Below are 57,671 nucleotides of genomic sequence, written 5' to 3'. Positions count from 1 at the left end.
TTTTACTGATTTCTTATTCATGCTCGTCAGGAGATCCTCCTTTATTCTGGTTTCCTTACGCATTGGACAAGACTCTCTTTATCCTTTTCCCATTTTGCCCTCATCAAAACGAGAAATCGTGCAGAACGGATAAAAACAGAGAAAAAGGGAAAGGGATGCTTCCCCTTCCCTTGTCCGTCTTCATTATATCGTGTCTCTAGGAAAGAACCAAGTGAGTTCCTTCAGTGTGAGAAATTAAAGACCTTGTTTTGCAATGTAAGCTGCAAGGTCAACAACGCGGTGAGAATATCCACTCTCGTTATCGTACCAAGAGATCACTTTCACCATGCTGCCTTCCATCACCATTGTAGAAAGAGCATCGATTGTTGAAGAGTTTGCATTACCATTGTAGTCACCAGATACTAATGGCTCTTCACTGTAGCCAAGGATTCCATTAAGTTCTCCTTCAGCTGCTTCTTTAAGTGCTGCATTTACGTCTTCAGCTGTTACATCTTGGTTTAATTCAGCAACAAGGTCAACTAAAGAAACGTTAGGTGTTGGAACACGCATAGCGCCACCGTTTAATTTACCTTTAAGTTCAGGCAATACAAGTGAAACAGCTTTCGCAGCACCTGTAGAAGTTGGGATGATGTTTTCCGCAGCTGCACGAGCACGACGGTAGTCTTTGTGCGGAAGGTCAAGAATTTGCTGGTCATTTGTGTATGAGTGAACAGTTGTCATCATACCGCGTTTGATACCAAATTTATCGTTAAGTACTTTTGCAAATGGTGCTAAGCAGTTTGTAGTACAAGATGCATTAGAGATGACATCGTGGCTAGCTGCATCGTATTTGTCTTCGTTTACACCCATAACGATTGTGATATCTTCTTCGTTAGCAGGAGCAGAGATGATGACTTTTTTAGCGCCAGCTTCTAAGTGTTTCGCAGCGTCTGCACGTTTTGTGAAGAATCCAGTAGATTCAACAACGATTTCTACGCCTTGTTTACCCCAGCTTAATTTCGCAGGGTCACGCTCAGCTGATACTTCGATTGTTTTACCGTTCACTACTAAGTTTGTACCGTCTACAGAAACCTCTGCATCTAGTTTTCCGTGAACAGAGTCATATTGTAAAAGGTGTGCAAGCATGTTAGCATCTGTTAGATCGTTAACCGCTACTACCTCAACTTCAGGATTATTTAATGCTGCACGAAATACGTTACGTCCAATACGTCCAAATCCGTTAATACCGACTTTTACTGCCATGATGTTTCCTCCTTTTATAGGTCACAATGTTTTATATTGAGGGATCAATTGACTCCCTTAATAACTCTTTTGCGGCTCCTTCGTCTGTGACGAGAACCGTTCGGCGTGGTTTTTTGAAATAAGCTTCAATCGCCCCCGCCTTTGATGATCCACCTGCAACAGCAATGATGTGTGGAATGCTTTCTAGATCATCTAGCTGCATGCCGACGGAGTGCACTTTGTGTACGACCTCACCATCACGATTAAAGTAATAGCCAAAGGCCTCTGTCACTGCGTCATGCTCATCAATCTTTTTTAAATCTTCAGCTGGTGTATTTCGTCTCATCGCCATTGTTTTTGCTTCACCAATACCATGAATGAGCATCGTGGACGATTTAATCGTTTGAAGCACTTCTTTGACGGACGGCTCTTCAATAATGGAAGAGTATGCACCTTCTGAAAGCTGCCCTGGAACAAACAGCAGTTTGTAAGTACCGGAAGCTTTTTCAGCCATGTGGGCACAAATGGTGTTTGCCTGATTTTTAACATTCTCCCCAAGACCGCCTCTCGCAGGGACAAACATCATATCGCGGTTTTTGGCATCAGGGGTCATCATTTCGGCAACGGCTTCCATCGTCGTTCCGCCAGTGACGGCGACGATATTATTTCCAGTAAACCTTTTTTTCATACATTGGACAGCAGCTCTTCCCATTTCTTGCTTCACCCACGGGGATTCGTCACTGTCACCAGAAACGATAATGACTTCTTCCAGGCCTAACTTTCTCTTTAATGTATTTTCCAAAAAGGTTAAACCTAAAACGTCCTTCATCATTCCTTCAAGCATTTCAAGCAAAGCGTGACCCTCACTCGTCAGCATCATGCCGCTCGTTTTGACATCCAGCAGATTTTGTTCTTTTAAAAACTGAACTTCAGCACGTAAGATGCGCTCACTGAGACCAAGACTCGTCGCAAGACTTCTGCGGCCAATTGGTTCAGCTAATCTGATGTACTGCAAAATGTCGTAGCGTTTTTGCATAACAATGAGAAGATCTGGCAATAATTTTTTTTGAGCTTCCAATAAACGATTCATGGCTAACGACCCTTTCTTTTCACGTTGGACTAAAAACGTCCCACTGTGACAAAAAACGTCCCGCCACAGCCAAAAAAAATCAATCCCTGCTTTCTTTAATTATTTTAACAGGATAATCTTGCATTTTCAACTCTTAGAAACACATTTAGACAAAAAATAGACACATTTTCACCGAAAGCCTGCTTGTCATCAAGGTTCTTGCGATGATATTTCTTTTCAAAATATTTATTTCCCTTTATATAGAATGAATACACGATTGAAAATGTGCATGCTGGTGATATCAGCATGCACATTTTTTTCAGGACCTGCTTATGTTTTTGTGATGGTTCCAAACTGTTTTGCCTCTTCCTTCGGTTTGATTTTAAGATAATAAATGATGTAGCAGGCGGCCATGAACGGGATTCCGCAATAAAGGCCGATCCGCTGATCCTCGATAAAAAATAAGCTGATGAGGACGATGCCAAATGCGATAAAGCCTGCTAATGGAACAAATGGATAGAGCGGTGTTCGGAAGACGAGATCCTTTACATCTCCGCCCTCCTTTATGAATTGTTTTCTAAAGAAATACTGGGACAAGCAAATGGACATCCAGACCACAACAAGGACCATACCAGAAATAGAAATGAGCCACACATACACCGTTTTTGGTGCTACAACACTTGTAAGCAGAGATAGTGCAGATACACCCATTGTCACCAATAATGCATTGATCGGAATTTTACGCTTGGACAGTTTTTTCGTAAAGTCGGGACCTTTCCCGTCTTTCGAAAGCGCCCAGAGCATACGTGATGATGCATATAACCCAGAGTTTGCTACAGATAAGACGGCTGTGATGATGATAAAATTCATGATATCTGCAGCATATGGTATGCCGACCTTGTCCAGCACGACGACAAACGGACTGTCGACAGTGCCTGCTGTCTGCCACGGAAGAAGAGCGGCCAGTACCGCAATGGATAAAACGAAGAAGACCATCGTTCTCCAAATAATATTTCGTATAGATCGCGGCAATGTTTTTTCAGGGCTTTCACTCTCTCCTGCTGCAATCCCTACAAGTTCTGTTCCTTGAAAGGAGAAATTGACCGTGACCATGGTTAATAAAATAGCAAAAACGCCGTTAGGAAATAGTCCGCCATGATCCGTCAAATGACGAAATAGAGGGGCTGGTTCTCCATCTTTCAGATGAATCATTCCGAAAATTGCGCCAATTCCAATGATAATAAATAATAGGATGGCAGCGACCTTAATGGCTGAAAACCAAAACTCGGTTTCAGCGAAGCTGCGAGCTGAGATGGCATTCACGGCAAATAAAATCACACTAAATGCAAGACACCACAGCCAAACAGGGATATCTGGGAACCACCTTTGGAGCAAAATGCCTGCTGACGTAAACTCCAGTCCAATTGTACATGCCCAACTAAACCAGTAAAGCCAGCCGATCATAAAGCCTGTGGACGGGCCTATATATTTGGTTGCATACTCTTGAAAGGAACCCGCTGTCGGCATCGCCACTGCTAATTCTCCAAGACAGAGCATCACCAAATACATTAACAATCCGCCAATGATAAAGGAGAGAATGGCTCCCCCGGGTCCAGCCTGATGGATAATGAGTCCTGACCCAAGGAAAAGACCAGTACCAATGACGCCGCCTAAGGCAATCATAAAGAGATGCCTGCTTTTCATGGAACGTTCTAGTTCATTATGCTGTTCTTGCTTCAAATCCGCTTCCCCACTTTCACTCTTCTATTCATCATCCTTTGACAAAATTCGCTGTTCGTGGAAAGAGAAAGGGAGAAAGTGATGGTTCTCCCCCTTTGACATTTATGCTTGAAATAATGCTTCAATATGACCAATCGCCCAGTCTAAATCTTCTTTAGAAATAGTGAGAGGCGGTGCAAAGCGGATGACGGTCTCATGGGTTTCCTTACATAACAGTCCTGCTTGTTTCAGCTTCTCGCAATAAGGTCTCGCTGCTTCTGTCAGCTCCATGCCGATAAATAATCCGCGGCCGCGCACTTCCTTGATAACAGGACTTTGAATGCGAGACAGTTTGTCTTTTAAGTATTCGCCAAGCTCCATAGAACGCGTTGCAAGGTTTTCGTCGATCAAGACATCCAGTGCAGCCAGCGACACCGCACACGCAAGAGGATTGCCGCCGAAGGTAGAGCCGTGAGATCCAGGGTTAAACACACCTAATATATCGCGGTTTGCGACTACACACGAGATTGGGAATACACCGCCGCCTAAAGCTTTCCCAAGAATCAGCATATCTGGCTCAATGTCTTCCCAGTCACATGCAAACATCTTACCTGTTCGCGCTAATCCGACCTGAATTTCATCCGCAATGAACAGCACATGTTCCTGTTCACAAAGCGCCTTCGCTTCCTTCAAGAAGCCTTCTGGCGGCATGACAATTCCCGCTTCTCCTTGAATAGGTTCGATCAGAAAGGCCGCTGTCTGTGGTGTGATGGCTTCACGTAACGCTTCAATATCTCCGTAAGGGATCAATTTAATGCCTGGAAGCATTGGACCGAAACCTCTTTGATATTCTGCTTCAGAAGAAAGAGAAACAGCTGTCATCGTTCTGCCATGGAAATTTCCGACGCACGCAATGATTTCTGCGCGATTGTCTTCGATTCCCTTGACGTCATAGCCCCAGCGTCGTGCTGCTTTTACAGCTGTTTCTACAGCCTCAGCTCCAGTATTCATCGGAAGTGCCATCTCTTTATTCGTCAGTTGACAAATTTTCTCATACCAAGGACCAAGTTGATCATTGTGAAAAGCTCTTGAGGTTAATGTCACCCGGTCTGCCTGTTTTTTGAGTGCTTCAATAATGCGGGGATGGCGATGGCCTTGGTTGACTGCTGAATACGCACTCAGCATATCCATATATCGATTGCCTTCAGGGTCTGTCACCCAAACTCCCTCAGCCTCAGAAATTACTATTGGCAGCGGATGATAGTTTGCCGCTCCGTATTGTTCCGTTTGTTGAATCAATTCATTTGTCTGTGTCATCGTCTATTCCTCCTTCTATAAGCTAGCCTCTTTTATCTACACACATATGATATGCAAGGATCGTGCCAACTTTCTGTCCGCACCATGGCGATGATTGATCTGCTTCTTTATGCAAAATATTTTTGCACATGCCGAATTTTTTAGAGGAAACCGCAAAATTTTTCATGTAAAATAGAGGTAACGTCTGGAGGTGCCTCAATGAAAGAAGATCAGTATACTGCAAAGCTCGAAAATGAGATTGATCTGTATAAACAAATGCTCGATTTAATTGATGTCGGGGTTCATGCAATTGACGAGAATGGCAATACCGTTGTTTATAATAAAAAAATGATGGAGATTGAGTCTTTGAAACGCTCTGATGTTCTCCATAAAAATGTATTAGACCTCTTCGTCTTCCAAGACGAAATGCACAGTACGCTTGTCCAAGCGCTGCGTACTGGGAAACAAACCGTTCATGCAAAGCAGACGTATCATAATTACAACGGAAAAGAAATCACAACGATTAATCATACATACCCGCTCGTTCGAGATGGTCTCATCCAAGGAGCGGTTGAAATTTCGAATGATGTGACCAAGCTGGAACGGCTGATTCACCACAATATGAAGAAAAAAGGAAGCACACGCTTTACCTTTGATTCCATTATTGGACAAAGCCCTGCGTTTTTAGAGGTGATTGAGCATGCAAAACGAGCAACACGCACCTCTTCCTATGTGCTCATTGTAGGAGAAACAGGAACAGGAAAAGAACTATTTGCTCAAAGCATTCATAACGGCAGCAGCCGGTCATCTGGACCATTTATTACCCAGAATTGCGCGGCACTGCCTGATAATCTCATTGAAAGTCTGCTCTTTGGTACACAAAAAGGGGCTTTTACCGGCGCAACTGATCAGCCCGGTTTATTTGAACAGGCGCAGGGTGGTACACTTCTGCTTGATGAGATCAACTCATTGAATCCTGGTCTTCAAGCAAAACTGCTGCGCGTATTACAGGAGAAGCGGGTGAGAAGGTTAGGCAGCACAAAAGAAATCGCCGTTGATGTAAGAGTCATTGCCAATATGAATGAGGACCCTGTAGATGCGATCGCAGGCGGACGCATGCGCAAGGATTTATTTTATCGGCTAGGTATTGTCACCTTATTTATTCCGCCGCTTTCTGAGCGAAAAGAAGATATTCCTACGTTTGTCAGTCATTTTATTCAAAAATATAATGAGCTGTTTCAAATGGAGGTGAAGGCGGCTGATGAAGAGGTACTAGCCCTTTTTCAAGCGTATGATTGGCCGGGGAATGTACGGGAACTGGAGCATGTGATTGAAGCGGGGATGAATATGATGATGGATGAGGATTACTTAAGCATGCATCACCTTCCATATCATTTTAGATTTAAACATAGGGAAGGCCGTCCCGCAGCGCAATTACAGACGAATCCTTTGCAGCATACCGCAGCAGCTGACACGTTTATTTATACAAGCGCAGAACATACGACTGATTTTCAAACCCAAATGGAACGATTCGAAAAACAATACATCGTCCATTACTTAGAAAAAATGGACGATAATATTTCACAGACTGCAAAGATATTGGGCATGAGCAGGCAAAGTCTGCAATATCGCATGAAGAAACTGCATATTTCTCGTTCATAATAGAGCTGTGCCCTCATTCGGCACAGCTTACTGTGGTTCTGACTGTCCTGCCGGTTCTTGACTCACATCACTCAGCAGTTTTTCTACATTTTTTAAATGCGTGAGCATCGCTCTTTCTGCTTCTTCTGGCTGTCTTGCCATAACAGCTTTGTAAATGTGTTCATGTTCTTTGTAAAGCTGCCGAATGGAGGCTTTCTTTGAAAACAAGACGACTTTTCTCGTTTCCCGCATTGTTTCTACCAGCAAGGTGGAGACCTGATTCATTAACGCCTTTAATAAATCATTCTTTGAGGCTTTGGCTAAAGCGAGATGGAAGGAGAGGTCTGCCTCTTCACCAATTTCTTTATGCGCTTCTGCTAGTTTCATTTGTTCGAGTGCCTCACGCAGCTGATGAAGGTCATCGTCCGTTCGCAAAAGCGCTGCCTTTTTGACAGCACCCGTCTCAATAATGGTTCTTAATTCAAGGAGTTGCGTGATATCATGCTGCTTCATTAAAAATGCAGGAGACAGACTAAATGTGAGCTGCTCAGGATCGAACTGCTTCACATACGTGCCTTCCCCTTGTTTCATCTCTATTAATCCGATCGCTTTAAGAGCAGACAGTGCCTCTCTTACAGCGGAACGGCTGACTTGAAAGCTTTCTGAGAGCGCTTGAACCGAATCTAATTTTTCCCCTGGAAGAAGCTCACCTGTACGAATGGATTCAATTAATGCATCCGCAATTTCTTCATATATTTTTTTCGTTTTGATTTGTTTATATTTCAATTGGTCTCACCTCATCACTGTTGTCTATCCCTATCGGCTCATGCCCTATCTTATACTTTACCCCAAAATTTCAGATCACACGTCTCCCCTCTTTAATTTTCAAGAAATCTTCGGGCTGCCTTGCTTTCAACAAAAAAAGAAGCACGTGCCATGTTCTGGCAAGTACTTCTTTTTAATCGTAGCGCTTCCTCAGCGTTGAGGCTGGGAGATTCATTTGTTCGCGATATTTTGCAATGGTTCTGCGCGACACGCGGATGCCAAAGGTTTGCTGAAGCAGCGTCATGATTTGCTGATCTGAATACGGCTTTTTCTTATTTTCCGTTTGAATGAGCTCTGCAATATGCGTTTTGACTGTGTAGCTGGACGCCTCTTCTAGCGAATGCCCTTCTAATTTTGCTTGGAAAAATTGTTTCATTTCCATGAGACCATAAGGGGTTTGCACCATTTTCCCTTTTACAGTACGGCTGACTGTTGACTCATGGACTTGCAGTATATCTGCGATCCGCTTCATAGTAAGCGGTTTCATTTTATGTTTCCCTGTTAGGAAAAAATCCGTCTGATGTGAGATAATCTCTCGAACGACATGAGTCATCGTTTGCTTTCTTTGCCTCAGCGCTTGGACAAGCCAATTGTACTGCTGCTCTTTTTCCTTTAAATACGTGTATGCTTCGTGCCGCTTTTGGTCTTGAATCATGGCGAAGTAGCCTTCATTCATTTCAACGTCTGGAAAAGCGCGCTGATTTAGCTCAAATGTGATGTGATCCTGCACCACAGTAATCGTCACATCAGGCTCGATATACACATGCTCTTCATCAGATGAGAAATGAAGGCCTGGTCTTGGTTCAAGCTGAGACACTTCATCTTGTACCGCTTGGAGTGTTTTCATTGAAACACCTGTTTTCGCCGCAATTTCCTTCCAAGCCTTTCTGGCAAAAAGAAAGAAATGCTCTTCGATGATCAGCTCAGCTTCATACCAGCGCTCCTTTTTTCTTCGCAGCTGAAGGAGAATGCATTCCTGCAATGATCTTGCGCCAATCCCGGCAGGCTCTAGTGATTGCAGCTGATGAAGGATGGCTTCTACTTCTTCAGCTGGCACCTTTAAGACAGCTGCCATTGCGTCGATCGGTTCATTTAGATAGCCATTGGAATCAATGGACTCAATCATAAAATGAAAGATTCTTTGATTCTTTTCACTTAAATTCAAATCAATCGCCTGTCTTTTTAAAAACATTTGCAGGCTTTCTTTTTGATGCGTTCGATACGGCTCTGTCATTCGTTCTTGTGATTTTTTATGATAAACTGGTTGATAGCTGTCCGTGTCTTTCCGCTCAATCAGAGGGTTCTCAAGCGCTAACTGGTCAAGATACTCGCCGAGCTCTGCGCAATTCAGCTGCAGCAGCGTAATGGCCTGCCTGAGTTCTTGTGTGAGCACCTGCTTTAATACCTGTTCTTGTTGCAGTTTAAGGCTCATTGTCTCCCCTCCCTCTCATCATTTTACATGAAGATTGACGGACCGTATATACGAAATAGGAGTGATTTCTATGTCTGAACTTTTTTCCGTTCCATACTTTGTCGACAACTTGAAACAGCACATCGCCATGAACCAAAATGAAGACAAAGTTCATGCGATGAATGCCTATTACCGCTCAGTGGTGTCAACGCTTGTTCAAGACCAGCTGACCAAAAATGCGGTTGTATTGAAGCGAATTCAGCATCTTGATGAAGCCTATCAAAAGGTGAAAAAAGAAAGCGAATGAACGAAAAAGAACACCCTTTTGTCAAGATGACAAAGGGTGTTTATCATATGCAAAAAGCTTCTGATCCAGCCTCGATTTATACATCATTAAAAAGCCAGACCGCCCTACAGTATAGATAATAAAGGCAAACCATAGGCCATGATTGTGCCAAATGGGCGTGACCACGGTTTGAACGACGATAAACAAAATCATTGCAAACAGCATCGAATTTCTAACAGGGGCAATTTCTGTCGCACCTGTAAATACGCCGTAAATGACCAAACCGAAACAAGCCGCAAACGGATAAAGTACAAGCCAGTCCGCATAGCGTAATGTCACGTCAAGCAGCTGAGGGAGATTTGTAAACAGGCTCAATATCGGCTCTTTTAATAGAAAATAAACCGCCGCAATGACACATGCCATAACAAGTGCCCACTGCCTTGAAAGGGTTAAAGTTTTTTCATAAAGAGAACGGTCATTTGCACCAACTGACCGCCCAACAAGGATGCTGGACGCATTGGCAAAACCATCGAACAAATAAGCCATGATGTAGTGAATTTGAAATAAGATGGCATTAGCAGCCAGCAGCTCCGTACCAAAAGAAGCACCTTTTGCCGTAAACATGTTGATGACCACTAGCAGACAGATCGTCCGGATAAACAAATCTTTATTCACATGAAACATTTTCTGCACTGCGTGAGTATCCATGATTTTCTTAATGGAAGGCATCTGGAATCCGTTTGACGAATGCTTCATGATGATCCATGCCCCTAACACAAAAGCGGTTAGTTCAGACATCAATGTCGCAGCCGCAACTCCTTTGACCGCAAACGAAAACACATGAACAAGCAGAAATGCAAGCGCCATATTCATGACATTGATCAAGATTTGTAAAGAAAGGGCTTCTTTCATTTTTGCCATCCCCATCAGCCAGCCCAATATGACATAATTCATTAAAGTAAAAGGCGCTCCCCAAATGCGAATATGAAAATAGTCTGCGGCAAATTGACGGACATCAGCATCAGGAGAGATCACTAGAAAAGCAGATTGAATAATCGGCCATTGCAGGGCAATAAAACAAAGTCCGACGATGATGGCGACGAAAAAAGGTCTTAGAAAAGCAAGAACACCCTGCTCCTCATTCTGCGCCCCGTTTGCCTGGGCGGCAAAAGCAGATGTACTTACCCGCAAAAAACCAAACAGCCAATATAATGTACTGAAAATGAGACTGCCGACCGCAACGCCTCCAATATAAGCAGGATTTGCGAGCTGACCGACAACCGCTGTATCAACAGCTCCAAGTAAAGGAGTGGTCATCGTTGAAATCGTTAAAGGAATGGCCAAAGCTAAATACGCTCGATGGTTCACGACGCCACCTGCCTTTCATGAAAAATAGCCTCTTCTCAAAGAGGCGTTGATAATAAAGCTTTACCGAACCGGTCTGCCAATCGTTCGTGACAAAGGATGGTCTGCGAGCATTGCATCTCTCATTTTCCGCACCGCTTCCTCTTCTGATGAAAAGAATTCTTCCTTTGATTGAAATTGGGCGACAAGCTTTCCTTGATCAAGAATCGCCAATTGATCACTTAAGTGATAGGCTGCTGTCATATCATGTGTAATAAATAAGTAAGCCACACCCAGCTCCTTCTTTAATTCTACTAATAAATCTAAAATGACAGCCTGAGTGACCATGTCTAAGCTGCTGACAGATTCATCAAGTACAATGAGCTTTGGCTGGAGCAATAAAGCTCTAGCAATGTTGATCCTTTGCAGCTGGCCGCCGCTGAATTGGTGCGGATATTTAGACAAATCCTTTTCACCGAGCCCGACTCTTTCCAGCCAGTGAATCAGCACGTTTTTACGTTCCTTTCGGCTCATGGTTTCATAGTTTTCAAGCGGTTCAGATAAAATTTGTTCAACTGTCCATCTTGGATTTACCGCCGAATAGGAATCCTGAAATACCGCTTGCACATGCCGGCGAAAATGCTTACGTGTTTGTTGATCTGCACGATAGACATCCTGACCTTCAAAAAGAACCTGTCCAGCTCTTGGTTTCTCTAAACCAAGTATGATACGGCCAAGTGTACTTTTCCCTGCACCGCTTTGTCCCAGCAGTCCAAGGCAAGTGCCTTCTTCAATGTTCAAATCGACGCTTTTCAGGACAGGGGCTGCGCCTTTATTTCTCATTAGAAACGACCGGCTGTTGTATGCATGACTGACTGCTTTCACTTCTAATAAATGCAAGGGCCTTCTCACCTCAAATCGGGCAAACAGCTGGGATAGATGGACGAGCTGCTAATAGTTTTTTTGTATAATCATGCTTTGGTTGTTCAAAAAGTTCAAGAACTCCTGCCTTTTCCACAATTTCTCCTTGTTTCATGACGACAACTTGATCTGCCATTTCAGCAATGACACCAAGATCATGGGTAATGAGTAAAATGGCCGTTCCATAGTCATGACGAATTTGATTCAGATGCTGAAGCACCCGTTTCTGATTGTGTACATCTAAAGCAGTTGTCGGCTCATCTGCAATGATGAGGGGCGGGTGCATACAGGCAGCCATGGCGATCATGACACGCTGCAGCATCCCTCCGCTTAATTCAAAGGGGTATTTGTTGAACAGTTCGTCTGGCTGCGGCAGATTCATTTGCGCTAAAGCATCCATTGCCTGTGCTCGTGCCTTCTTTTTACTAACAGCAGAATGCCGGCGGATGGTTTCAACCAGCTGATGGCCGATTGTCCATACCGGCGTAAAACTGTTCATTGGATTTTGCATAATATATGAGATGTCTTTGCCTCGAATGGACCGCATATTCTTTTCACTTATACCGATCAATTCTCGTCCCTGTAATGTGATACTGCCAGTGACTTCAGTTGTTTTTCGATCAAGCATACGTAAGATCGACATACTTGTCACTGTTTTCCCGCAGCCGCTCTCACCAATTAATCCAAGGATTTGACCGCGCTCTACTTCAAACGATACTTCTTGAATAAGAGGGGTTGTCCCTTGAGGTGTTTTCGTATGCACATGCAGGTTCTCTATTTGTAAAATGGGCTCTTGCACATTGATCATTCCTTTACACACGGCGTTTGATACCATATTTCTCTGAAAGGGCTTCTCCTAGTAAATTAAACAGAATCACCACAGTCATGATCACAAGACCCGGGTACAGCATCAATTGAGGATTCGTTTGAATATACGATTTCCCTTCATGAATCATTGCTCCCCATTCAGGCATAGGAGGCTGAACCCCTAATCCGAGGAAAGACATCGCAGAAATGTCCATAATCGCCCAGCCCATTTCGAGTGTTCCAATGACTGCTAATGGCGGCAGGACATTGGGAATCATATGCTTTCTCATGATATTCCAGTGCGAGGTCCCACTGATTTTTGCAGCTGCAATAAAGTTCTGTTCTTTTAAACTGAGCACCATCCCTCGGAAGACGCGGGCATAATACACCCATTGCACAAGCATCAAGGCTAGTACGACTTGAGAAAGTCCCGGACCGAAGATACCGACTAATCCAAGGATCAGCACCAGGTTTGGAAATGCCATGACACCGTCACAGATTCTCATCAAAACATGATCAATCCAGCCGCCTTTGTATCCTGAAAACAGGCCGACAATTAAACCAATGAATAACGAAGAAAGAAAGATTAATAACGCACAGCCGAGCGAAACACGCGCACCATATAAAATACGAGATAAATTGCACCGCCCTAATTGATCTGTTCCAAGCGGATACTCCCACGAAGATCCCTTTAGCTTCATCGCTAGATTAACAGCTGCCGGATCATGCGGGGCGATCCATGGCGCACATATTGTCACAATCAGCAGGAGACCGAGCAGCAGAGCGCAGATCGAGATCATCTTTTGATGAGAGAAGAGATGTTTTACTTTTGTCATCATTGCTGGCGGCCTTCCTTTCTAGAAATACGAGGGTCAATGATCAATTGAATCAAGTCAACCATCAAACTGCTCAAGATAAAAATACAGGCTGACATGAGGACATAAAATTGAATGACTGGCAAATCACGGTTAAAGATCGCTTCAATAAAAAAGCGGCCAAACCCCGGCCATGAGAAAACGGCCTCTACAATAATGGTTCCGGTTAACAGCTTGCCGAGGTTCACCCCAAGTCCGGTCAGCATCGGCGATATCGCGATTCTGAACACATGCTTGAACATGATCGATTGTTCCTTCAATCCTCTCATTCTCGCATATTGAACGAAAGGTTCTTGAAGCGCCTCACTCACACTTGAACGTAACAGCCTTGTATACGTAGCAATTAAAGGGACTGCCAGTGTGATCGACGGCAGGATGAGATGCGCCCATGTTCCGACCCCTTCAACTGGTAAAAGGTCGAGCTTCACTGAAAAAAAGAAGATGAGCAAATACCCCAAAACAAACGTTGGGATAGATGCTCCTAAGAAAGAAATGAGCCGGCTCACATGATCAACGGCACCATTTTTCCTCATGCCGCTGAAAAAGCCGAGCGGAATGCTGACACAAATAGCGATCAGCAGACTGGTCAGTGCCAATTGAATCGTCGCCGGTATTCGATACATCACCTCATCAACGACAGGCTGATTGGACATATACGACCGGCCGAAATCAAGATGAATGACTTTTTCAATGGTATGAAGATATTGCATATAAAATGGCTCATCTAAGCCAAATTCACTTCGTTTTTGCGCTAATATTTCATCCGTAGGCTGGATATGAGCCGCTGCTAAATATGCCTCAGCCGGGTCAACTGGCGAAAGGTGAATCATACCAGTTGTGAGCAGTGTGGCTAATAAAAATACAGGAATAATTGATAGCAATCGTTTGACGATATAGCGGCCCATTTCCTTACCTTCCTTCTGTTACTTCAGCTTAATGCCTGTGAAAGGTTGTTCATCACGATTCGCAGGGAATTCAAAGTCTTTCACAGCTTTTTGATAAACGGCTGTCTTTTTAAAATAAGAGATTGGCACAATTGCCCCTTGATCCTGTAAAGAGGATAAGACAGACGAATACAGTGCTTTACGTTTCTTTTCATTTGTTGTTGATGGAATTTCCGTCATTTCTTTGATCAGCTTTTCCTTATTTGGGTAGGCTGAAATGGCTTCTTTGAATCCAAATCCATCTGATGAGAGAACGTTCATAAACGTATGCGGATCATACGGCGCTCCGTAGTTGCTAAAGAAGTTCATATCAAACTTATTGGCTTTAAAGCGCTGAACCTGTGTGGCCAAATCCACACCCTCAAGCTTGACGCCGACACCAACGGCTGCCCATTCGGCTTGCAGCGTTTCTGCCATCGCTTTTTGAATCGATTCTGCCGAGTCATACATCATGCTGAACTCAAGCTTTTTCCCATCTTTTTCACGAACGGATTTTCCTTTTGGAAGTGTCCAGCCCGCTTCATCCAGCAATGCTTTGGCTTTATCCACATCATATTTGAAAGACTTCACCTGAATGTTTGACGTATACGGCATGTTTGTCGGCAAGATGTGATCTGCTTCATCCTCTAAACCAGAAGTGACCCCTTCTACCATTGATTTTTTATTGAAGGCATATTGAAGGGCATGACGCACTTTCTCATCTGACAGCTGATCCACTTTTGTGTTCATGACAAGCTGTCTCGTTGCAACAGGCTCTGACATTTTCGTTTCATACTTGCCGCTTGCCTCTAGCTGTTTGTAGGAATCAAGGCTAATGGTTCCTTCTCCGTAAAGTAGATCCACATCACCTTTTTCAAATGCCATGACTCTCGTTTCCGCATCTGGGATAACCTTTACCTTGATTTCTTTTACCTTTGGTTTTTCTCCCCAATAATGATCGTTTCGTTCGAAAATAGCATAATCATCTTTCTTATATGTTTTTAAAATCCAAGGGCCTGTCCCCACTGGTTTTTCAATTCCTTTTGACGTATCTCCGTTTTTAGGGAAGCCTGCTTCACCTAAGAAACGAACTGGACGAACAACGGCTAATTCTTGCACAGTTGGATAATATGGTGCTGTTAATGTGAGTTTAAATGTCTTTTTATCAACGGCTTCTGTCTTTTTGATTTTCTTAATGACACCTAACCAGCTATGTAAATCTTTATTTTTTAAAATCGTATCAAAGTTCTTTTTAACAATATCCGCATTAAATTCAGAGCCATCTGAGAATGTTACTCCGTCTCTTAAATGGAACGTATACACCTTGCCATCCTTTGAAACATCCCATGATTTCGCTAATTCTGGTTTCAGCTTTCCATTCTTTTGATAGCTCACCAACGGCTCATAAATCATTGATTGTGCAAACAATTGTGATGGGTTGTATACGTGTGGATTCATTTCACCAATATCTCTTGGCCACGCCATAGTGATCATGTCAGGGTGATCCTTGTTTCCATCCGCTCCATTGTTTGTTTGAGAGCATCCTACTAATAAAAAGAGAATAAGCAGGAAGGGTAACACAGTATTTATTTTAATTTTCGGAAAATTATTCCAAATAGTCATAAGTTGCTCCTCCTAATTGATGCTGATAATCATTTTCATTTTAAGGAGGAAGGGAGCCCTTGTCAATATCATATTTGAAACGACATGACAATACTTATTCCTAATTATTCCACAAATTGAGGAATTTGATAGAAAGAGAGGCAGGCTGCTTACGAATGAGCAGCCTGTGAAGAGGTAAATGTTTTTTCTCGCAGCATGTCATGAAGTATATGGATGATACGCTCCTGATCTGCATCTGTCATGCTCGTTCCAGACGGGAGACAAAGCCCCCTCTCAAATAACAGCTCGGATACAGGCGTCCCTTTTTCCGCAGTATAAAAAGGGCAATGGCGAAAGAGCGGCTGCTGGTGCAGCGGCTTCCATACATGCCTTGCTTCGATTTGTTCTTTTTCTAAAGCAAGAATGATATCTGCTGGAGACAATTTTGTATCACGATCAATTGTCAATGCCGTCAGCCAGCGGTTGGATTTCGTTTCTTGATATTCTGGCATCAAATGAAGACCCTCCGCTTCTGATAAAGCGTCCTGATAACGCTGGAAAATGCGGCGTTTTTGATCAACACGCTCTTCCAGCACTTCCATTTGAGCAATCCCGACCCCTGCTAAGAGGTTGCTCATACGATAGTTGTAGCCCATCTCTTGATGCTCATAGTGCATGGCTTGTTCTCTGGCCTGTGACGCAAGAAAACGGCATCGTTCAATCGTAGCTTCATCATCACTCACAAGCATTCCGCCCCCTGATGTTGTAATGATTTTATTTCCATTAAAAGAATAGATACCGAACCTGCCCATTGAGCCGCTTTTCCTTCCTTTATACAGCGAACCTAACGATTCAGCCGCATCCTCAATGACGGGTACATCATATGCTTCACACAGAGCCATGATCTCGTCCATTTTTGCACTTTGCCCATATAGATGGACGACAATGACCGCGCGAGGTTTTTTACCAAGACGTTTTGACTCAACAAAGGCTTTCTCTAAAGAGAGCGGACACATATTCCACGTCTCCCTTTCAGAATCAATAAAAACGGGCGACGCTTGTTCATATAAAATCGGATTTGCCGTTGCAACAAACGTGAGGGTGGAACAAAAGACAATGTCTTCTTTTTGTACACCTATCAGCTTTAAAGCAAGGTGAATCGCCGCTGTTCCTGAGGATAAAGCCGCGCCTGTCTTCACTCCTGCATAGTCCGCTACTGTCTGCTCAAATTCATTCACAAGCGGTCCAAGCGGCGCAACCCAGTTGCTCTTGAAGGCTTCCTCTATTTTGAGATACTCTTTTCCGCTCATATGCGGAGGAGATAAGTAAATTCGCTTCTTTTCTTTCATCACTTTCCACCTTCTTTCCGATCTTTGATTTCCATTGCAGGAATTCCTACCGCAACCTTCTGATCATGTATATCTCTTGTCACTGCTGCTCCAGCGCCAATGACCGTCCAGCTTCCAATCGTTGTACCCGGTGTCACGACGGCACCTGCCCCAATATGTGCACCCTCCCGCACGGAAACACCGCCAGTCAGAACCGCGCCTGGTGACAGGTGCACAAACGATTCGAGTATGCAGTCATGCTCCACGATAGATCCTGTATTCATAATCGCATGCTCACCGATAGCTGCATCTGCTTGTACCACTGCCCTTGCCATCACGACAGTCCCCCTTCCAATGACAGCTGACGGACTTATGACCGCCTCTGGATGAATGAGTGTGGCGTACGCTGTATTTTCAAATGAGAGGCGTTCCTTCATGAGCAGTCTGATCTCATTTTGTCCGATTGCAATCAGCCATTTCATATGTGGCATGGTCTTTCTCAGCTGCTCACTCATGGAGATCGGTCCATACAAAATCCCGCTTTGAGTGACCACCTCTTCAAATTGATCATCTAACACCGCACATAATGAGTAATCGGAATGTGCAAAAATGAGATCTTGGATGACTTTGCTATGTCCTCCAGCCCCAATTAAACCAATGGTTTGCTTTTTACATATCGGTTCCTTTGAATTTTTCAGCTGTGGCATGATCCGGCTGCTGCACCCCCTCTGTTTTCATGACTTTCAGCAAGGTCATCCATAGAATTTTCATATCGAGCCAAAACGATTGATGCTCGACATACCAAAGGTCATAGGTGAATTTCTCCTCCCAGGAAAGCGTGTTTCGGCCGTTCACCTGTGCCCATCCTGTTATGCCGGGCTTCACAAGATGACGCCTTGCTTGTTCCTCTGTATACATAGGCAAATACTCCATCAAAAGCGGTCTTGGCCCGACGAGACTGAGCTCTCCTTTGAGTACATTGACAAGCTGCGGCAATTCATCAAGACTAAGCTTTCGAATCAAGGCGCCGGTTTTTGTTAAACGCAGATGATCTGGCAGCAGCTCCCCATGTTCGTCGCGTTCATCGGTCATTGTCCGAAATTTATAGAGCATAAAAGGCCTGCCATACAGACCAGGCCGCTTCTGCCGAAACACCACAGGCGTTCCAATTTTCCATCTAATCAGTCCATAGATGAGAAGAAAAAGAAGACTGCCTGCGATGAGCAGCGTCAATGCCACCATCACATCGATCATTCTTTTCATCATTGCATCTCCTTTTCATATTAGCGGGAGACCGCATGTTTTACCTTACGCATCAGCTGCATCCGCTCTCGTTTCGTTCCTGCAAACACATACAAGTAGCCTATATAGAGAATGAAACAAAGCCCGCCAATACAAAACAGCTCCCACCATGAAGTCACGTTATATACCACTTGAATTCCTGCGCAGACGCCCCAAATAAATAGCGCTCCTGCAAGCGGAACCAGCGTATGCTTGTAAAAGATGGTGCGTTTCTGATTCGTGATGCTGGCCGTATAAAATGGCAGAAACACAATATTTTTGATCAATAAAACCATTGCCCCCGCTGATGCAATGCCATATAAACCGAGCTGCAGCATATGAGTCAATCCATAGGCAAAAAGCACATTAGACACACCTAATATAAGGGTGACAACCGCAGGAACTTTAAAACGATTAAACACGGTTGGCACATATGTGAGCGGTAAAAACATCAAGGTCAAACATAAATAAGCCGCATGAATCATGAGAAGCCATTTCAGCTCCTCAAAAGCAGGGCCAAGCCATAGAAGCATGAGCGGACCAGCGAGACCTCCTAAAAGCGCGGCTGGGAACGCAACAAATAAGCCGCTCCACTTAATAGCATTTGCAGCATATTGAATAAGTCCCTCTTTGTCGTGATTCGAATAAAATTTCGTAATTGTTGGTGCAAACACAACGGCCAGTGTCCCTGCCAGTGTGCGTAATAATAATGGAAACTGTAAAATCGCCGCATATTTGCCTGTCGCTTCAGCTCCAATGAGCAAGTTGGTCATCAATAAATCAATTTGTAAAAACAACAAAATCCCCATTTGCTCAAATGAATGCCAGACCCCTGATCGAACAAGAGTGAGACTAGACGATAATGAGACATGCCGCCACTTAAACGAAAACCAAGGGATGAGTTTTTTAAAATAATAGATACCGATTCCCATAGCCGCTAAGCTTCCAATGACGGCCGCAAGTGGAATATGCCAAATGGCTGGTGTCGTCCATGTAAACAGGATGATAATCATCAGTGCTCTCAGAAACATTTGAATTGCCTGTCCAACACTTGATACATAGAGCTTATTCGCATAAAACGGTGCAGCCCCAATGCCAGACATGACGAAATTGAGCATAAATAAAAGACCCCCTAAAATAAAGGCGGTCTGTGTGTCTTTTGCGAGATGATCGGGCACATGAAGCCACTCAACCAGCTGATGAGATATGAAAAGACAAAGCAAAAAGAGACTAATAGATAGTAAAAACGAACTGACGAAATAGGAAGCGAGATAGCGCTGCGCCTTCTCCATCTCTCCTTTATGAGCCGCCACAGAAAAAAAACGCACAACAACCGCACTTAACGAAGCGGTAATGACCGATAAATAGTTGATCATGTTTTGCGTCAGATGGATTAAGCCGAATGCTTCCACTCCAAGCGTATGAACAATATAAGGTGTTAAACAAACAGACATGAGCATCATCAGGACAAATGTGATTAAGTTCGCACTGGCATTATAAAGAAACGCTCGATTCATTGTGCTTTCACGCAGCGTTTAAGAGCCCTCATCCAGCTTCCTCTCCCTTTTGACCACTTGTTTTCATCAGCTGATGAACGGCCTCTTTCACAGCGGTCTCATTTGGTTCTTTTAAAAGGGTCATAAACGGAAGGTGAGCCACCCACTCAAATCCCTCCATCACCTTATGATCAAACGACCTAAGGACAACACATGGTGTATGAGTGATCGCACAAAAGATCATGCCATGCAGACGATCTGTCACGACGACCTGCGTTTGTTTTAACTCCGTCCACAAAGACGTTAACTCCTCCAAGCGAGTTGTTCGATCGACCCGTCTGCCAATTGTCGTTGTGATCAAACCGACTTGATCATATGTCTCTTGAATATACTGCTGCAGCTGCTGGCGCTCCTCCTTTGTGAGATATGCTTCTTGATCCTCACGCAGACAAAGCAGAACCCCTTCACGTGTTTCATCCTTTGATGATTCGTCTAATGACAGCACCATATCAGGCTGTTTCCACACATCTTGATCAGGAAAATGCTGCTTCATCCATTCATAGGTTGTTTGATCTCTTGCCATGAGGAGCAGTCTTGGATGCTGCTTATACGTGTGTATGGCGCGGCGCTCCTCCCTTTTCCCTTTCTTTGTTTCTGTAAAATGCACAGTAGCAGGCAGCTGGATCATGGGATAGGACTTGAAGGTCTTGATGATAAATTGTCTCGTCCATTCTTCGTACCGGTATAAATCCCCCATATTGCCCCCACCGATCATACAGACGATGTCTTCTGGATGCCGGCTGCGCTTTAGCGGACGGGCAAGGCGATAGATCTCTTTCATGTCCACTTCTATGATGTCATAGGCTGGAAAGTGTTTCTTTAAAAAACAATAACTCGCATAGGCAATCGCATGATCCCCTAAATTATCATGGCCCGGCAGCAGCGTGAGAATGATTTTCTTCTGATGACTCAGCTCTGGCAGCCTTTGGCGGCTCAGTCTATACTCAAGCGGATATTTGACCTTTAAGAGCAGCCACTCTGCGGTTTTTGCCTTCATTTGCTGCACTGTCAATCCCATCACCCCTATTTCCTTGTCTGATATTCGATCCATTTTTGATAGCTAGATGCCGCGGCAGAAAGCGGATAAACCAATCGGCACTTAGCAAGAAATAAAATCATTCGCTTTCGTACTGTGAGCTTCGATGGTTCCACTTGTTTGACGGCATGCTGAAAGGCATCATGTGTGACCATTTCACGCATGTGATCAAGCTTTTCCTGAATAGAGAGATCATTTTGGCTCTTCCATTCGTTGAGCATACAATGAAGCGTATGATTGACGATAAAAAAGTCTAATGCTTTCTCATACAGAGAGAGGTCATCATGCTCTTTTAAAAAAGAGCGCTGTGCATGATAAAAGGTCAGTCCATGATGAAAATACTGCTTCTGATACCGCTGTACAATAGATGACAGATGAACCCTGTAATAATAAAGAGGCTCATGAACAAAAGCGATGCTGCGTGCTAAAGAAAAACAGCGCAGCGTCACATATTGATCTTCAATGTTCTCTAGCTCCCCCCGCAGCGGAAATCGAATGTGGTGTTCTTCCATAAAGGCACGCCGATACAGCTTATTCCATGAGAATCCAGTCAAGTCTCCATGTAATAACGCTTTGATTAAATCCGTTTTTTCAGCTGACCGCTTGTCTAACAGCGTCGTTGCTATCGTTCGCTTTGACTGTTCAAATTGAATCCAATACTCGCTCACAACAAGATCTGCCCCGGTCATTTCGGCTTTTTCATACATAGCTTCACAGTAATGAGGAGCGAGAATATCATCTGAATCCACAAAGGCGAGATACGTCCCTTTCGCTTCCTCGATGCCCCGGTTTCTCACAGCGCCTAACCCTTGATTGGATTGATGGATTACCCGGAAACGCTCATCACGCTCAGCAAATGCTTCAAGCCATTCACCGCTGCGGTCGGTCGATCCATCATTGATAAGAATGACTTCTATATCGGAAAAGCTTTGATCTGCAATTGATTGAAGACATTGCTCCACATATTGACTCGTATTGTAAACTGCGACCAATAGACTGATAGCTGGCATTACAGCATGCCCCACCTTTCTTCAAATCTATTTATTAAATATCGTTCTATACGGCAAAACCGAAGAATCGAACGGCATCAGCATGATGCTGTACAGAATATAGCAAACAGCAATCCCTACATACATAAACACATTAGACCGCTGATCAAAAATGCGTGTGAAATATGGCAGTAAAATGAGCTGATACAAGCCAAAGTAAATATGAAATCTTGCATAAATGACATCTTTCGTTGCAAGGATGCCAAACAAGAAACCAAGCAAACAAAAATTCACAATGTAATCACTCTCAGGTGTCAGCTCACGAAGTCGTTTTCGATAAAAGAAAGCGAGCAGAAGCGGCAAAATCAAGACACCGATTTTTGTCACATTCATTCCATTCGTATTCGTTGTGAGCCATTCCTCGTAATGACCATATGAACTTCCTTGCAGCATCACGACAAACACTGAGACAAAACGGTCATAAAGCGCGGTTAAGCCTAAGAAAATCAGGCATAAGAACAGCATCATCCAAGACCAAGCCTTTGTCCTCACAATAAAATACACAGGAATCATGATGAGAGCCGATGAATGAAACAATGAACATACAAGGACGAGCGGAAAATACAATTTCCACTGACCATTGATCACCAACCGGATGGCATAAAAAAGAATCGCTGCCACCATATACTGACGCATGCCATTAAATGACGCATAATAATGAAAGGTCCCAAGAAAAAGCAGCATACTGAGCTCAAATGGACGGCCATATTGAATAAGCGTCTTGATAATAAAAAAATAAGTAATGGCTCCGACTGAGATATACATGATTTGCGGATCATGAGTCAGTTGATTAAGCATCCATAAAATAAACGTAAACCCTGGATCCGTTGCGGCTTTATCCACACCGAATCCAAATATATGCCAAGGCTTTTCATAGTTAATGGAGAACTCATACATCTGTCCATATGTGACAAAATCGGTTCCTACTTTATACCGAATACCAGACACGATACAAAGAAACAAAAACGGAAAAAACACAAGAAGCTTGTTAGGCCGCCATCCGCTTTGAATGGTATCATCACGTCTGCCGTAAAATGCGGCAAAGCTCGACCATAAATAGACCATGATCATGTTCACCAAATAAACCGCCATCTGCCATTCCTTCCTTACAGTCCATATAGATTCATCACACGTGTAATATTCTGTTTCACATCAAATCCTCTTTGTTCAAGCTGTGAGGTAATGGTCTCTTGAAGAGGAGGTTCTGCATGATATGCTTCAAGCACCGCCTTCATCCATTCATGCGCGGAATCTCGCAGCGACATCCTTTTCACAAGCCCGCAGCCTAAATCTACTTCCTCTGTAATATGATCTGAAATCACACAAGGCAGCCCAGATGCCTGTGCTTCCACTAATACAAGCGGAAGACCTTCAAACAAGGAAGGCATCACAAAAACATCAAATGCTTTCATATACTGTGGAACGTCTGATACGACGCCTGTAAAGACAATGTCCTCCATCAGGCCTGCCTTCTCCGCATACGATTCGACTACTTGCTTCAGCGGTCCATCTCCTACGAGGACAAGCTGAAATGAAACGCCTTGCTTCTTTAAGGTCTGGGCCAGCTCCATAAAAAAAACATGATTTTTTTGCTCATGGAACCGCCCAATATGACCGATGATCATGTTTTTTTCGCGAAGATAGAGCTGCTTTTTGATCTCCGCCTTTTCGTCTGGATCAGGCTGAAAAAAAAGGGATAAATCAATCCCATTTGGCAGCACCTCAACTTGCCCGTTCTGCATTTTTTTCTGTCCAAATAAAAAGACTCCGGCATCCTCGCCGCATGCAACAAGCTGTGTAGAGAATGCAAAGATCAGCTGGCGAAACCCTTTGAGCATCATATGATCCAGCCAGTTTGGCGACTGCTTCCACGCTGTATTATGCGAATGGCAAATGCGCACCTTCACACCCGCTAGTTTTGCAGCAAGTGCGGAGAAGCCTGTCTGAAAATCCGTATGTGCATGCACGGCCTGATAGGGTCCTGTTTGCCTAATTGTCTTTGTCAATGTTTTCACAAAAGCAACCGGAGAGGACGCCCCAATACTCGGGACATAAAAGATGCGTCCCCCAAGCTCGCGAATTTCCTCATCATAATCACAGACGTCCTGCCGGTGGGTAATGAAATCAAATTGAAGGACATTCCTGTCGAGTGCACGATAGATGTTCATAATCATCGTTTCAGCTCCGCCGCGGTTCATCCCGCCCACAATATGAAGCACGCGCTTTGGCTCACTCATCCCGAACAGCCCTCCTCTTCAGCATAGACGACGCCAGCTTCCGGCGATGATAAAGCTTCATGACCTTCGGTGACAAGCAGGCACGGACCACCGGTTTTAGAGCAAATAAATAGTCAAGCGGCGATAGCTTTAATAGCCAGCATGCTTTCAAAACGAGCCAGGCATTATCCATCGAATATCGAAACTTTCGCCGCTGAAAGGCTGCTTCATCCTCTCTCACAAGATATAACGGCTCTTGTAAATTAAAGCCTTTCCTCCCAGCAGCAAAAAAGCGGATCCAAAGATCGATATCTTCCATCCGCCTTGTTGTTTTCACAGAGCGATATCCATTTAAAGCTTTGTAAGCAGAAGCCCTCATCATAATGGTCCCATGACAAAAAGGAGTCCCTCTTGCCATCACCTTCCGATCAGGCTCTGAAACAAGTGCCCGTACACCCTTTGTTCCCGTTTCATCAAAAACTGTCATCGCCGTACCGACCACATCGTATTCAGGATATGTATCGAGGAAATGAACCTGTTTTTCTAAACGAACAGGCACCGATAGATCATCGCCATCCTGCCTTGCAATCAACTCTCCCCTCGCTTCAGCCAGACAGCGATTGAGACTGGCAGCGAGCCTTTGATTTTGTTGATTACGGATCATGCGAATTTTTTCAGGATGTCGTTTTGTATAAGACAGCACTTTCTCATAAGTGCCATCTGTTGATGCGTCATCACATATGATGAGTTCCCAGTTTTCATATGTTTGATGAAGAATGGATTCAATACTTTCTTCTACTGTCTCTTGGCAATTGTAGACACCCATGATAATAGACACCTTTGGTTTACGCATGCTGTATCACCTTCTCTGCTTGATCCATATAAATTGTATAAATTTCTTCCATTGCACTGACCGTCTGCTCCTGTGCAAATGCATGAGCGATAGATCGTCCCGCTTTTCCCATGAGGGGCAGCTGATCCTTTTTGTCATAGAGCTGCTGCAAGTAATCAGCTAAACCATTCACATCTTGCGGTTTAACTAAAAAACCATTGACGCCATGTTTGACAAGCTCACAATGCCCTCTATTCTCCGTTGCAATCACGGGTTTTTCTGCCGACATCGCTTCAAGCAGGTTCATGCCGAGCCCTTCTCTCAAGCTGGTGGAAACACACACATCGCTCAAATGCATCCATTCCTCCATTTGTTTGCAAAACCCAGCAAAGTGAACATGCTTTTCAAGCTGGAGCTGGTGAGTAAGCTTTTCATAGTTTGGCCTCATTGTCCCTTCCCCGGCAAACACGATCTTTATATTTGGTATTTTCCTAGACAGCTGTGCACATGCTTTGATGAGCATTCCTTGATTTTTATTCATGTTTAATTCGCCAGCACACAGTACGATAAAATCTTCCGCAGAAAAGCCGTAGGCTGCGCGGAGACGCTGTTTCTCTTTTTCATCAACTGGTGCGAACCGTTTCATATCCACACCCATACCGGGCACATAATAAACAGATGTCCGCTCTTTTGATAGACGGTCTGCTCTTTTAAAATCCTCCCCATTAATGGTGATCAGTGCATCTGTATAGCGGGCAAGAAATCTCTCAATTGGATAATAGAGCAGCCAGTTTTGAAGCGGCGCCCCCTGCCAAAAGTGAAAGCCATGTGCCGTGTAAAGAACCTTCGTTCCTTTTTTGCGCGCGCCTTTGGCTGCAAGCCTGCCAATGACACTTCCCATTGGTGTGTGGCAATGGATGAAATCATAGTGCTCTTTCGCTAACAGCTTCTTCAGTTCTACATACGCAAGCCGGTTGCGGACATGAAAAGGAGAGCGCTGAATCGGAATCGAGTGAGCTTGATTCACATGGGGCAGCTCCAGCTGGCCATTTGCCGCTGTATGCACTTCCCATCCTTTTTCCTGAAACCACCGGAAATATGGAAGATGAAAGGCCTTAAAGTGATAATCAACCGTTGCGCAAAACAAGACTTTTTTCTTCATTGGCAAGCGGCTCCTCCTCTCGTTTCATCTGTTCGGACAACATATCATGCGACTCAATGGCAGCAAATAATGCTTGTCTCATTTGCTCTTCACTCATCATGTCAAATTCATGTATAAAGCGGTTCAGCACATATGGGTCACCATCCAGCGCATGGCCGATATGAATTTTCGGGAAGATTTGTTCCTGTGCTTTTTCATGCTGGTTCAGTAGTTCTTCGTACATTTTCTCCCCAGGACGAATGCCTGTGAAAGTGATCGGAATCTGGTCTGTGGTGTAGCCTGAGAGGTGAATGAGGTTTTCTGCGAGGTCTACGATTTTCACTGGCTCCCCCATATCTAAAACAAAAATCTGTCTTCCTTCTGCCAGTGCACCTGCCTGAATCACAAGCCTTGATGCTTCTGGGATGGTCATAAAATATCTTGTCATGGCTGGGTGCGTGACTGTCACCGGCCCGCCTTGCTCGATTTGTTTCTTAAAAATAGGGATGACGCTCCCTCTGCTTCCAAGTACATTTCCAAATCGAACGGCGACAAATTTTGTTTCGCTGCTTGCCCCCATTTGCATAATCAGCATTTCAGCAAACCGCTTAGTGGCTCCCATCACATTGGCAGGGTTGACTGCTTTGTCAGATGAGATGAGGACGAATGTTTCAATGCCGTGCTCGTGTGCGGCTTCCGCGACATTTTTTGTGCCGATAATATTGTTTTTCACAGCTTCTTTCGGACTGATCTCCATGAGCGGAACATGCTTATGTGCCGCAGCATGATAAATCATATCCGGTTGAAACTGACCAACGATTTCACTCATTTTCTGTTTATCTTGAATATCCGCAATTTGTGGATAGAGTCTGATGCTGTCTCCATATAATTCTTTCAGCTCTAGTAAAATAGAATGAATGCTAAATTCTCCATGTCCCACAAGTACAATCGCTTGAGGAGCAAACACACAAATTTGACGGCAGATTTCTGACCCAATTGATCCGCCTGCCCCTGTGACCATGATCGTTTTTCCTTTTAAATGAGCAGATAGACGGCTCGTATCTAATTGAATCGGTTCTCTCCCTAGTAAATCCTCTGGCTGTACATCCCGTAATTGATTCAGCGCATGGGTTCCTTTTAAAATCTGCTCCATTTCCGGCATGATCTGTGTTTTGACTCCAGTCGCTACACATTCCTTATACAGCCCTTTTAAGGTGTGGCTGCTTTTAGATGGAATGGCAATGATGATCTTCTGAATATCCATCATCACGACAGCTGTTTGAATTTGTTCTTTTCCTCCTATGACAGGCAGACCCATAATTTCAAGCCTATGTTTCGTCTTGTCATCATCGATGAAGGCGACTGGCTCAATATGTACATCACTCGATTGCTGTAGCTGACGAACGAGCATGGTCCCCGCTGATCCGGCGCCAATGATTAATGCCCGCTCCTTTTCTGCCTGAAGCCGCTTTGCTCCGTCATGAAATAGCCTGGAAGCCATCCGAGAGGCACCGATGAATAAGATATGAAAAAGCCACACGATGAATAAAAACCGAAATGGCCATGTCTGCACGAAAAGGTACAGCATCGTCATCGAAAATAAAAAAGAACACACAAAGGTCTTCATTAAAGAAAATAACTCTCTTACTCCTGTATAAGCCCATACTTGCTTGTACACATGAAATATGCAGGCAAATAGATGGTGCCCAATGAGCAGACTGAGTGAAGAAATGGCGAGCATTTCAAATGTATAAACGGTTAAAGCCGCCTCTTGGACAAATTGAAAACCAAAAAAGACGGCAACTAAGATGAGATATGAATCTAGTGCTACGATGATTGATAATCTTTGGGCGTAAGTCAACGCTCCTCCCCCTTTTTAAAGCATCACTATTCTTACGTAACATGGGCATCAAACCCGTCCTCACATCCCACTACTGATGACGAGCATCTAAGGCACCGGTTGTGCCCACAGCAGGATCGAGTGCCTCCATTGTTAAAGATTAGGAGACATCACCTATCAATCTTTTTAATACATGTACAGCCTGCCCTTTTTCTCTTTCTTGCCATTTAGCATAGCTCCAAGCAGTTTACTTGTTGTTCCCTCTAATACTTCTTTTGATTTCTTCACAGCAGCAATCTTTGTTTTGCCGCTTAAGACAACGAGAATGCTCCCATCCGTCCGGTTCGCCAAGATCTTTGCATCTGCAACTGGCAGAAGCGGCGTGGAATCAACAATCACCATGTCATATTGCTGTTCAATCTCATAAAATAGCTGCTTCATCACAGAAGAGGAGAGCAGCTCAGCTGGATTCGGCGGAATGGTTCCGCTCGGAAGCAGCTCTAAATGCTCAATCGTTGTCGGTAAAATAGCTTCTTCCAAGCTGCAATTATTTAATAGCACATTTGTCAAACCGGTGTGATGACTCAGGTCAAAATATTCATGAACGGCCGGCTTTCGCAAATCAGCGTCCATGAGCAGCACCCGCTTGTTCTGCTGTGCAAAAACAGCTGCTAAGTTTGCAGCCGTAAATGATTTCCCTTCCTTCGGCAAGGAAGAGGTCACTAATATCGATTTCAGCCTTGTTTGGATCGATGTAAATTCGATGTTTGTTCGGATCGTACGGAATTGTTCCGCAATGACAGAGTGAGGATTTAAAACAGAAATACAGGATAAATCTCTCTTTTCTCTCTTCTTCCTCTTAAAGATCAATGTTCTGTCCTCCCGTTATGACGGACTGCTTGTCTTTTTTGGCCCTCCTGTCTGCCTGCATCTGATAGACACTGCCAAGGGACGGCAATCCGATCTCTTCTCTTATTTGATGTGTTCGTTTTACAGTATCATCGAGTAAATTCATTAAGAAAATGAGTGTCATTCCCCCTAATAAAGAGGCGCCTAGTGCCAGAACGATATGAACGAATTTCCTCGAATTCATCAGAATCGTGTTAGACAGCTTGGCTTCAGACAAAACATTAATGCGATCCATATTCATTGTTTTTTTGATTTCTTCTTGCAGCACCTCTGTTGCAGTATTCGCAATGGCGACTGCCTTCGCGCGATCCTCATCTTGTACAGAAATATTGATGACCTCAGACTCATTTTCTGTACTTGTGGCAATTTTGTGTTTTAATCCTTCTGCTGATTCTGTGAGATGGAGTGTTTCTTTTACTTTTTCAATGACGATTGGGCTTTTTAATAAAACTTGAAAGGTACGTGTATATTGAAGGTTCATCTGAATATCGTTTAAATCTGCTTGTGCGTCATTGCTGCGTTTATGAACAAGAATTTGAGTGGTTGCCTGATATACAGGAGTCGAGACATAGAACTGATAATAGGCTGAAATGCCCGTTACGATCAGGACAATCAGGATCAGAAGGGCCATTTTCTCTTTAATGACAGAAAACAGCTGCTTAAAACCTATATTCTCATTCATAGATACCTCCCGATTTCATCATAAAAAGGTTATATATGGTTTCTTTTTGTTAATGATTGGATTATAAAAGATAATACCCGCAAAGAAAAATGTCATAATAGGTCTTATAGTTCTTTTTAAAGAACGAAATCGTTCGTTTTCTTTTGTTTACTTCCTGATTCTTACGTTTTTGAATTTTATAAAGAACAATTTATTTCTTATAATGAACGAAAAGGTCGCAGAACTATTCGCCGGGGAGAAGGGAGATCATTGATCGAATGATAGGCAAGGTGATACGCATTTACCGAAAGAGAAAAGGATACTCGATTCAGCAGCTGGCTGAGGATGCTCATGTCTCTAAGTCATATTTGAGCAAAATTGAGCGTGGTGTCCACAGGAATCCATCTGTCCAGTTCTTAAAAAAGGTATCCTCTTCATTAGAGATTGATTTACAAGAGCTGTTTGATGCAGAGACGATGATGTTTCATTACACTGAGGGTGATGAACACGAATGGCGGGAGCATATCGTCAATGCCGTCCAAGCCGGCATGCCTAAAGAAGAGCTCTATCAGCTGCTCCAAACGTATCGAAAGGAGCAGGAAGAAAAGTCGATACATGTCACCCATAGAAAGCTGACTGACTCAAATATTGCAGAATGGAAGCGTCTAATGAGTGAAGCGAAGGCAATTGGCTTAAGCATTGAGGAAGTAAAAGCTTTCCTCAACAACATGGGAGAACGCCGGGCGTAAGCCTTTCAGGAAGAATGATTGCGGGGAGAGGCGTTTGACGCTTCGATGAAAAAGAGCCTTTGATTCATGAAAGGCTCTTTTTTCTCTTATTCTTCTTTTTTTGTTCGTGCTTTTTTCGTTATATCATTGTTTTTCCAATAGGCCCATAGTGATGTAATCCCTAGAAAGGCCAGCGTGATGAATTGCTGAACGCCTTCTTCATCAATAGGAATTGGGCTTTTTCCCGCAGCGGTTAGCGCACTGTTAACAAGCGCCAGTAAAAGCAGCACAAGCCTTGCAATTGTACCTGCACTAATTTTTTGAACCTTCAACTGTAACCCCTCCCTTTCCTCTTCTCACGGGCGGTATTGCTCGTTCTCTCTCATATGTATGCAGCGGCCGAATGAATAGAAGAACGAATCAAAAAAAGAGACATCATTCCTATACGCGGAATGATGTCTGATTTCATTTGCTATTTATTTAGAAAACATCTCTTTTGCTTCATCCAATGCCATTTTATTGCCTAGAGCTGAGTAATCGAGCCATGGCTGATCGGCAATCGGATAGACTTGGTTTTTCTTCACTGCTTTTAGACCCTTCCAAATTGGAGTCTTTTCTAATTGCTTGAATGCCTGCTGCGCTTTATCATCACGGTTGACGACAACAAAGATCGCATCAGCATCATAATCAGGAAGAACCTCTTGAGAAATCACTTCAAATGGGCGCTTGCTGTCCAGCTTTTTCACACCATCGACAGGTGTCAGGCCTAAATCATCGTATAAAATAGGACCCATTGGGCGCTTCATGCTAAATACGCGAAGCTCCTTTGCTGTCACACGGATCGCCATGACTTTTCCGTTTCCAATCTTTTTCTTGATGAGCGATTTGACTTCTTTTGCTTCTTGATTGTAATTCTTAATATATTGGTCCGCTTCTTTTTCTTTATTGACGTGTTTGGCGATTTTTTTCAAGTGATCCCGCCATGTGCCATCATTTAAATTAAACACTTCTGTTTTGGCGATCTTCTTATATTTCGATAAGTCTTGTCCGGCTAATTCTTCATCAACATAAATGACATCTGGTTGTAACGCAAGCAGTGATTCCATATCTGGATCAGCTGCAATGCCGAGCTTCTTTGTCTGACTCAGCTGCTTTTTCGCATGTGGAAGGAAATCTTTTAAGTCTCCTCCTACAACAGAGCCCGCTGGTTTGATACCGAGGGCTAACAAGTCATTTGTTAAATGAATGGACAAGGAAGCAATCTTTGGTGTTCCATTGGTCTTTTCATTTGTTGTATTCTTTGTTTCCTGTTGTCCGCAAGCGGCAAGTAGCAAGAAACAGAGCGTTAATCCAAACACTAGTAGTTTTTTCATGATGAGTTCCTCTTTCATGTTTATTTCGTTTTAGTTAATAAATAGAGAAAATACGGGGCACCGATAAAGGCCACGACCACACCCGCTGGTATGGCATTTGGAGCAAAGATGGATCGCCCGATTGTATCGGCACTAACCAAAATCAACAAGCCAAGCAGCGCACTAACTGGTAAAAAATACTGATGCAATGACCCGACCAGCCGTCTAGCCAAATGCGGGGCGACGAGGCCAATAAAGCCAATACCGCCTGTCATCGAAACACTTGCACTCGCGAGGCCTACCGCTAAGGTCAGCAAGAGGAGACGTTTACGCTGGACTCGTACACCTACACTTGAGGCGACAGCGTCTCCTAATGTCAATGCATTGAGCGTGTTTGACTGCATCAGCGTAAGCGGCACAAGGCATACAATCCAAGGCAGAAGTGCCAGTACATGAATCCAGTCTCTCCCCCATACATTGCCCACAAGCCATCTCGAAGCAAACGTGTATGTATCTTCATCCAGCTTCAATGACAAATATAAGGTGAGTGCACTAAATCCCGCAGCAACCGCAATGCCAACTAAGATCAGACGGATAGGAACAAGCCCCTCATGCCGGTCATATGCAAGAAGGACAATAACCGCTGCCGCAAGCAGTCCGCCGCCAAACGTAAAGAGCGGAATAAGAAGAGACGGATTGCCTTCAAGTGCATGAAAATATGTCACAAACACAATTAAGCCAAATGCTGCCCCTGCATTCAGTCCAATGATTCCAGGATCAGCCAGCGGGTTACGGGATAAGCTCTGCAAAATGCCGCCAGCAATGCCAAGACCAATACCAGCTAACATCGTCACCACGATTCGAGGCAGACGATAGTCAAACAGCACCGTTTCACTTTGGAAATCTCCAAAGCCAAATAACGTCTTGACGACCATGACAGGGCTGAGTTTCAGCGTACCGGTATTTAAACTATACAGCACAACAGCCGCACTCAGGCAAAGCAAAACGACTGTCACGGCAAGAGCACGCTGTTTCTCTCTCATGACAGGTTCCTCCCTTCTTTTCTGGCAATGTATAAGAAGAAAGGAACACCAACAAGTGCCACCATCACGCCAATGGCAAGCTCTCTTGGCGGATTGACTGTACGGCTGGCAAGGTCTGCAAAGACAAGCAGCATTGCGCCTAATATCGCTGACATCGGAATGACGAAACGATAGTCTACACCAACAAGCTTTCGTGCAATATGCGGGATGACGAGACCGACAAACCCAATCGACCCGACGGCTGATACAGAAACCCCTGCTAATAACACAGCAGCGGTCATGCCTAGTATTCGTACTTGTCGTGTTTTCACCCCTAAATTCGCCGCTGTATCTTCACCGAGCGATAGTAAGGAAAGTGACCGGCCTAATAGCATTGCCCATCCGATCACAATCAGAATGACCGGAGCAAGAATCGTCAGCTGCGGCCATTTCACACCAGCTACCCCGCCTGCATACCAAAAAGCCAGATCCTGACTCAGGTCAAAATAAATCGCGATCCCAGAGCTGAGCGCATGAAGCAATGCGGCGACAACCGCTCCTGCTACAGTGAGACGCAGCGGTGTCAATACGCCGCCAGCCGCCCCAATCGCAAAGATCAGTAGCGTACTGAGCACAGCACCAATAAAGGAGAAAAACATCAGTGCCGAATAAGGCATTCCTGGGAAAAAAGCAAAACAGAGAGCGACCACAAACATCGCACCGCCATTAATACCCAAAATCCCCGCATCTGCCAGTGGATTTCTTGTGATGCCCTGCATAAGAGCACCCGCTACGGCAAACGCCGCTCCCACTAGAGCTGCCCCTAAAACACGGGGAAGTCTTAATTCATGGATGATCTGCTGCTCTGTGACATTTGACTGATAGTCAAATACAGCTGTCCAAACCGTTTGCAGAGACAATGTTTTTGCACCGTATGACACAGCAAAAAACATGGCAGCCGCTAAACCAATAACGGCGAGAAAAAATATTAAAAAGAACAGAATATGTGATGATCGCTTTTGTTGAGGTTTTCGCTTATCCTGCAAAATCGGTGTCATCCTTTTCTTCATTAAAAGTCAGTTTGAAAATGAGAATCATAATCAACAAAATTATAGCCGCCAGCCTCTAAAAAATCAATGTACACCCTATTTTTTAATTAATGAAGGTATGTGCGGAGCAGAGAAAGGCGGGGTTCTTTTTGCCTCACAGAACGACCTATCATGTTTTCTCATATTTTAATAGGAAAATAGTTGACATTTTGCATGAATATCCACTAAAATTACAAAAGTAAGTCAAATGTTATAAAAATATTACAAACAGATGTCAAAATAATAAAGAATGCCCCGTCATGAGAGGAGATTTGAAAGTTGTGTCAGTAAAGGGAAAATGGAGTATCGTCCTATTTGCGCTTGCAGTCGTCATTGGAGCAGTTGCTTTCTTTCAAAATCAACAAGCAAGCGGTACAGAGAAGAAAAATGTAAAGCAAGATACGAACTATAAAAACGTGGAAATTGTCACTCTCGTAAATGACGGGAAATTTATGAGATATGCAGTCAACTATCCTCTTTTTCATCAAAAAGAGCTAGATGACAAGATTCAAAGCTATGCCAATTCAGCATTAGAGCATTTCAAAAAAACATTCAGCGAAGCAAAGGATATCGATGAACATAAACGCTATGAACTGAATATTGATTATGAAATGGTGCATTATGCAAAGCAGTCTGCTGCCATTCGCTTTACGACCTATACGTATACTGGCCAGCAAAATGGAACCACCAATCATCTCACGATTAACTTTGATTTTCAGAAAAAAACCTTTCTTGACACAAAAGATCTATTTCTGCCTAAAACCAATTATTTAAAGAAATTATCCTATATTACATATACGGAGCTTCGAAAGGACAAAACCTTATCTAAGGATCAGCCTCTCCTTCAGAAAGGAACAGCCCCTGATGCTCAAAACTTCAGTCAATTTGCCTTGAAAGACAAATATGTAGAATTTTATTTCCCTGCATCTCAAGTAGCCGCAGAGGATCTTGGTCCGCAAACACTCGCAATCAAAAAGACATTGCTGAAGGACATATTAAAGCCAGAATATATGGATAAAATCAAAAATAAAAATGAAATGAAAGAACCGAATCCAAAAAGAAAAGCCGTCAAGCTTCCGCAAAAATCAAAGCTTGATCCGAATAAAAAAGCCATCGCACTCACATTTGATGATGGACCGAATCCAGCGACAACCTCAAAAATTTTAGATGCGCTGAAGAAAAATAAAGGACATGCCACCTTTTTCGTCTTAGGCAGCAGGGTGCAATATTATCCTGGAATGCTTGCCGACATTCTAAAAGGCGGGAATGAGATCGGAAACCATTCCTACAATCACCCTTTATTAACAAGACTGCCTCTAGAAGAAGCCGTGAAACAAGTGAAGGACACCCAGCAGCTGATTGAGAAAGCAAGTGGATATACACCTACGCACTTTAGACCGCCATATGGCGGTACAAATCAAGACATCAATGAGGCGATTGGGATGAAGGTCACTTTGTGGGATGTTGATCCTGAGGATTGGAAAATTCGCAACAGCCAGCAGATCACAAACCGCGTTCTCTCACATGCAGCAGATGGCAGAACAGTGTTAATGCACGATATTTATGAAAGCTCAGCTCAAGCAGCAGTAAAGATCATCCGTGAACTCACCAAACAAGGCTACCAGCTCGTCACAGTGAGTGAACTTGAACAATTAAAAAAAGAACGACATGAACAAACCCCTGTAGAGTAAACAGGGGTTTTTGTTTTATAACTCCAAAGACTTTTTTTGCTTCAATAATGCTTGAAATCTCTCTTCAAGCTCTTGCGACGGCTCAATACTTAAACGGCTGAGCACTTCAGACAGCTCCATATCAATTAACAGAAGCTCCTCTTCTCTATTTGTCACAGCTGGTTTTTCTTCCTTTTGTTTATATGCTTCATATGTGCCGTCAAATCCTTCAATACGTTCCTCATGAATATGGAAAATACGAGTGGCAACCTCCTCAATCAGCCTGCGATCGTGGGAAACAAACACAACGGTACCTGGATAATCTTTCAAGAGACCTTCAAGTGCTTCAACTGCGGCCAGATCTAAAAAGTTCGTCGGTTCATCCAGCATGAGAACATTGGCATCACTGACAAGTAAGGACGCAAGCATCGTTTTCACCCGTTCTCCCCCGCTTAATACGCCAACAGGCTTATGCACATCATCCCCTCTAAATCCTAGTCTCGCCAAAACCGTTCGAACCACTGTCTCTTCTTGAACCGCCTCTTTCAGCGCATTTTGTAAAATCGATTCATCTACCTTCAATCCTGAAAGATCCTGACGGAAGTACGCTAGCTTGACAGCCTCTGAGCGAGTAACTCCGGGATGTCCATTCACTAACATACGGAGAAATGTCGTTTTGCCGCTCCCGTTGTTTCCGATAATGGCAACCTTGTCTCCGCCCCTCACTTCCACATTCGCCTGCTTCCAAAGCACTTTATCGCCCGCCTTGCCATCTACATTTTCCACTCGCAAAATGGTACGGCTAGCTACTTCCTTCATCGTATGCTGAGTCATTTGGATCGGCTGAATGTCCTTTACTTTCTCAACCTTTTCTAATTTCTCCATCCTGGTTTCAATGGATTTGGCTGTTTTTTGCAGCTTTTTTTGCTTATTTGCATAGTAGGGCTTTGCAATTTTAGGTCCTGAGGATTTCACCTTTTGGGATGGCTTTGTCGCTTTGTCCGCCTTTTTCTTTTTCTTTTCCAGTGCATGCTCTAATTGTTTTTTCTTTTGTGTATAAGCTTCGTACGCTTCCACCTGCTGACGATGTGCCAGCTCTTTTTGCTGTGCAAAATGTGTGTAGTTGCCTTTGTAATGATGAAGCTTCCCATGATCCAGCTCCCAAATCTCCGTACATATTGCATCTAAAAAAGCACGATCATGTGAAACAACAATGAGAGCTCCTTGATAATGACGCAGCTTATCTTCCAGCCACTCAATATGCTCTGTATCCAAATGAGTTGTCGGTTCATCTGCTAATAAAAGGGCTGACGGCCGGCTTAATGCTCTTTCAATATAAGTCTGGGTCATTTCACCGCCACTCTGTCTGCCATCTCCTTGTTTCAATTGTGGAAGCAGGGTACAAGTCGCAGTGGCGGCCACCGTGCCGCTGTCTGGTGTTTCCTGCCCCGCCAGCACATGTAATAAAGTCGTTTTGCCGCTGCCATTTGTCCCTACAAGACCAATGCGATCATCTTGATGAATGGCTAGTTCCTCAATATCAAATAACAAGCGATCTTTTCGAAATACCTTTAACTGATTGGCTTTTAATAACATCCAATCCTCTCCTTTCGTATCAGGAGACATGAAAAAGCCTCCCATTCTCAGAATAGGAGGCAAAATGGTGTACAAAAATAAGCGGATTGATCCAGTATGGTGTGCCGTTCCAATTTGAACACACACATCCCACGTATCAATCACCTCATTCTTTGATTCCCAAGCTGTACCATCCTATTCCGAAGCTAAAAAATGAAAACGCAGCAAACATGGCAAACCGATCGTTTGCTCACTGCCTTCGTTCGTTCATTTTGCTTACAGGTCATAGGATTAGTACTTCATTGCATTGGGTCACCCTTCCGTCGTTTGTTACGTATACGATAAAAGATTGGTTATTTTTTGTCAAGCTGAAAAGGCATAAGTGAGTCGATTAACTGGAGTGTAAATGGATGGGACACTTCAAACAATTCGTCCTTTTTGCATTCCTCCACTAGGCTTCCTTCATGTAAAAATAGAAGACGGTCACATAGATACACCGCTGCTTCTACATCATGGGTAATGAGAAGGATCGTCATGTCTAGCTCTTGTTTTAATGTCTCAAGCAACTCCAATATTTGTACTTGAACAGAAACATCCAGTGAACTCAGGACTTCATCTAGTATGAGAATGGATGGGTGCGTTGATATGGCTCGTGCGATGCACACTCGCTGAAGCTGACCGCCGCTTAGCTGATGAGCATATTGATTCAGTACAGACGAGGGCAGCCTGACTTGCTGAAGTAATGACAAAACTTTCTGATCCAGATTCTGATTCTGCTTTAACAAACGCATCGGTTCTGCTACGATCTCTTTCACCGTAAAGGAGGGATGAACAGAAGATAGATAATCCTGAAAAACAACACTCATTTTCCCCCGATTCACCCTCCGCCACTTGTCAGCTGGCATGCCATCAATCTGTACCTCGCCTCTATCTATTTTTTCTAAACCGAGCAGGATACGTGCCAATGTACTTTTGCCACTGCCGCTCTCACCGACTAATCCGGCACATTGTCCTTTTTCAATTTGAAACGAAACGTTTGATATGCGGTCTTTTTGTTTCTTTTGATGTGAAAAAAGACCTTTCTTCTCACCGTGTTTGACTAGATTTATAGCTGTGATCAACATGGAAACGCCTCCGCTCTCTTCTGCTGCCGCAGTGCTTTAATAGGAGCAGATAATCGAAGCCTCGTCTCCAGTAAATGCTTTGTTTGGGGATGCTCGGGTGATGTGAACACTTCCTTGGCTGACCCATGCTCAAGCATTACTCCTTGGTGCATGACCATCAACTCATCGGCGATTGCCTGAACGATGCCTAAATCATGCGTTATAACGATCAAGGTAACACCGGTTTCTTCCTTTAGCCTGTGTAATTGTCTGATGACTTCACGCCGATTAAAGGCATCAAGCGATGCAGTTGGCTCATCTGCAATGATCACGTTAGGAGAAAGCATCATCGTGATGCCAATCATCACACGCTGAAGCATTCCTCCAGACAGTTCATACGGATATTTTTTCATCAAATCATATGGATTTTTTAAATGAACACGTGCAAGCCCAGCCATAGCATGTGCTTTTGCTTCTTTCCCGCGTAAGCCCAAATGCTGCTGAAATGTTTCCAATATTTGATGACCAATCGTTTCGATGGGATTGAATGCATTCATAGCATCTTGTGAGATGAAACCTATTCGTTTCCCCCGCCATTGATGTGCTTCTTGATTTGTCAATGTTTTGCCGTCAAAAATGATCGTTCCTTCCACTTCTAGCGAAGGGGCGACAAGGTCAATTAACGCTTTTGCGAGAGTTGATTTTCCACTGCCACTTTCTCCAATGACGGCTAAACAGCGTTGTTGGTGTAAAGAAAATGTGATATTCGTCACTATATTCTTTTGCTGCTGTGGATCATGTACGGACAGATTTTTTACGTCGATTAAAGGCAAATGGCCTCCCCCCTTTCTTTCTGGTATGATGCATGGCAGGATTCGCGGCATGCTGAAGGCTGTCTCCTAAAAAGTTCAACGCCATGACCACAAACAAGATGGCAAGTCCAGGCGCAAGCATATGGGCAGGATGTGTCACCATGACATTCTTCGCCTCGTTGAGCATCATACCCCATTCTGGTGTAGGTGCACTCACACCTAACCCAAGAAAAGACAGTGCTGATATATTTAAGATTACCCAGCCCGCATCAAGTGTCGCAAAAACAGCAATTTCTCCTGAGATACGAGGAATTAGATGTCTCCTCAATATGTAAAAGGGTGTGCCGCCAGACACCTTCGCAAACTGAACAGAAGGTTCATTCGCATATTGAAGGACAGATGAACGAATCATTCTTGTATACCAGGCCCATTTCGCTAGAACATTCGCCAAAATAATATTGAAGAGTCCAGGTCCGAGGATTCCCACAACCGCAAGGATCATCACCTCTGCTGGAAAGGAAAGCATGACATCACACAGCCTCATCAAAACCCCATCCACCTTTCCTCGAAAGAATCCTGCCATGAGTCCAAGTACACTGCCAATGAGCATCGTGATACACATCGTCAGCATGGCCGCAAGCATTGTTGTCCGAATGCCATATAAAAGCCGAGACAATACACATCTCCCTAGATGATCCGTTCCTAATGGATAAGTAAGACTGATACCGGCATATTTTTGAAGAATGTTCGTATTTGTTGGGTCATGTGGTGCTAACACTGGTGCAAACAGTCCAGCTAATGCAACCAGTGCTAACAGCCAGATTGAAAGAATCGCCATACGGTCTTTTCTTAATTGATGCCACCCTATCATCGTTGTCAGACCTCCTTTCGCAACTGCGGATTCATGGTCATTTGGATCACATCAGCGATGAGATTGCACATAACAAACAGGAACCCCATCACAAATAAATAGGCTTGAATAATAGGGAAATCAGCATGGAAAATAGCTGTTACACACAACCGGCCAACCCCTGGCCAAGCAAAAAGGTTCTCAATAATAACAGTTCCCGCAATGAGCTTTGGAATAGACATGCCAAGTGCTGTCACCGCTAATTGCAGGGCATGCCTCATGACTTTCAGTTGAACGGTTCGTTCCTTTAAACCACGTGCTCTTGCGTAAAAAACAAAGGGCTCGTGCTGAAATTTTAGAATTTGATTGCGTATCAGTCTCACATAGGTCGATAAGTAGCCAAATGATAATGTGACAGCTGGAAGAAGAATCGATTTGAACCCTTCCATTCCACTCGTATTGACCCAATTGAATTTGACAGAAAAAAGCCAAATCAACAATATCCCCAGCCAAAAACTAGGCATTGAAGCGGCGATAAACACAAAGGCTCTCAAGATCCGGTCCACCCAGGAATGATCAGCATATGCACAAATCACCCCGAACAACAAACTGAGCAATATGATCAAAAAGAGCGCTGCTCCTGCAAGCTGCAATGTAGCAGGCAGCGCCTCCATGATAAGATTAAAAACCGGCTCCTGTGTGACATAGCTCTTACCAAAATCACCTGTTAATCCATCTTTAAGCCATGTGGCATAGCGGATGAAAAACGGCTGGTCTAAGCCTAATTCCTGACGCATCGATTCAATCATTTCTTCTGTTGGTGTGACTTGATTCACCCGCAAAGCGACCTCAGCTGGATCACTTGCCCGCATCGTCAGCAGGACAAAAGCAAAGAAGGTGATGAAGATCATAAGCGGAAAAAGCATCAGTATTCGTTTTAAGAGATAGCGAGTCATGTCTCTACCTCGTTTTATGACGCAAAATACATACGGTCAAATGGGATTTCATACTGAGACACATGAAAACCTACGCCTTTCAGGCGCTTATTATAAACGGCCTTTGTCACAGAATAAGAGATTGGGATGTAGACATTTTCATCATGGATATACGTCAATATTTCTTGATACATTTGTTTCCGCTTTTGCTCATCTGGTTCTACTAATACTTCCGTAATCGTCTCATCCAGCCACTTTTTCTTTTTCAGTCCTAATTGGGCTTGATAATCAGCATGGGATGCTACACGGAATGAAGAGACATAAGTTTGTGGATCATATGGGAGTCCCCAAGACAGCGAGTACATCAGATCGAACTTTCCTGTTTTTTGGCGATCTAAAAATGCCTGTTTTTCTTCTCCTCTAATATCCAGCTTGATCCCCACCTGCTTGAAATCTTGTTGAATTGATTCGCTGATCGTTCTTTCCCCTGCATTATCGGAATTATAGTAAATAGCCACACTCAGCAGTTTGCCATTTTGATAGCGATACCCGTCTTCTTTCATCCTCCAGCCTGCCTCATCCAATATTGCCTCTGCTTTCTTCTTTTGATAAGTTTTCTTTTTCAGTGGAATATTTGCGTAAGGGACAGAAGGGGCAAGCAATGTGTGTGCCACCTTTTCCGTTCCATTTAAAATGCCTTCTGTGATCATGTCCTTTTGAATGGCGTATTGAAACGCTTCTCTTACTTTCGGATCTTTTGTGATTGGCTGGTTTGAATTAATGACTATCGCTCTTGAACCAACAGGAGGACTCACGGTTACACCATATTGACCTGCTTCTTTTAAAGCCTGGAATGAGTCTCCATCGATCATGTCACCATCTGCTCCAAATAAAAGATCTATCTCTCCTTTTTGAAGCGCAAGTAAGATGGTCTGGTGATCCGGCATGACTTTCCATTTCACGGTTGAAATTTTCGGCTTTTTCCCCCAATAGTTGTCATTCATTTCAAAAACGGCATATTGATTTTTCTTATGTTCCTTTAGAACATAAGGACCTGTACCTGCATAGCTTTTGACTCCTTTTGCAGTCGTTCCATCAATGAAGCTTTTTGGAGAAATAAAACGGAAGGGGCGTGTTAAGCCCAGCTCTTCTAACGTAGGATAATAAGGCTCTTTCAACGTGAGAACAAATGTATCGTCATCTAACGCCTTTGTGGATTTGATTTCGGATACGAGATTAAGCCAAGCGTTCTTTTCAATATTTTTGACGACAGCATCAATGTTCCATTTCACTGCCTTTGCATTAAAAGGCTCACCATCTGAAAAAGTCACACCTTTTCGAAGATGAAAGGTGTAGGTTTTTCCATCTTTTGAAATGTCCCAGCTTTTCGCTAAGGCAGGCTGAACGCCCTTCTCTGTATTGACGACAAGCGATTCAAACACCATATTTTGAGCAGCCATCTCTCCGCCATATAGATGGGGATTGATGTCCCTGATATCTTTTGTACTTGCATACACGAGCTCATCTTCTTCTCTATCATTCATGCTGGAAGATGCTTTGTTTCCAGAGCATGAGGCCAATAAAAAACAAGCCATCACTGAAAACAGCATCAAGGTGTATGTCACATAGGGATGCTTTTTCTCATATTTCTTCTTTATGTAAACAGGTTGATCACTCATATGTATTTCCTCCAATTCAACATTATCGTAATCATTACGATTATTAATCGAAATGATTACGAATTGAATATTAGCATACAGAAATGGGAAATACAACGTCTTTTCATAAAAAAACAGACTCATGATTGAGTCTGTTTCAGATTGTTGACAAAGGGCTAAAATGATCTTGATTTTAGCCCTTTGTCTTCTTTTCAGCGTGATAGAAAACCTTTGCAGTCTAGGAAGGACGAGTACCGGAGCGGAGCGAATTTAACATTCGTGAGCACCGGAGCGCAGGACTGACAACGAATGCGGGGGTTTGGCTACACGCTGAAACAGACTCATGATTGAGTCTGTTTCGCTTGTATGAATTGATCGATCACCCTTAATGCTTTTTCTGTTCCACCTGCTGCTTGGAAGCTTTCTTCAATTTTCTCAATCCCCGCCCGGTACGTATCACTGCCTAAAACCGTCTCAACGGTCTCTCTTAGCTCCTCTGCTGTCAGCTGATCTTTATCAAGTGCACAGGCAGCAGATAATTCGGTCAGTCTTTGTGCCACCATCGGCTGATCTTTGTCGACTGGAATGACGACCATCGGAACGTGGTAATGAATACCTTCATTGACACTGTTCATTCCGCCGTGCGTTACAAACACATCTGTCAGTTCGAGCACCTCAAGCTGCGGCACATAAGGCTCGATCAGAAAATGAGCAGGCGCCTCTTTTAAGAGAGAACGATCCACTTTTTCACCTGTTGCGATGATCACTTTTCCGTCAAAGTCTGCAAAGGCATCTATACACATATTAAAAAATGCTTCTGTATCCCCAAGAACGGTGCCCATGGAAATAAAAACGATTTTTTCTTGCTCAAGTGCTTCCAGCGGGAAATCATGCTGGTCGGCTCTTTTTAGAAAGCTCGGTCCAATGAAGACAAACGAATCGTTTAATGAATCAACAGACGGCTGGAAATATTCACTTGTATAGACGATATTCAGTTCTCCACGGTTTTTCATAAATTGCATCAAACGCGTTGGCTGAACGCCAAAACGCTCTTGTATTTTTTCTAACAGATGCTCAGCTTTCTCATCCTTCCTGTATAGCGGTGTATCAAAATGCGCCTCTTGCAGCACAAAAGATGGGTTGGATCCAATGCTCGGAATGCGCAAGTAATCTCGAACAAGCTCCCCTGCCCCAAACATATCGAAGTAGACCAAATCAAATGAATGCTTATCGGAAAGTGTTTCCACTACCTCTAAAATATCATATGATGTTTGCAGCATGGCATGAAAGAACGGCTGCATGGAATCTAAATCTCCTTCTTCCACATGTAATGTCCGAATATAGTCTGGATGTATATGTACGTGAGCGCCTAAGCGTTTGATTCGTTCCTCATAATGTACAGTTGTGACCGCATGCACTTCATCGCCTCGATCCGCCCATGCTTTGATCATTCCTAACATAGGGTTCACGTGTCCTTCAGCTGGAAACGTAATCAATAAAATTTTCGCCACAAGAAATTCCTCCTCATTGTCAATTCCCTTCCATGTTAATCATATACAGCAAGCCGGCTCAACAAATACGCCTGAAAAGGAGAGATATGAGTCTTATGTCCAGTATTTCATCATAAAGTGGCAGGAAAAAAGACAAAGTCTCCTAATAAGCACTTTGTCTTTTTCACATTATGATTTGAGCAGCATTTTTTTAAATGCATCAGACTGTTTTTCAATGGAGATCGGATCTGCATAGATAAATTCCTTGATTGAATAGTACAGGACATGCCCTTGCTTCACCGCTTGATTTTTCTTCCATACACCGCTGTTCGTAATATCAAGATTTGGCTCTTTTCCATCCTTTGTTGGTACAAGTAAATAGTCTCCTGTATACTCATTCATTTCTTCTAATGAAATTCCAAGATAGCCTTCCTTTGGAAGTGCCTTTTCTGCCTTTTCAGGTAAGCTGAATCCATAGCCTTGATAGATGACTTCCCCGCCGCGGCCAAAGTCCGTACCAAATAAGTACACTTGCTTTGGCTGGACATCCATAATGGAGAATGTCTTGTCATCACCAATTTTCGCTTTCACTTCTTCTCCGTCTTTCTTCAGCTTCTCGTCCATTTCTTGTATTTGTTTTTTCGCTAACGCTTCTTTTCCAAGAATCTTTCCAATTTCAATATGCATCTCTTTGAAGCTATGTTCACTTGTCGTAAACGTGATCGTTTTGGCAATCTTTTTATACTTTTCAATCTGTTCGTTTTGTGAATAAGCAATGATCAAATCAGGCTTCAGCTTTGCAATCGCCTCCACATTTTCGATCGGTACACGCTTCACACCTGTTTCATCTAAAAAGGATGATTTAGGATAAACATCCGTCATGCCAACAGGTGTCACACCTAACTTTTTAAAGTTCCCAAGCTGCGCTGTTAACACAACAATCCGCTTCGGTTTGGCAGGAATGGTGATCTTTTCACCCGTTTCCGTTGTATATGTACGCGTACTTGCTGCTTGCTCTTTATTCTCTTTCTGCCCGCATGCCACTAACAGCAGTGCCAGCAGACTGACTAGCCAAATCATTTTTTTCACTTACAAAACCACCTTTAATTGAGAATGATTATTAATTATAGCATAAATAAACATTCATAGATGAAACGTTTTAAAAGTGAATCATACATGAGGCGGAACAAAAAAACCCTCTCCAAAGGAGAGGGCTTCGTTGAGACCATTGTCTATCGTAAACAAGGTCAAGTACGCGCTCGGAGGGATTCGAACCCCCGGCAGACGTGGTACCGGAAACCACCGCTCTATCCAACTGAGCTACGAGCGCACGATATGTTTTTTGAACGTCAGCATATCAAATTATAAGGGAAATACTGCGAGAAAGCAATGATTAATCATTCGTCATGATGATGTATTTTCTTACTTTGGATACATAAACTAATATGATGGTTTGAAGTGGAATGATTTTGGGGAAAATGGATAGGGGTATTTGAATTTAGGTCAGCGTTTTGTTTGACCTTTATTGACCAAAAATGTATCATTGAATTACATACTTACCTAAAAGGTGAAGGAGGAACATTATGAATTTAATACCTACAGTCATTGAGCAAACAAATCGTGGGGAAAGAGCTTACGACATTTATTCTCGTCTTTTAAAAGACCGTATTATCATGCTTGGTTCTGCGATCGATGACAATGTTGCCAACTCCATCGTGTCACAGCTGCTTTTCTTAGAAGCTGAAGATCCAGAAAAAGATATTTCTATCTACATTAACAGCCCTGGCGGTTCAATCACAGCTGGTATGGCCATTTACGATACGATGCAATTTATTAAACCAAAGGTATCAACTATTTGTATTGGTATGGCTGCATCTATGGGTGCGTTCCTGCTTGCTGCTGGTGAAAAAGGTAAGCGTTATGCTCTTCCAAACAGTGAAGTCATGATTCACCAACCACTAGGCGGAGCCCAAGGTCAAGCAACAGAAATTGAAATTGCGGCAAAACGAATCCTTTCTTTACGCGATAAACTGAACCAAGTACTTGCTGAACGTACTGGTCAGCCAATTGAAGTCATTGAGCGCGATACAGATCGTGACAACTTCAAAACAGCGGAAGAAGCACTTCAATACGGACTCATTGACAAAGTCTTGACCCGTAATACAGAAGACCAAAAATAATGATCACAACACAAACCGTCTGTTCCTTGAACAGACGGTTTTTTGTCATTTAAACATACTTTAAGACAGCTCCGTCCATTTCTGCTGAAGAGACGGTGTTTGATAAGAAGCCATCTGCGTGATTAATTCCTCCGGTTCGCTCGAAGCATGTAACAATTGAAGGTGTGATTCATTTGAAAAGCCTTCCTGTACACTAAACTTCACCATGTCCATAAGCGGGTTGAAATAGTCATTCACTTGATACAATCCAATCGGCTTTTGATGGATGCCGATTTGTGCCCAGCACAGCACCTCAAATAATTCTTCATATGTACCAAAGCCACCTGGCATCGCAATAAACCCATCGGCCAGCTCGCTCATTTTCGCTTTTCGTTCATGCATGCCTGTTACCTCAATTAACTCTGTCAGCTCTTGATGCACGACTTCTCCTCTAAAAAGCCCCTTAGGCATGACACCGATCACTTGCCCGCCATGTCTCATGACCTCATCGGCAATCGCGCCCATTAACCCAATACGCGATCCGCCGTAAACAAGACGAATGCCCTGCTTTGCCATATAAGCCCCCAGCTCTACAGCCTTTTGTTTGTAGACATCATTTACACCTGGATTTGAACCAGCAAACACACAAATCGTTTTCATCAAAACAGCTCCATCTCTCTCTATGATTTCTTCACTCATTCTACTATAATGATTTGTAAAAAAACAGCCGTTTCTTCTATATATAGTGTAAAATCAAAAGAGTGAACACCATATAAGGAGCTGTATAGAGAGAATGCAAACAACTGAAATGGAGAAGTGGATCAAGGATTTTTATCAAATGAGAAATTGGACAGAATATGGACCGTTTATCCGGTTAGGCTTCTTAATGGAAGAAACGGGAGAACTCGCTCGTGCTGTTAGAGCAATAGAAATTGGACGAGACCGGCCTGATGAGCAGAGACAGGAATCATCTGAGCTGAAGAAAGAACTCATTGAAGAAATGGGAGATGTCTTAGCAAACCTCCTCATTTTAGCGGATCTCTATGACGTCACAGTAGAAGAGGTCTTCAGCGCTCATCAACAGAAACTCACAAAGCGTTTTTCTGGAGAAAAAGAGTCAGTAAAAAACACGTGACCAGCTGTCACGTGTTTTTCTAAGCCTTAAAGATGCTGTGGTGAGATGTCATCTGTTCGTTCAAAGAAATGCTGCTTTCCGATATGATGGAAAAGACCTGTTCGATGCAAAAGCTCCTTAGGCTGTGATTGAAGCCCAACGATCATCAGCTTTCCATTATGATGCTTTAACCGATTGGAGATATTCATGAGAACCGCTTCTGCCGACGTGTCCATATAATTGACTTTATTCATAAGCAGAATAAGTGTTTTTGGTTTTGTTTGAACATGGTCCAAAATCGAATTTTCCAATGAATCTGTTGTTCCGAAAAAGAGCGGCCCTTCGATGGAATACATACTGATCCCTTTCTCGTCTGTCTGTTTTTCTAAAGCAGCTGCTGTTTCCATTTGAGGAACAGCGACATTTGTATGGATATTGGTCGTCTGGCTCATTTTTTTGATAAAAGCGATAAACGCTAAAATGAGACCAGCGGTGACGCCAATAATCAAATCACCGATCACTGTGAGCAGGAAGGTCACGACAAGTACAAGCGAATCGGCATTTTTCACTTTCACAATATTGATAAATTCTTTTCTCTCACTCATATTCCAAGCAACAAACATTAAAATTGGTGCCATTGCAGCAAGTGGAATCATTGACGCATATGGCGCAAATACCATTAAGATTAGCAAGACGACAACGCCATGCACAACACCAGAAATCGGACTTGCTCCTCCATTTTTTATGTTCGTTGCCGTGCGGGCAATAGCGCCCGTCGCTGGAATTCCTCCGAAAAGCGGTGCCGCCATATTGGCAATTCCTTGTCCAACAAGCTCTTTATTGCTGTCATGTTTAGAGCCTTTCATATTATCAGCAACCATTGCGGACAAAATCGATTCCACGCCGCCTAAAAGTGCAATGATAATTGCTGGAGGCAGGAGGTATATCATTTTTTCAATCGTCAATTCAGGAAAAGCGAAGGTTGGCAGCTGACGAGGGATTTCACCATATGCAGAGCCAATCGTTTCAACTTGTCCTTGAAAGAAAAGAACGGCGAGAAACGTAGAAGCCAATAGACCTAATAGAGCACCAGGTATTTTGGGAATGTATTTTTGTGCCGCCAAAATCACAATGAGCCCGGTGACGGCTGTGATGATGGCGAGACTGTTTGTGGTACCGAGATGGACCACGATTTCTCTCATATTGAGGAAAAAGCTTTCATGTTTTTCAACACCCTTTAATCCGAGGAAGTTGGCAATCTGTCCTGAAAAAATAATGACAGCAATGCCAGCAGTAAAACCGATGATAACCGGACGAGGAATAAACTTCATGAGCTTTCCTAATTTGAATATTCCGAATAATACAAGCATACAGCCTGCCATAAAACCGGCAATAAGCAAGTTTTCAATACCGTACTGGCTGACGATCCCGAATAAAATTGGAACAAACGCCCCAGTCGGCCCGCCGATCTGATACTTTGAACCACCAAACAATGAAATCAAAATGCCGGCAACGATGACTGTGTATAATCCATATTCTGGTCCGACACCAGATGCAATGGCAAATGCCATGCCTAAAGGAATTGCCACAACCCCCACGACAAGCCCAGCGATTAAATCGCGTCTAAACTTTGATGAATTGTACCCTTCAAATCTTCCATAAAAACGCATGGTATGTGTTGGCCTCCTTTAAGTATGTGTAGATGATTTAGGTATACTGCGGGTCAATCAGTTTATCTTTCACAACGACATCCAGCTTTCCTGTTGCTGGATGAATCACCAGTCCATGAACAGCCACATCACTTGGCATCAGTGGATGTTCTTTCACTAATTTCACACTTTGGGCCACGCTCTCTTCAACTGAATCAAAGCCTGTCAGCCAGCCCTTTAAATCGACACCTGAGTTTTTCACAATGCTTAAGCATTTCTCTTCGATTCCTCGTGCTTTCGCCTTTTCAAGTAAAGGATCCGCCGCAAGACCTGCCATTCCGCATTCATGATGACCTACAATGCATACTTCCTCTGCCTTTAGCTCATAGATAGCTAAAAGGATACTCCGCATCACACTGCCGAACGGATGTGTCACGATGGCTCCAGCATTCTTAATGATCTTTGCATCCCCGTTGCGCAGCCCCATAGATTGCGGCAATAATTCCAAAAGGCGGGTATCCATGCACGTTAAAATGACCAATTTTTTTTCAGGAAATTTCCCCGCTTTGTAAGGCTCATAATGTCTCTGATTCACAAACTCTGAATTGTGCTGAAGAATCTGTTCTAATTTTGATCCCATTTTGCCATCTCCCATCTTTTTTAAGTAACGTAAGCTCGTACCTGTCCCCCTTTTCCTTCTCGTGTTCTCAAGAATAGAGAAGAAAAATGATAGAAAAAAAAGAAAAAAATGAGAAAACGATGAGAAGAAATATCGTTATTTTCTCTATTTTACGCTGCATCCCAGCGGATTCGCGGGTTTGTTTTCAATCTATTGTTCTCATCACACTAAAAGACAATAAAATGGTTTAGTAGAAAATGACCATCCCGTTTAATACATTTCAAATATAATAAATTTTCTATCAAAAAGTCTCGATCTATTTTCCAGTTTGTCAGATAATCTCTCGTAAAATCTTGCAAATTCACATGTCTCCTCTACCATCCAATTATTTTTATATAGATAAAAAATGCATCAGATGGCATATGAATCTACTTTTTCACTAAGAAAATGTCTTTCTTTACCGTTATTTTAGTATATTAAATATTGAGCTGCTAACATTCAAACGTGTTCTGCCGAAATGGTTGCTTTATAATAAAAGGAGTAAGATGACCATGTGAAAGGAGCGAATTGACTGTGATACCACACATTTTTGTCGCCAAACCCTTACCTGCTTCTTTTGAGGAAATGCTAAAGGAACATTGTACATATGAGGTTTGGCAATCTAAAGACCCTATTCCAAGAGACATTTTGTTTGAGAAGCTGCAGCACGCTGATGGTCTTTTAACGTCTGGAACGAAAATCGATCAAGAGCTGTTAGATCACGCACCAAAACTCAAGGTAGTGAGTAATAACTCTGTCGGCTATGACAATTTCGATATAGAAGCGATGAGGCAAAGAGGCGTGATTGGTACGCACACCCCTTATACGCTCGATCATACCGTGGCTGACCTTGCCTTTTCGCTCATTCTCTCCTCTGCGCGAAGAATCGCCGAGCTTGATCGTTTTATCCGTGAAGGAAAATGGACAAAATTCGTACAGGAAGAAGAGATCTTTGGCATCGATGTACATCACCAAACGCTCGGTATTATTGGCATGGGACGTATTGGAGAACAAGTTGCCAAACGGGCAGCACATGGTTTTGATATGAATGTTCTTTATCATAACCGAAGCCGGAATGAAAAGGCTGAATCGGCGTATGGCGCTGTCTATTGTGCACTTGATGATCTTTTAAAACAAGCTGATATCATTGTGTTGATTACACCGCTGACCGAGGAAACGTATCATATGATTGGGGAACGAGAATTGAAGTTAATGAAGCAAACGACTTTATTTGTAAACATTTCCCGCGGGAAAACAGTGGATGAAAAAAGCCTCATTCAAGCACTTCAGAAGGGATGGATCAAAGGCGCTGGTCTTGATGTTTATGAGCAGGAACCGCTTCAAGAGGATCATCCTTTCAAAGAGATGAACAATGTCACCCTAGCCCCTCACATCGGTTCCGCTACTGAAACAACAAGGGATCTCATGCTGAAACGAGCCATTCATAATGTGATTCACGGAATAGATGGGAAGGCGCCTGTTGATGTTGTAAAGGAGCTTACTTCCTCTTGATCAAATAAGACGCAGGGAACTGAACTGCGTCTTTTTATTTATTTCTTTAGGAGACATCAGGAGAAAAGACTCATTTTAGCAAAGATCCTGATTCTTTACATTTCCTTCATGTTCGGGTGCTATAATATGAGCTAGACAAGCATCAAGAGGACGGCATCCGATTTCCTTAATAGGAGGATGAAGATGAAAAGATTAAGTTCGGTTTTGACTATGTTCGCTCTGATCGCTGCTATTCTGTTTTCTGGATTTATCCCGCAGCAAGTTCATGCAGAAACACCTCTTACACCAACAGCCACAACTGAAAATGCTTCTATTCAGCTCACGCCAGATGTACGTACCCTTGCCGTCATTAATACGTTTGATGGTGTAGCAGATTATTTAATTCGCTACAAACGACTGCCTGATAACTACATTACGAAATCACAAGCAAGTGCTCTCGGATGGGTGGCATCTAAGGGAAATCTAGCAGAAGTGGCGCCAGGTAAAAGCATCGGTGGAGATATTTTCTCAAATCGGGAAGGACGTCTTCCTTCAGCAAGCGGCCGCACATGGCGTGAGGCAGACATCAACTACGTTTCAGGCTTCCGCAATGCTGACCGTCTTGTGTATTCAAGCGACTGGCTCATTTACAAAACAACAGACCATTATGCGACTTTCACACGTATTCGATAATCAATACAAAAGACAGCCCTGTTCCATCTGGGGCTGTCTTTTAGTATGGTTTACGGTATAAGCTTTTTCACGTAATCCTCAAAAGGAACCGGAAGCGGCTTTTTCGACACTTCTTCATGTTCATGTGTGGTGACATGATCCTCAGTAACGACCACACGTCCTGTTGGCGTGAGCTTTGACGCAAGTGGTCTTTTGTTAAAAGTAGAGGATTCATTTTCATAAATCTCGTGTCTCAATTGGACCAATGCAGCCTCGTCCACCTCGTTCAATGTGAAAGCATAGCCTGTTTCAGCACCATCTCCCCTATCTAATTGGAGTAGATGTGTCCCCTTTTCGGTTTTCTCTGCTTTGACGCGAAACCGAATAGACGCTCCTTCCACCCAATCTTCTGTAAAAGGCACAGGCTGAAGAGGTAAATTCACACCAAATCCCCCATCAATGAGAAAGCGTTCGTTATGATGCTTCAACATAATGGCTACATGCGTGCCATCAATGGCCCACGTGTCCGCTTCTTTGATATACACTGTCCCTTGAAGAAGCTGTACAGAGAGCCCAGCCTCTTTTAACACATAGTATAAGAGAGGATTGAGATCGTAACAAAGACCTCCTCTGTTTTCTTCAAGAAGATGCTGCTTCAACCCTTCTTGATTCAAAGCGTAGGATTGTTTGTTCAGAACAGATCTATTTTCAAATGGAAAGGTATAGGCCATTTTTTTTAATAATACAGGTAAGTCATTAAAGGTGATCGACTGGCCTTCATATCCGATCTTCTGTAAAAAAGCTGATTGAATCATGACATTCCCTCCTAAAAAACTGAGCCTTTGAAGAGACTCAGTTTTCTTGATTGATAAAATCTGTTAACGCCTCAATGGCTTCTTGTTCGTCCGCACCATCTGCAATCAGTGTGACAGTAACCCCAGAGCTGATCGCTAGACTCATGAGACCCATAATGCTTTTCGCATTGACTTTTTTCCCATCTTTCTCTAGAAAAATATCAGCTCCAAAGCGATTAGCCTCTTGTACGAACAAAGCAGCTGGACGTGCCTGCAAGCCTGTTTTCAGCTGGATGGTGACCGTTTTTTCCACCATATGATCTGCCTCCCTTTTTCATTCTCCTATTTGAGTGTAACAGCTTGTCCGTTTCGTAATTGTTCTGCGATTTGATCTAGCTTTCTTAAACGGTGGTTAATCCCTGACTTGCTGATCTTGCCGCTTTCCACCATTTCTCCAAGTTCCTTCAGCGTGACCTCTTGATAGTCGACTCGCAGTTTAGCAATTTCACGAAGCTTTTCCGGCAGGGCATCAAGTCCAATTTTTTCATCAATAAATTGAATGTTCTCGACCTGACGCAGTGATGCACCAATCGTTTTATTCAAGTTTGCTGTTTCACAATTGACGAGCCGGTTGACGGAGTTCCTCATGTCTCGGACGATTCGCACATCTTCAAAGCGAAGCAGTGAGTTATGAGCGCCCACAACACTTAAAAATTCCGTGATTTTTTCTGCTTCCTTCATGTACGTAATGTACCCTTTTTTGCGCTCAAGTGTTTTACTATTGAGATGAAATTGATTCATCAGCTCACAAAGGGCATCATTATGTTCTTTATATAGTGAAAAAATCTCAAGGTGATAGGAGGACGTTTCTGGGTTATTCACAGAACCGCCTGCTAAAAAAGCACCTCTCATATAGGAGCGCTTGCAGCATCTTTTCTTCACGAGCTCCTCTGAAATATTGCGCTCAAATACAAATTGCTCACCTAATATTTTCAAATCCTCTAAAATGGTTTTCGCTCGTTCTACCAGTCTGACAATATACACGTTATTCTTTTTCAATCTCATTTTTTTACGGACGAGCAGCTCGACTGTCACATCGTATTTCTTTTTAAGCAGCGTATAAATACGTCTTGCAATGGCTGCGTTCTCTGTCTGTATATCTAAAATCAATTTTCGATTAGAGAAAGATAATGAACCGTTCATACGGATGAGGGCAGAAAGCTCTGCTTTTGTGCAGCAGTCCTTCACGTCCAGATTAGTCAGCTCTTTTTTTGTTTCGGATGCAAATGACATCCTTGCCACCCCCATTCCTATTTTTTCTGATGCAGCAGATCGACAAGCAGCGAGGCTACTTTCAGCGTGTCATGACGAATGACATGCTGGTCGTATGTAATGATTTCTCCAGGAATCACTTCTAGTCCCATTGCTTTCAGTGCATCTGTGTCGAATTGGACAGGCTGTGCCTGTTCTTCTGCATATTTTGCTTTGATTTCTTCTGGAATTTCTTTATTGTTCACAAAAATCGTATCGATAAATGGACGATCCATATGATCATTTAATGCCTGAACATGATCAGCTGCACTGTAGGAAAGCGTTTCCCCCGGCTGCGTCATGACATTGCAAATATACACTTTTTTCGCCTTTGAGCGAATCACTTCTTCTCCAATATGCGGCACAAGCAAGTTTGGCAAAATACTCGTATACAGACTACCAGGCCCAATGACGATCAAATCCGCCTCACGAATGACTTGAATAGATTCTGGCAGCGGTTCAATCGTATCGGGTGTGAGAAACACTCGTTTAATTCGCTCACCATAGGTGGGAATTTTCGATTCTCCTGTCACCATTTGCCCATTTTCTAATTCCGCATGAAGAACAACACTTGAATTTGCTGCTGGCAATACTTTTCCTCTCACATTTAAAACCTTGCTCATTTCAGTGACGGCATGAAAAAAATCACCGGTTATATTTGTCATGGCCGCAAGAATGAGGTTGCCGAGTGAGTGGCCTGTTAAGTCATTCCCTTTGTTAAAACGGTGCTGAAATAAATCTTCTACAAGCGGTTCAACATCAGAGAGAGCTGCAAGGACATTTCGAATATCACCTGGAGGGGGAATATTCAAATCATGCCGCAGTCTGCCTGAGCTGCCTCCGTCGTCAGCAACCGTTACTATAGCGGTAATGTCCACTGGCTTCGTTTTTAGCCCTCTGAGCAAAACAGATAAGCCAGTGCCACCGCCAAGAATGACCACCTTTGGTAGTGTCGTCATCTATTTTCTGCTTCTCTTTTCAATGTCCCGGTGAGTGACATGTGTATAGTAATCGTTTTTAAAATACTCCGATAAATAGTTGGCCAGCGTCACAGATCGATGCTGCCCGCCTGTACAGCCGATGGCGATCACAAGCTGACTTTTTCCTTCCCTCTTATACGACGGAAGCATAAAGCTGAGAAGATCGATTAATTTCTCTGTGAATTTTTGCGTTTCACTCCATTTCATCACATAGGAGCGCACTTCTTCATCGTTTCCAGTCTGTGGACGCATACTCTCAATATAGTAAGGATTCGGCAGGAATCTCACGTCAAAGACAAGATCAGCATCAATCGGCAGACCGTATTTAAAGCCAAAGGACATCACGTTTACTGTAAACACCTGACCTTGGTTTGTCGCAAAGTGCGTGACGATTTTTTCTCGCAGCTGTTTTGGTTTTAAATCCGATGTATCAAAAATCATTTGAGACCGGCCTTTTAACTCCTCTAACAGCTCGCGCTCCATTGCAATTCCTTCAAGCGGCAAACCTGTTGTCGCAAGGGGGTGCGAACGTCTCGTTTCTTTGTATCTTGAGACAAGCACCTTATCATTTGCATCTAAAAATAGAATCCTTGGCGTGATCCAGTCAAGATCACTCATTTCATCTAATGCCGCAATTAAGCTGTCAAAAAATTCGCGTCCGCGCAAATCCATCACAAGAGCGACCTTGCTCATCTTGGAATTCGATTCCTTCATGAGCTCTAGGAACTTCGGTAAAAGTGATGGCGGCAGGTTATCAACACAAAAGTAGCCTAAATCTTCAAAGCTTTGAATGGCGACGGTTTTCCCCGCACCTGACATTCCTGTAATAATCACAAGCTGAATATCTTCTTGTTTGTGTGTATTCATGCCTGCTTCCTCTCCTTCTTTATGAAAACGGTTCATGTTTTATTCTCCCTGAGGATCTAACCGATAAGCAATCAGCTCAAAATCGGGTGTATACGTAAAAGTGCCGTGCAGAAGTCCTTTTCCTTTGAGCATGAAATCAAGAATATGGGAATCTCCTGGAGCCATCGGCAAATGAGGCACATCCTTTACGTCATGCCATTTTAAAATGCCTTCCTCTGACTCTGTTACGTTTTTTCCGGTAAATGAATCTGCCATAAAGGTGAACATCATCCACTCTTGAACGATTTGATCGCCTTCTTTTATGATAAAGGTAAAAACACCTTTCAGTTGCGGATTTAAAATATAAATACCTGTTTCTTCTCTATATTCTCGAACGACTGAATCTTTGACCGATTCTCCGCTTTCCATTTTGCCGCCCGGTGCTACCCACCAGCCCCGTCTTGGCTTTTGCAGCAAGAGAACTTGATCTTCGTGATGCAGCACACAATTGGTTACTCGTTGCATCAGCTGTCACCTACTCTTTTATGTCTTTAACTTATTATACAGGTTCAACCTGACTCCCACAATGAACATGCCCGTTCTTCCCCGAAAACAGACCGGTTTTCGTTTGAATGATGTAACGAGCCATTTCTCTACTCTTTATTTTACAGCATCTAACGGTTCTCCATGCGTCATTTGTGAACATCTGGTGAATTTCTGATTTCAGGCAAAAAAAAGGACACGGATTCACATCCGTGCCAAACATGTATTCCTTATAAAAGGGGGTCAATTACTAGTTTTATCATAACGGAAAATTATTTCACCCGTGTTACATTCCAGTTAAAAGCCCATGACGCTATATTAAGGATTTACGACAGCCATTTATTTCGTTGCTTTGAGTTTTTCAGCAAGCTCTTCTACATAATGCTGTGCGCTTTGTGCTGCAATACTTCCGTCTCCTGTTGCTGTGACAATTTGACGAAGTGTTTTTTCACGAATGTCACCCGCTGCGAAAATACCTTCCACTCTCGTTTCCATTCTTTCGTTTGTCTCGATGTAGCCTTCTTTATTTGTAATGCCGAGATTTTCAAATGGTTTAGACAGTGGTAGCATTCCGATATAGATAAAGGCGCCGTCTGTTTTAAACTCTTCTTCTTCACCAGTCACCGTATCAATCAATGTCACACTGCCGACTTTCCCGTTTTCTTCATTGATCTGTTTGACGGTTTTGTTCCACATGAAGTCAATTTTTTCATTATCAAAGGCACGCGCTTGTAAAATGCTTTGTGCACGAAGCTTATCGCGTCTATGGATAATCGTTACTTTAGAAGCGAAGCGTGTGAGATACACACCCTCTTCTACAGCAGAATCTCCGCCGCCAATGACGACAAGCTCTTTGTTTTTAAAGAATGCTCCGTCACATACTGCACAATATGATACGCCGCGGCCGCCAAGTTCTTTTTCACCTGGTGCACCGATTTTTTTGTATTCAGCCCCTGCCGCGATAATGACAGAGCGTCCTTTGTATTCTTTTGAGCCGGCTTTGACGATTTTGTATTCTTCACCGTTCACGATTTCTTTGATATCGCCATACGCATACTCTGCACCGAATTTCTTCGCATGCTCAAACATTTTATTTGAAAGTTCCGGCCCCAAAATGCTTTCAAAGCCAGGATAGTTCTCGACATCTTCCGTATTCGCCATTTGTCCGCCTGGAATTCCTCTTTCAATCATTAATGTTGAAAGATTTCCCCGTGATGTATAAACAGCGGCTGTCATTCCGGCAGGACCCGCTCCAATGATGATCGTATCGTAGATTTTTTCTTCTGACACAACTGTCACTCCCTCTTCAATTGCTGCTCGCATTTCTTATTAGAATGCCCTTGGGTGATGCTTCCATTCATGACAGAGAGCATCATTTCCAC

At 43.3% G+C, this 57,671-nt stretch carries 55 protein-coding genes, 1 tRNA gene and 1 pseudogene (1 of these 57 cut by a window edge); 8 read left to right on the top strand and 49 right to left on the bottom strand.

What is annotated here, in order from left to right:
- The 5 genes from OIT90_RS03390 to OIT90_RS03370 form a co-directional block, all read right to left on the bottom strand.
- Positions 1–21, bottom strand: partial view of a phosphoglycerate kinase gene (locus OIT90_RS03390; RefSeq protein WP_039181514.1) — the start only. 1,164 nt of this gene lie to the left of the window's left edge; only the first 21 of its 1,185 coding nucleotides appear in the window; its start codon is at positions 19–21; the stop codon falls past the left edge of the window.
- 213 nt (positions 22–234) lie between these two features.
- Positions 235–1,242 carry a type I glyceraldehyde-3-phosphate dehydrogenase gene (gap, locus tag OIT90_RS03385; RefSeq protein ID WP_012011304.1) on the bottom strand — a complete coding sequence of 336 codons (1,008 nt, stop codon included), beginning with the start codon at positions 1,240–1,242 and terminating at the stop codon, positions 235–237.
- 31 nt (positions 1,243–1,273) lie between these two features.
- Positions 1,274–2,311 (bottom strand): sugar-binding transcriptional regulator, encoded by a 1,038-nt coding sequence (locus OIT90_RS03380; RefSeq protein ID WP_039181517.1) that lies wholly within the window; start codon positions 2,309–2,311, stop codon positions 1,274–1,276.
- Between the two features lie 309 nt (positions 2,312–2,620).
- Positions 2,621–3,994 carry an amino acid permease gene (locus tag OIT90_RS03375; protein ID WP_047203010.1) on the bottom strand — a complete coding sequence of 458 codons (1,374 nt, stop codon included), beginning with the start codon at positions 3,992–3,994 and terminating at the stop codon, positions 2,621–2,623.
- 138 nt (positions 3,995–4,132) lie between these two features.
- Positions 4,133–5,326, bottom strand: coding sequence for an ornithine--oxo-acid transaminase (locus OIT90_RS03370; protein ID WP_474892247.1), 1,194 nt, complete (start codon positions 5,324–5,326; stop codon positions 4,133–4,135).
- 198 nt (positions 5,327–5,524) lie between these two features.
- On the opposite strand from OIT90_RS03370, the gene OIT90_RS03365 reads away from it, so the two are divergent.
- Positions 5,525–6,967, top strand: a complete 1,443-nt coding sequence (locus OIT90_RS03365; protein WP_474892246.1) for a sigma-54 interaction domain-containing protein — start codon at positions 5,525–5,527, stop codon at positions 6,965–6,967.
- Between the two features lie 27 nt (positions 6,968–6,994).
- Here OIT90_RS03365 and OIT90_RS03360 read toward each other — a convergent pair whose 3' ends face one another.
- Together OIT90_RS03360 and rpoN are read right to left on the bottom strand one after the other, a co-directional pair.
- Entirely contained in the window at positions 6,995–7,732 is a 738-nt protein-coding gene (locus tag OIT90_RS03360) for a FadR/GntR family transcriptional regulator (RefSeq protein ID WP_039181531.1), read from the bottom strand.
- Between the two features lie 172 nt (positions 7,733–7,904).
- Entirely contained in the window at positions 7,905–9,203 is a 1,299-nt protein-coding gene (gene rpoN / locus OIT90_RS03355; RefSeq protein ID WP_039181533.1) for an RNA polymerase factor sigma-54, read from the bottom strand.
- 70 nt (positions 9,204–9,273) lie between these two features.
- Between rpoN and yvfG the strand changes: the two genes are divergently transcribed.
- Positions 9,274–9,489 (top strand): protein YvfG, encoded by a 216-nt coding sequence (gene yvfG / locus OIT90_RS03350; protein ID WP_024423509.1) that lies wholly within the window; start codon positions 9,274–9,276, stop codon positions 9,487–9,489.
- 21 nt (positions 9,490–9,510) lie between these two features.
- Here yvfG and OIT90_RS03345 read toward each other — a convergent pair whose 3' ends face one another.
- From OIT90_RS03345 to OIT90_RS03255, 19 genes are all read right to left on the bottom strand, one after another.
- Positions 9,511–10,836 (bottom strand): MATE family efflux transporter, encoded by a 1,326-nt coding sequence (locus OIT90_RS03345; RefSeq protein WP_039181536.1) that lies wholly within the window; start codon positions 10,834–10,836, stop codon positions 9,511–9,513.
- Positions 10,837–10,896: 60 nt separating this feature from the next.
- Positions 10,897–11,712: a nickel import ATP-binding protein NikE gene (nikE, locus tag OIT90_RS03340; RefSeq protein ID WP_064498023.1), complete on the bottom strand. Its 816-nt coding sequence runs from the start codon at positions 11,710–11,712 to the stop codon at positions 10,897–10,899.
- A gap of 13 nt (positions 11,713–11,725) precedes the next feature.
- Positions 11,726–12,541, bottom strand: a complete 816-nt coding sequence (gene nikD / locus OIT90_RS03335; RefSeq protein WP_186315103.1) for a nickel import ATP-binding protein NikD — start codon at positions 12,539–12,541, stop codon at positions 11,726–11,728.
- A gap of 4 nt (positions 12,542–12,545) precedes the next feature.
- Positions 12,546–13,379, bottom strand: a complete 834-nt coding sequence (gene nikC / locus OIT90_RS03330; protein ID WP_039181542.1) for a nickel ABC transporter permease subunit NikC — start codon at positions 13,377–13,379, stop codon at positions 12,546–12,548.
- Positions 13,376–14,320, bottom strand: coding sequence for a nickel ABC transporter permease subunit NikB (gene nikB, locus OIT90_RS03325; protein WP_039181545.1), 945 nt, complete (start codon positions 14,318–14,320; stop codon positions 13,376–13,378). The genes nikC and nikB overlap by 4 nt, the downstream gene beginning before the upstream one ends.
- Positions 14,321–14,338: 18 nt before the next feature.
- Positions 14,339–15,961: a nickel ABC transporter substrate-binding protein gene (gene nikA / locus OIT90_RS03320; RefSeq protein ID WP_126682324.1), complete on the bottom strand. Its 1,623-nt coding sequence runs from the start codon at positions 15,959–15,961 to the stop codon at positions 14,339–14,341.
- Positions 15,962–16,110: 149 nt separating this feature from the next.
- Positions 16,111–17,289: a DegT/DnrJ/EryC1/StrS family aminotransferase gene (locus tag OIT90_RS03315; protein ID WP_474892245.1), complete on the bottom strand. Its 1,179-nt coding sequence runs from the start codon at positions 17,287–17,289 to the stop codon at positions 16,111–16,113.
- Entirely contained in the window at positions 17,289–17,975 is a 687-nt protein-coding gene (locus OIT90_RS03310) for an acetyltransferase (RefSeq protein ID WP_247543774.1), read from the bottom strand. The genes OIT90_RS03315 and OIT90_RS03310 overlap by 1 nt, the downstream gene beginning before the upstream one ends.
- Positions 17,938–18,531, bottom strand: coding sequence for a sugar transferase (locus OIT90_RS03305; RefSeq protein ID WP_039181552.1), 594 nt, complete (start codon positions 18,529–18,531; stop codon positions 17,938–17,940). The genes OIT90_RS03310 and OIT90_RS03305 overlap by 38 nt, the downstream gene beginning before the upstream one ends.
- 20 nt (positions 18,532–18,551) lie before the next feature.
- Positions 18,552–20,066 carry an MATE family efflux transporter gene (locus tag OIT90_RS03300; protein WP_474892244.1) on the bottom strand — a complete coding sequence of 505 codons (1,515 nt, stop codon included), beginning with the start codon at positions 20,064–20,066 and terminating at the stop codon, positions 18,552–18,554.
- A gap of 28 nt (positions 20,067–20,094) precedes the next feature.
- The gene (locus OIT90_RS03295; RefSeq protein WP_052196536.1) at positions 20,095–21,123 is read right to left on the bottom strand and encodes a polysaccharide pyruvyl transferase family protein; all 1,029 of its coding nucleotides are present in this window, start codon (positions 21,121–21,123) and stop codon (positions 20,095–20,097) included.
- A gap of 5 nt (positions 21,124–21,128) precedes the next feature.
- Complete coding sequence (locus OIT90_RS03290; protein WP_458209009.1) at positions 21,129–22,151, bottom strand: glycosyltransferase family 2 protein; 1,023 nt, start codon at positions 22,149–22,151, stop codon at positions 21,129–21,131.
- Positions 22,152–22,178: 27 nt separating this feature from the next.
- Positions 22,179–23,282, bottom strand: coding sequence for an EpsG family protein (locus OIT90_RS03285; RefSeq protein ID WP_058837592.1), 1,104 nt, complete (start codon positions 23,280–23,282; stop codon positions 22,179–22,181).
- 14 nt (positions 23,283–23,296) lie between these two features.
- The gene (locus OIT90_RS03280) at positions 23,297–24,427 is read right to left on the bottom strand and encodes a glycosyltransferase family 1 protein (protein WP_058837591.1); all 1,131 of its coding nucleotides are present in this window, start codon (positions 24,425–24,427) and stop codon (positions 23,297–23,299) included.
- Positions 24,420–25,259, bottom strand: a complete 840-nt coding sequence (locus OIT90_RS03275) for a glycosyltransferase family 2 protein (RefSeq protein ID WP_064498013.1) — start codon at positions 25,257–25,259, stop codon at positions 24,420–24,422. The genes OIT90_RS03280 and OIT90_RS03275 overlap by 8 nt, the downstream gene beginning before the upstream one ends.
- Positions 25,252–26,400 (bottom strand): glycosyltransferase family 4 protein, encoded by a 1,149-nt coding sequence (locus OIT90_RS03270; RefSeq protein WP_144491524.1) that lies wholly within the window; start codon positions 26,398–26,400, stop codon positions 25,252–25,254. Before OIT90_RS03270 ends, OIT90_RS03275 begins: the two co-directional genes overlap by 8 nt.
- Positions 26,366–28,240 carry a polysaccharide biosynthesis protein gene (locus OIT90_RS03265; RefSeq protein ID WP_039181574.1) on the bottom strand — a complete coding sequence of 625 codons (1,875 nt, stop codon included), beginning with the start codon at positions 28,238–28,240 and terminating at the stop codon, positions 26,366–26,368. The genes OIT90_RS03270 and OIT90_RS03265 overlap by 35 nt, the downstream gene beginning before the upstream one ends.
- A 165-nt stretch (positions 28,241–28,405) precedes the next feature.
- Positions 28,406–29,089, bottom strand: a complete 684-nt coding sequence (locus OIT90_RS03260) for a CpsD/CapB family tyrosine-protein kinase (RefSeq protein ID WP_247721634.1) — start codon at positions 29,087–29,089, stop codon at positions 28,406–28,408.
- On the bottom strand, positions 29,079–29,810 hold the full coding sequence (locus OIT90_RS03255) for a YveK family protein (RefSeq protein WP_024423528.1): 732 nt from the start codon (positions 29,808–29,810) through the stop codon (positions 29,079–29,081). The genes OIT90_RS03260 and OIT90_RS03255 overlap by 11 nt, the downstream gene beginning before the upstream one ends.
- Before the next feature lie 257 nt (positions 29,811–30,067).
- On the opposite strand from OIT90_RS03255, the gene slrR reads away from it, so the two are divergent.
- Positions 30,068–30,538 (top strand): HTH-type transcriptional regulator SlrR, encoded by a 471-nt coding sequence (slrR, locus tag OIT90_RS03250; RefSeq protein WP_058837587.1) that lies wholly within the window; start codon positions 30,068–30,070, stop codon positions 30,536–30,538.
- 86 nt (positions 30,539–30,624) lie between these two features.
- On the opposite strand, the gene OIT90_RS03245 is transcribed toward slrR, so the two are convergent.
- The 4 genes from OIT90_RS03245 to OIT90_RS03230 form a co-directional block, all read right to left on the bottom strand.
- Positions 30,625–30,849, bottom strand: coding sequence for a phage holin (locus tag OIT90_RS03245; RefSeq protein WP_008347764.1), 225 nt, complete (start codon positions 30,847–30,849; stop codon positions 30,625–30,627).
- A gap of 144 nt (positions 30,850–30,993) precedes the next feature.
- Positions 30,994–31,893 carry an iron-hydroxamate ABC transporter substrate-binding protein gene (locus tag OIT90_RS03240; RefSeq protein ID WP_039183325.1) on the bottom strand — a complete coding sequence of 300 codons (900 nt, stop codon included), beginning with the start codon at positions 31,891–31,893 and terminating at the stop codon, positions 30,994–30,996.
- Between the two features lie 17 nt (positions 31,894–31,910).
- Complete coding sequence (locus OIT90_RS03235) at positions 31,911–32,912, bottom strand: FecCD family ABC transporter permease (protein ID WP_039181585.1); 1,002 nt, start codon at positions 32,910–32,912, stop codon at positions 31,911–31,913.
- A complete protein-coding gene (locus OIT90_RS03230; RefSeq protein WP_247543786.1) occupies positions 32,909–33,937 on the bottom strand; it encodes a FecCD family ABC transporter permease in 1,029 nt (342 codons plus the stop codon). The genes OIT90_RS03235 and OIT90_RS03230 overlap by 4 nt, the downstream gene beginning before the upstream one ends.
- A gap of 323 nt (positions 33,938–34,260) precedes the next feature.
- Here OIT90_RS03230 and OIT90_RS03225 point away from each other — a divergent pair, with 323 nt between their 5' ends.
- Positions 34,261–35,670, top strand: a complete 1,410-nt coding sequence (locus OIT90_RS03225) for a polysaccharide deacetylase family protein (RefSeq protein ID WP_047203008.1) — start codon at positions 34,261–34,263, stop codon at positions 35,668–35,670.
- Positions 35,671–35,685: 15 nt separating this feature from the next.
- Here OIT90_RS03225 and abc-f read toward each other — a convergent pair whose 3' ends face one another.
- From abc-f to OIT90_RS03180, 9 genes are all read right to left on the bottom strand, one after another.
- Positions 35,686–37,245 (bottom strand): ribosomal protection-like ABC-F family protein, encoded by a 1,560-nt coding sequence (abc-f, locus tag OIT90_RS03220; protein WP_192846808.1) that lies wholly within the window; start codon positions 37,243–37,245, stop codon positions 35,686–35,688.
- A gap of 332 nt (positions 37,246–37,577) precedes the next feature.
- On the bottom strand, positions 37,578–38,348 hold the full coding sequence (locus OIT90_RS03215) for an ABC transporter ATP-binding protein (protein WP_058837584.1): 771 nt from the start codon (positions 38,346–38,348) through the stop codon (positions 37,578–37,580).
- Entirely contained in the window at positions 38,342–39,160 is an 819-nt protein-coding gene (locus tag OIT90_RS03210) for an ABC transporter ATP-binding protein (RefSeq protein WP_474892243.1), read from the bottom strand. Before OIT90_RS03210 ends, OIT90_RS03215 begins: the two co-directional genes overlap by 7 nt.
- The gene (opp1C, locus tag OIT90_RS03205; RefSeq protein ID WP_151284840.1) at positions 39,123–40,010 is read right to left on the bottom strand and encodes a nickel/cobalt ABC transporter permease; all 888 of its coding nucleotides are present in this window, start codon (positions 40,008–40,010) and stop codon (positions 39,123–39,125) included. Before opp1C ends, OIT90_RS03210 begins: the two co-directional genes overlap by 38 nt.
- A 5-nt stretch (positions 40,011–40,015) precedes the next feature.
- A complete protein-coding gene (opp1B, locus tag OIT90_RS03200; RefSeq protein WP_268464320.1) occupies positions 40,016–40,945 on the bottom strand; it encodes a nickel/cobalt ABC transporter permease in 930 nt (309 codons plus the stop codon).
- A gap of 14 nt (positions 40,946–40,959) precedes the next feature.
- Complete coding sequence (gene nikA / locus OIT90_RS03195; RefSeq protein ID WP_474892242.1) at positions 40,960–42,603, bottom strand: nickel ABC transporter substrate-binding protein; 1,644 nt, start codon at positions 42,601–42,603, stop codon at positions 40,960–40,962.
- 320 nt (positions 42,604–42,923) lie between these two features.
- Positions 42,924–44,093 carry a macrolide family glycosyltransferase gene (locus OIT90_RS03190; RefSeq protein WP_474892241.1) on the bottom strand — a complete coding sequence of 390 codons (1,170 nt, stop codon included), beginning with the start codon at positions 44,091–44,093 and terminating at the stop codon, positions 42,924–42,926.
- 168 nt (positions 44,094–44,261) lie between these two features.
- Positions 44,262–45,152, bottom strand: coding sequence for an ABC transporter substrate-binding protein (locus OIT90_RS03185; protein WP_249117647.1), 891 nt, complete (start codon positions 45,150–45,152; stop codon positions 44,262–44,264).
- A gap of 174 nt (positions 45,153–45,326) precedes the next feature.
- Positions 45,327–45,402 (bottom strand) — tRNA-Arg (locus OIT90_RS03180).
- A 253-nt stretch (positions 45,403–45,655) separates the two neighbouring features.
- Between OIT90_RS03180 and clpP the strand changes: the two genes are divergently transcribed.
- Positions 45,656–46,252: an ATP-dependent Clp endopeptidase proteolytic subunit ClpP gene (gene clpP / locus OIT90_RS03175; protein ID WP_024427684.1), complete on the top strand. Its 597-nt coding sequence runs from the start codon at positions 45,656–45,658 to the stop codon at positions 46,250–46,252.
- A gap of 60 nt (positions 46,253–46,312) precedes the next feature.
- Here clpP and OIT90_RS03170 read toward each other — a convergent pair whose 3' ends face one another.
- Complete coding sequence (locus OIT90_RS03170; RefSeq protein WP_041088147.1) at positions 46,313–46,891, bottom strand: LOG family protein; 579 nt, start codon at positions 46,889–46,891, stop codon at positions 46,313–46,315.
- 133 nt (positions 46,892–47,024) lie between these two features.
- On the opposite strand from OIT90_RS03170, the gene OIT90_RS03165 reads away from it, so the two are divergent.
- Positions 47,025–47,366 (top strand): MazG nucleotide pyrophosphohydrolase domain-containing protein, encoded by a 342-nt coding sequence (locus OIT90_RS03165; RefSeq protein ID WP_058837578.1) that lies wholly within the window; start codon positions 47,025–47,027, stop codon positions 47,364–47,366.
- Positions 47,367–47,392: 26 nt separating this feature from the next.
- On the opposite strand, the gene OIT90_RS03160 is transcribed toward OIT90_RS03165, so the two are convergent.
- Together OIT90_RS03160 and OIT90_RS03155 are read right to left on the bottom strand one after the other, a co-directional pair.
- Positions 47,393–49,015, bottom strand: coding sequence for a SulP family inorganic anion transporter (locus OIT90_RS03160; protein ID WP_268473728.1), 1,623 nt, complete (start codon positions 49,013–49,015; stop codon positions 47,393–47,395).
- A gap of 37 nt (positions 49,016–49,052) precedes the next feature.
- The gene (locus OIT90_RS03155) at positions 49,053–49,634 is read right to left on the bottom strand and encodes a beta-class carbonic anhydrase (protein WP_064498141.1); all 582 of its coding nucleotides are present in this window, start codon (positions 49,632–49,634) and stop codon (positions 49,053–49,055) included.
- Positions 49,635–50,186: 552 nt separating this feature from the next.
- On the opposite strand from OIT90_RS03155, the gene OIT90_RS03150 reads away from it, so the two are divergent.
- Both OIT90_RS03150 and OIT90_RS03145 read left to right on the top strand, forming a co-directional pair.
- A complete protein-coding gene (locus OIT90_RS03150; RefSeq protein WP_341084649.1) occupies positions 50,187–51,164 on the top strand; it encodes a 2-hydroxyacid dehydrogenase in 978 nt (325 codons plus the stop codon).
- A gap of 345 nt (positions 51,165–51,509) precedes the next feature.
- Positions 51,510–51,836, top strand: a pseudogene (locus OIT90_RS03145) (ribonuclease); the annotation flags it as partial.
- Positions 51,837–51,886: 50 nt separating this feature from the next.
- On the opposite strand, the gene OIT90_RS03140 reads toward OIT90_RS03145, so the two are convergent.
- From OIT90_RS03140 to trxB, 7 genes are all read right to left on the bottom strand, one after another.
- Positions 51,887–52,630: an arylamine N-acetyltransferase family protein gene (locus tag OIT90_RS03140; RefSeq protein WP_064498003.1), complete on the bottom strand. Its 744-nt coding sequence runs from the start codon at positions 52,628–52,630 to the stop codon at positions 51,887–51,889.
- A gap of 37 nt (positions 52,631–52,667) precedes the next feature.
- Positions 52,668–52,925: an HPr family phosphocarrier protein gene (locus tag OIT90_RS03135; RefSeq protein WP_024423549.1), complete on the bottom strand. Its 258-nt coding sequence runs from the start codon at positions 52,923–52,925 to the stop codon at positions 52,668–52,670.
- 26 nt (positions 52,926–52,951) lie between these two features.
- A complete protein-coding gene (whiA, locus tag OIT90_RS03130; RefSeq protein WP_024423550.1) occupies positions 52,952–53,902 on the bottom strand; it encodes a DNA-binding protein WhiA in 951 nt (316 codons plus the stop codon).
- A 17-nt stretch (positions 53,903–53,919) separates the two neighbouring features.
- The gene (locus tag OIT90_RS03125; protein WP_034281026.1) at positions 53,920–54,879 is read right to left on the bottom strand and encodes a gluconeogenesis factor YvcK family protein; all 960 of its coding nucleotides are present in this window, start codon (positions 54,877–54,879) and stop codon (positions 53,920–53,922) included.
- Positions 54,880–55,767 carry an RNase adapter RapZ gene (gene rapZ, locus OIT90_RS03120; RefSeq protein WP_039183329.1) on the bottom strand — a complete coding sequence of 296 codons (888 nt, stop codon included), beginning with the start codon at positions 55,765–55,767 and terminating at the stop codon, positions 54,880–54,882.
- 39 nt (positions 55,768–55,806) lie between these two features.
- Positions 55,807–56,271, bottom strand: a complete 465-nt coding sequence (locus OIT90_RS03115) for an 8-oxo-dGTP diphosphatase (protein ID WP_024423553.1) — start codon at positions 56,269–56,271, stop codon at positions 55,807–55,809.
- Between the two features lie 357 nt (positions 56,272–56,628).
- A complete protein-coding gene (gene trxB, locus OIT90_RS03110) occupies positions 56,629–57,579 on the bottom strand; it encodes a thioredoxin-disulfide reductase (RefSeq protein ID WP_048238006.1) in 951 nt (316 codons plus the stop codon).
- Between the last annotated feature and the right edge of the window lie 92 nt (positions 57,580–57,671).

The sequence above is a fragment of the Bacillus sp. ABR genome (assembly GCF_056172715.1).
Note: the sequence above shows the minus strand (reverse complement) of the source record. Positions and strands in the feature narration are given on the sequence as shown.

Coding starts and splice junctions, on each gene's coding strand:
- gap (WP_012011304.1), bottom strand. CDS start 1,242: ATGGCAGTAAAAGTCGGTATTAACGGATTTGGACGTATTGGACGTAAC.
- OIT90_RS03380 (WP_039181517.1), bottom strand. CDS start 2,311: ATGAATCGTTTATTGGAAGCTCAAAAAAAATTATTGCCAGATCTTCTC.
- OIT90_RS03375 (WP_047203010.1), bottom strand. CDS start 3,994: ATGAAAAGCAGGCATCTCTTTATGATTGCCTTAGGCGGCGTCATTGGT.
- OIT90_RS03370 (WP_474892247.1), bottom strand. CDS start 5,326: ATGACACAGACAAATGAATTGATTCAACAAACGGAACAATACGGAGCG.
- OIT90_RS03365 (WP_474892246.1), top strand. CDS start 5,525: ATGAAAGAAGATCAGTATACTGCAAAGCTCGAAAATGAGATTGATCTG.
- rpoN (WP_039181533.1), bottom strand. CDS start 9,203: ATGAGCCTTAAACTGCAACAAGAACAGGTATTAAAGCAGGTGCTCACA.
- yvfG (WP_024423509.1), top strand. CDS start 9,274: ATGTCTGAACTTTTTTCCGTTCCATACTTTGTCGACAACTTGAAACAG.
- nikD (WP_186315103.1), bottom strand. CDS start 12,541: ATGATCAATGTGCAAGAGCCCATTTTACAAATAGAGAACCTGCATGTG.
- nikC (WP_039181542.1), bottom strand. CDS start 13,379: ATGATGACAAAAGTAAAACATCTCTTCTCTCATCAAAAGATGATCTCG.
- nikB (WP_039181545.1), bottom strand. CDS start 14,320: ATGGGCCGCTATATCGTCAAACGATTGCTATCAATTATTCCTGTATTT.
- nikA (WP_126682324.1), bottom strand. CDS start 15,961: ATGACTATTTGGAATAATTTTCCGAAAATTAAAATAAATACTGTGTTA.
- OIT90_RS03315 (WP_474892245.1), bottom strand. CDS start 17,289: ATGAAAGAAAAGAAGCGAATTTACTTATCTCCTCCGCATATGAGCGGA.
- OIT90_RS03310 (WP_247543774.1), bottom strand. CDS start 17,975: ATGCCACAGCTGAAAAATTCAAAGGAACCGATATGTAAAAAGCAAACC.
- OIT90_RS03305 (WP_039181552.1), bottom strand. CDS start 18,531: ATGAAAAGAATGATCGATGTGATGGTGGCATTGACGCTGCTCATCGCA.
- OIT90_RS03300 (WP_474892244.1), bottom strand. CDS start 20,066: ATGAATCGAGCGTTTCTTTATAATGCCAGTGCGAACTTAATCACATTT.
- OIT90_RS03295 (WP_052196536.1), bottom strand. CDS start 21,123: ATGGGATTGACAGTGCAGCAAATGAAGGCAAAAACCGCAGAGTGGCTG.
- OIT90_RS03290 (WP_458209009.1), bottom strand. CDS start 22,151: ATGCCAGCTATCAGTCTATTGGTCGCAGTTTACAATACGAGTCAATAT.
- OIT90_RS03285 (WP_058837592.1), bottom strand. CDS start 23,282: ATGGCGGTTTATTTGGTGAACATGATCATGGTCTATTTATGGTCGAGC.
- OIT90_RS03280 (WP_058837591.1), bottom strand. CDS start 24,427: ATGAGTGAGCCAAAGCGCGTGCTTCATATTGTGGGCGGGATGAACCGC.
- OIT90_RS03275 (WP_064498013.1), bottom strand. CDS start 25,259: ATGCGTAAACCAAAGGTGTCTATTATCATGGGTGTCTACAATTGCCAA.
- OIT90_RS03270 (WP_144491524.1), bottom strand. CDS start 26,400: ATGAAGAAAAAAGTCTTGTTTTGCGCAACGGTTGATTATCACTTTAAG.
- OIT90_RS03255 (WP_024423528.1), bottom strand. CDS start 29,810: ATGAATGAGAATATAGGTTTTAAGCAGCTGTTTTCTGTCATTAAAGAG.
- slrR (WP_058837587.1), top strand. CDS start 30,068: ATGATAGGCAAGGTGATACGCATTTACCGAAAGAGAAAAGGATACTCG.
- OIT90_RS03235 (WP_039181585.1), bottom strand. CDS start 32,912: ATGAGAGAGAAACAGCGTGCTCTTGCCGTGACAGTCGTTTTGCTTTGC.
- abc-f (WP_192846808.1), bottom strand. CDS start 37,245: ATGTTATTAAAAGCCAATCAGTTAAAGGTATTTCGAAAAGATCGCTTG.
- OIT90_RS03215 (WP_058837584.1), bottom strand. CDS start 38,348: ATGTTGATCACAGCTATAAATCTAGTCAAACACGGTGAGAAGAAAGGT.
- opp1C (WP_151284840.1), bottom strand. CDS start 40,010: ATGATAGGGTGGCATCAATTAAGAAAAGACCGTATGGCGATTCTTTCA.
- opp1B (WP_268464320.1), bottom strand. CDS start 40,945: ATGACTCGCTATCTCTTAAAACGAATACTGATGCTTTTTCCGCTTATG.
- nikA (WP_474892242.1), bottom strand. CDS start 42,603: ATGAGTGATCAACCTGTTTACATAAAGAAGAAATATGAGAAAAAGCAT.
- OIT90_RS03185 (WP_249117647.1), bottom strand. CDS start 45,152: ATGATTTGGCTAGTCAGTCTGCTGGCACTGCTGTTAGTGGCATGCGGG.
- clpP (WP_024427684.1), top strand. CDS start 45,656: ATGAATTTAATACCTACAGTCATTGAGCAAACAAATCGTGGGGAAAGA.
- OIT90_RS03170 (WP_041088147.1), bottom strand. CDS start 46,891: ATGAAAACGATTTGTGTGTTTGCTGGTTCAAATCCAGGTGTAAATGAT.
- OIT90_RS03165 (WP_058837578.1), top strand. CDS start 47,025: ATGCAAACAACTGAAATGGAGAAGTGGATCAAGGATTTTTATCAAATG.
- OIT90_RS03160 (WP_268473728.1), bottom strand. CDS start 49,015: ATGCGTTTTTATGGAAGATTTGAAGGGTACAATTCATCAAAGTTTAGA.
- OIT90_RS03155 (WP_064498141.1), bottom strand. CDS start 49,634: ATGGGATCAAAATTAGAACAGATTCTTCAGCACAATTCAGAGTTTGTG.
- OIT90_RS03140 (WP_064498003.1), bottom strand. CDS start 52,630: ATGATTCAATCAGCTTTTTTACAGAAGATCGGATATGAAGGCCAGTCG.
- OIT90_RS03135 (WP_024423549.1), bottom strand. CDS start 52,925: ATGGTGGAAAAAACGGTCACCATCCAGCTGAAAACAGGCTTGCAGGCA.
- whiA (WP_024423550.1), bottom strand. CDS start 53,902: ATGTCATTTGCATCCGAAACAAAAAAAGAGCTGACTAATCTGGACGTG.
- OIT90_RS03125 (WP_034281026.1), bottom strand. CDS start 54,879: ATGACGACACTACCAAAGGTGGTCATTCTTGGCGGTGGCACTGGCTTA.
- rapZ (WP_039183329.1), bottom strand. CDS start 55,767: ATGAATACACACAAACAAGAAGATATTCAGCTTGTGATTATTACAGGA.
- OIT90_RS03115 (WP_024423553.1), bottom strand. CDS start 56,271: ATGCAACGAGTAACCAATTGTGTGCTGCATCACGAAGATCAAGTTCTC.